The following is a 57,671-nucleotide window of genomic DNA, read 5'->3' as shown; positions in this document are numbered from 1 at the left end:
AGTTGCGTTGGTTTTGAATCATTGTTACGTCAACAAGCTTCTTCCACATCTCTGCGCAGAACTCGTCGCCGCTTTGCAGTTTAACAACGTAGCCACGTGCTTTAACTGCGAACTCTTCGTCTTCATCGTAGAGCTTTTTAGATTCACGGTAGAAGCCTTCAAGGTCAGCAAGTTCCATTGAAACTTCACCAGACTCAGCCTGAACGCGCTCAAGGTTTGCGATAAGCATACCGAATTGAGTACCCCAGTCACCGATGTGGTTAGCGCGGATAACGTTGTGGCCTAGAAATTCTAGAGTACGAACTACTGCATCACCGATGATAGTTGAACGTAGGTGACCAACGTGCATTTCTTTAGCAACGTTTGGCGCAGAGTAATCCGCAACAATAGTTTGCGTTTCAGCAACGGCAACACCAAGGCGAGAGTCAGCCAATGCTGCGTCTGCTTGTTTGGCTAGGAAAGCTTCATCTAGGAAGATGTTTAGGAAACCCGGACCTGCGATTTCAACTTTAGACGCGATACCGTCTAGGTTTAGAACGTCCAATACTTTTTGAGCAAATTCTCGTGGGTTAGTGCCTAGTCGTTTAGCAACGCCCATAACGCCGTTTGCTTGGTAGTCACCAAACTGTGGTTTTGCAGATTGACGAACAGCAGCAGGAGAGCCTGCAGGTGCGCCAGCGGCTTCTAGAGCCTGAGATACTTTGTCATTAATAAGTGCTTGGATATTCACACGCGTTTCCTTCAATTCAAGGATGATAAGAGTGGCCGTTAATTCTTGGTCATTAAATTGGTTAATTATGCTTCTAGTTAACGATTTAATGCCAAAATCAGCAGCAGACTCTGTTTAAGTTCACAGAAATGGCGGTAATCATACCAATTTTGTGCGGTTTCTTATAGGTCGAATTGATAGAAAATTAACATTTCCTGAGTGGTTTTTGACAATCGACTTTTAGCAAGACGCGTTTGCATGTTTAAGGAGCGAAAAGAACATAGTTATTGAGTGTTTTTTGTAAAAGCAACGCTTGTTGCAAAAGGCAAAACTGATAACATGCAGCCATTATTTGGAGAACACAGACAATGATGATGAGCCTGAAGCAAGCTGAACTAGAACCACAACAAATGATCGCCCGCCTTGATACTTTTATGGCAAAAATCGAGAGCCTAGGAAATACATTAGGTTTGGATTTAAGCTTTGCTCAAGCGGATCATATTGCGCTGCGAATCAATGACACTGAGCTAGCGAAATCTGCCCATCAAGCGTGGTCTGAGTACGGCTCTATGATTTCTGAGGCGATGATTAATGGTCGTCCAATTGTGGTGTTGGCTTTCGATGAACCCTTGCAAAGCCTTGGCTGGAAAATTGAATGTTTGGAGCTGCCATATCCAGCAGAAGGTAAGATTTACCCAAGCCAAGATTGGGAACATGTAGAGTTTGTGATTCCTTCTCATGCCCAAACAGCTGATGAGTATCTAGCGGATCTTAAAGAAACTTACCCGCAGTTCGCTGCTAACTTTGAAACGCTGGGTGAGCAAGGCGTTAAGATCAAACTCTCTAGCCCGAAAGGCGAGGGTGAACGCTTGAATAACCCAACAGTGGCTTTTAAACATCAAGGGATTTGCATCAAGCTGCATCCACACTCTTTGAAGAAGATTGTGGAATCAGAACAGGCTTAATTTGAATAGAGAGTTGCTAGGAAAGAGATTCCTGATCTCGCCTTGGCTCGTCGGAATGACGGGGTGTTCGATGAAATTTTCCAGAGTCTATCTTTGGATAGTGACAGACTGAGCGTTCGAGAGCGTATGTTAGAGCCTATAGCTCGAAGGTTCATCACCGAGTTCGTCATTCCCGATAGCGACGAAGGAGCGTAGTCGGGAATCTCTCAAAGCGAGTCTGATCATCAGATACAAAAAACGCGCGATGGGCTTTCCCTATTGCGCGTTTTTTATTGGGTTCTAACTGGAAGTCTTACCGGAAATCGAATATCCGATTTACAGAATTACAGTCTTGTTGCCGTAAACAAACACATGATCATTGATCACCTTGTTTAACGCCTTACTTAATACATTCTTCTCTACGTCACGACCGGCTTGTGCCATGTCTTTCGCGCTGAAGTTGTGATCCACAGGGATAACATCTTGCTTGATGATTGGACCTTCATCCAAATCATTCGTCACAAAGTGTGCCGTTGCGCCAATGATCTTCACGCCGCGCTCATACGCTTGTTGGTATGGCTTCGCGCCAATAAATGCTGGCAAGAAGCTGTGGTGGATATTGATGATCTTGTGGTGGTATTTTTCAACAAAACCTGGTGTCAGCACTCGCATGTACTTAGCCAAAACAAGGTAATCCGCCTCGTACTGGTCAATCACTTCTAGCATCTTCTTCTCATGTTCTTCACGGTTTAGCCCTTCGTGAGAAACATGGTGGTAAGGGATGTCAAAACGCTCGGTTAGGCTTTGTAGAATGTCGTAGTTACCGACAACGGCCGCAATTTCAACGTCTAAGCTGCCATCGAAGTTCTTCATTAGAATGTCGCCAAGGCAGTGTGCTTCCTTGGTCACGAGTATCACAACACGCTTGCGAGACGAATCAACAAGCTTACGTTTCGTATTTGGTGGCAGGGCTTGATCTAAATCGGCAAGTAAGGTTTCGTCATTGAAATACCCTTCAAGCTCGGTGCGCATAAAGAAGTGGCCACTTGTGTTATCTACGAACTCATTGTTGTGAATAATATTGAGTTGGTGCTTATAACAAATATTGGTGATCTTAGAGATGAGGCCGGGGGCATCAGTACAATGTGTTAGTAAAGTTTTTCTTTCCATTTGCATCTTACTTCCATGAAATGTTGCACTTATTATATGAAATCGGGATTCTTCAAATTTAATGCAGGCCGTCGAACGGTGAACTGAGCCGCAATATCACCGTTATAATTAATCTATTATCAAGTTGGTTTCAACAAATTCTGCTGCTCATTTATCGCTTTGATAAATTGTTTGATATAGAAATATCAGTTTTTAGATAGAAAAACAGGCAGAAGCTTCATTTTTAAAAGTTTTGACCGTAGTACGCATTTGAACTTCAACCGAGGCATTTACGCCTTGGCCAAAAATAGAGGTGATACTTATGGATAAAGAGTTACTAGCCAAAAAACTGTACTGCAAGCGAGTGAATTCATTGGCGAGAGGTACCGAATTAGATGGTCATGTTCTAGATGAAATGTGGGAAAGTAAGACCTCACCAACCGATGCAGCGAAAGCCATACAGCCTGGTGATAACCATTTTGCAGGTGCTCCTTGGCTATCACGTTATCTCAGTCGAAAATAAAAACGATTCTCTAATTCCTACTTCTTCAATTCTTACCTTCAAGGTAACTTAAGCCACGTCAAGCCAAACCAAACACCTCCGGTGCGAAGTCATTCTTGATTCGCGCCGGCTCACTAAACCTGCCATAATTCTCCTTCTCTTTTTCTAAACTTCGTACTCTATGATATCTAAAACGTTTTCTGCTGATGGCGCTCTGGGCAAAGCTATCCCTGGGTTTCAACCAAGACAAGCTCAGTTGGACATGGCTGAGGCGGTCTCACAGGCCATTGAGCAACAAAGCCAATTGGTTGTTGAGGCGGGGACAGGTACCGGTAAGACGTTTGCTTACCTAGTACCGGCGCTGCTGAGTGGCAAGAAAACTATTATCAGTACGGGGTCTAAAAACCTTCAAGAGCAGTTGTTTCATCGTGATTTACCATTAATGGTCGATGCGCTTGGTTTTTATGGTCAGGTTGCTCTGCTGAAAGGTCGCTCAAACTATTTGTGTTTAGACAGGCTCAGTCGCCAGATGATCGAAAGTCATGGCACTCATACCGATCCAACGCTGTTAGCTCAGTTGGTTAAAGTGCGCAGCTGGTCGTCAGCGACTCAAACTGGCGATTTAGGTGATTGCGATGATATTGCTGAAGATAGCCCAGTTATTCCAACCATTACCTCGACTAACGACAACTGTTTAGGCAAAGAATGCCCAAGCTACACTGATTGCTTTGTGCTTAAGGCGCGTAAAAAAGCGATGGACTCCGATGTTGTTGTAGTGAACCACCACTTGTTTCTCGCAGATTTAGCGATCAAAGAAACCGGGTTTGGTGAGCTGATACCTGAAGCCGATGTGTTTATCTTCGATGAAGCGCATCAACTTCCCGATATCGCCAGTCAGTACTTTGGACAATCGGTTTCCAGCCGGCAGATCCAAGAACTAGCCAAAGACATTGAAATCGCTTACCGCACTGAAGCCAAAGACATGCGTCAGCTGCAAAAGGTTGGCGAGAGGCTAATTCAATCAGCTGCTGACCTACGTATTGTGCTCGGCGACACCGGCTTTCGTGGTAACTGGCGCGAAGCTTTGAAATCCGAGTCGATTGCACGCGAGTTAGTTCGTTTGCAAGATGCTCTGCAACTTGCTGTTGATGTATTGAAGTTAGCACTTGGGCGAAGCCAGCTGTTAGATACCGCTTTCGAACGCGCAAATATGATTAAGTCGCGTATCGAACGTGTGTGCGATGTGTCGATCACTGGCTATTCGTATTGGTATGACACTACACCGCGCCACTTTGCTCTGCATATCACACCGCTTTCTGTCGCCGATAAATTCCACGAACAGATTGAGCTGAAGCCGGGCGCATGGGTGTTTACCTCAGCAACCTTGGCGGTGTCGGATGATTTCGAACACTTTACTTCTCGATTAGGGTTAAAACCGTCGGCACAGTTTTCACTGCCGAGCCCGTTTGATTATCCGAATCAAGCGCGCTTGTGTGTGCCTCGTTATCTTCCAGAACCGAATAGCCCCGGTCTCGCGGATAAGCTAGTAAGAATGCTGACTCCTGTGATTGAGCAAAACCAAGGCCGCTGTTTCTTCTTGTGTACTTCACACAGCATGATGAAAGAGTTGGGGGAGCGATTCCGTGAAACCCTCTCGGTTCCCGTTCTATTGCAAGGTGAGACAAGTAAGCAAAAAACCTTAGCCGAATTCATGGAATTAGGTAACGCATTGCTGGTGGCTACAGGTGCTTTCTGGGAGGGGATAGATGTTAGGGGCGACGCATTAAGCTGTGTTATCATCGATAAATTGCCCTTTACAGCCCCTGATGACCCTTTACTTAAGGCTCGAATCGAGGACTGTAAGCTAAAAGGGGGTGATCCTTTTGCACAAGTACAGTTGCCAGACGCTGTGATTACCTTGAAACAAGGTGTCGGCCGATTGATACGTGACAAGCGCGATAATGGTGCTTTGATTATTTGCGATAACCGATTGGTGACTCGCGATTACGGTGGTGTGTTTTTGGCGAGTTTACCGCCTATCCCTCGTACACGTGACTTAGGGGTCATTAAAGAATTCTTAGCTAAAGACCATTCAACCGCTGCTGATTAATTGGCATTGTTGAGTTTAGCCATTATTTTTAGATTAGATAACAGATATTTGAGACACAAATGAGCGCGAAAATTCTTGCAGTAGATACCGCAACTGAAAACTGTTCAGTTGCATTAGTAATGGGTGACCAGGTGTTCGCACGTAGCGAAGAGGCTCCTCGAGACCATACGAAAAAAATTCTACCTATGGTTGATGAAGTACTGAAAGAAGCGAATGTCGCTTTAACCGATATCGACGCAATCGCGTTTGGCCAAGGCCCAGGCAGTTTCACGGGTGTGCGTATTGGTATCGGTATTGCTCAAGGCTTGGCTTTTGGTGCTGATTTACCGATGATCGGTGTGTCTACACTGGCCGCGATGGCGCAAGGCAGCTACCGTAAATTTGGTGAAACTCACGTAGCTACAGCGATTGATGCTCGCATGAGTGAAGTATATTGGGCTCGTTACAGCCGTGAAGACGATGGTCGTTGGACTGCGGTTGATGCGGAATGTGTCACGCCTCCAAGCGAATTAGCTGCGCAGCTTGAAGCGGATTCTGAGATATGGGCAAAAGTCGGCACCGGTTGGGAAGCGTATGCAGAGCACATGGACACACTAGCGATTAACACCAAAGCGTGTGAAGTCCTGTTTCCAGAAGCCCAAGACATGGCGTTCCTTGCTCAATTTGCTTACGCAGAAGGTAAAGCGGTTGCAGCAGAAGAGTCTGAGCCTGTTTATCTTCGTGATAAAGTGACGTGGAAAAAACTGCCAGGTCGAGAGTAAATACGTATTATTTTGGCTTTGCATTCACTTTGCAGAGCCAAAATAAAAACAGATCCACAATCATTAACATCAGGTAATAAACTCTTTAAGCATGGTTTCAATAAACGGCTTACCTCCTTCTTCGATAGGCAATACATCCAAAACCAATCGAACCAACAAAAAGAACGAGGTAAAAAAAGGCGATGCAAAAACCTCAGTTGGTCAGCCAACTAAGGTCGCGAATGCTGTCTCGCATTCGATTCGCCAAGTCAAAGAATCTGAGATTCACAAAGCTCAGGTTCAATATGATCTTCCAGAAGGGCGTGGACGACGTGCGATGGAGGAGTATATGGACGTGATGAATCAAGCTAAAAAAGAGGAACTTGCGAAGCTTATTGGGGTCGATATTTATATCTAGCTTTGTGCTTTCATTTATCCTTTTCTAAGGACCAGCATTATGTTTTCTCTCATTTCTAAATCTCGCTTATTTTTCCTTGTCGTCTTCTCTTCGATGGTGATGGGTTGCTCATCTCTACCAGAAGAACTTAATGCAAACTCTGAACAGGTGGTAACTGACTACCAAGAGTGGGTAAACACAGTGCCAGACGCTGGTGATGTTCGTTTAGGTGGTGTGATTGCTAAAGTCACTAACTTACAAGATAAGACTCGTGTTGAAGTGGTTAACTTGCCTATCTCAAGCAACGGTAAGCCAGATATTGATGCCGAGCCAAAAGGGCGTTTTGTTGGTTACATTGATGGTTACGTAGAACCTTTGAGCTTTGCTGAAGGCCGTTTAGTCACCTTGGTTGGAACATCAAGTGGTACTGAAGATGGCACCGTTGGTGATTACCCTTATACCTTCCCAGTAATGAATGTCTACAACCAACGTTTATGGCAGATCACCGAGCGAGTGGTCATCAACGACTTTGCGCCAACCTACTACTCTTGCCGCAGTTTGCATTGTCGCAGCTTTCAAACCATGCCTAAGTCAGGCCGTGTGATTCAAGATGTGGAATAGTCGAACCTGAAATCGACACACTAAACGATAGGGACACCATACAATCAATGATTGAAAAGTCATATTCCCTTGCGAGCGGGACGCTTGCAACACAACAGATTGGCAACTCAAAAACGACCGCAACGACGGTCGTTTTTATTCATGGTTGGCTAGATAATTCTGCAAGTTTCACTCAGGTTATGCCGCAAATAGCCAAGCTTTCTCCAGATACTCACCTCGTTGCTATCGATCTCTTCGGACACGGTTTCTCGTCGCATAAACCGGGCAGTTATTACCCATTTCACGACTATATTGATGATTTGCATCAGTTGGTGACTAAATTATCGCCAAACAGACTGGTACTGGTAGGACATTCACTTGGTGCATTGATCGCAAGTTGCTATAGTGCCGCCTTTCCTGAAAAGGTGTCAGGATTAATTCAAATTGAAGGTCATGGACCTCTTTCAGAAGCTCCCCACGAAACAGTCTCTCGTTTGAGAGATGGGGTACTCAGTCGTCTTCGACAGCGAAGAAAGCCTTCACGTCCTCTGGCAAGCCTTGAGGATGCTATTAAGCTGAGAGCTCACGCCAATCAAATCAATGCTGAATTAATTGCTCCTATTGTCGAGCGAGGAATTGTCGAGTTAGATAACTCTTGGCAATGGCGATGCGACCCTAACCTAAAATGTGACTCGTTATATCGAATGTCACAGGCGCACGCTGAAGCGATCATGGCGGCTATTGAATGCCCTCAATTAATAGTTTTAGGAAATGATGGATTCCGACATTTGCAGCATAATCGCTACAAATCAGTGCATAGTCCTCTGCATATAGAGACTGTTCCTGGCGGACATCATTGTCATTTAGAGAGCCCAGAGTTAGTTTCAGAGCTAATTCTTGGTGTAGTTAACAAAATTTAAACAAGTGTTTGAGCCTTTTAGTGCTCATGCACTAAAGCTGTGCTGTAATACCGCAATGATAAAAAGCGGCGAAGCAGTCGTCAGCTGATAAACGAGGAGTAACATCGTGGATAAACCTTGGCTTTCACGTTATCCAAGTGACGTACCAGAAACGATCAACCCAGATCAGTACCCATCTCTTGTAGAAATGTTTGAACAGTCGGTACAGAAGTACGCGGACCAACCTGCATTCGAGAACATGGGCTCGATTATGACATTCCGTAAGCTTGAAGAGCGCAGCCGTGCTTTTGCCGCTTACCTACAGAATGACTTGAAACTGAAGAAGGGCGATCGCGTCGCGCTAATGATGCCAAACCTACTGCAATACCCAATTGCACTATTTGGTGTATTGCGTGCAGGTATGATTGCAGTGAACGTCAACCCACTGTACACACCTCGTGAGCTTGAACATCAACTGAACGATTCTGGTGCAAAGGCGATTGTTATCGTATCTAACTTTGCGAGCACGCTAGAGAAAGTCGTTGATAACACGCCGGTTAAACACGTTGTTCTAACTAGCCTAGGGCAAATGCTGCCACGCGCGAAAGGGACAATTGTCGACTTTGTAGTGAAATACGTAAAAGGCATGGTGCCTAAGTATGATCTGCCGGGTGCTATCTCATTCAGAAAAGCGCTGCACAAAGGTCGTCGTCTTCAATATGTGAAACCGTTCATGGCGGGTGATGACATCGCGTTCCTACAGTACACTGGTGGTACAACAGGTGTAGCGAAGGGCGCAATCCTAACGCACCGCAATATGATTGCGAACGTACTTCAAGCGAAAGGGGCTTACGGTCCTGTTCTGCAAGAAGGCCGCGAGTTGGTTGTAACGGCATTACCGCTTTACCACGTATTTGCACTGACGGTGAACTGCTTACTGTTTGTTGAGATGGGTGGTCGTAACCTTCTAATTACTAACCCTCGTGACATTCCTGGCTTTATTAAAGAGCTGCAAAAGGTTCCGTTTACCGCAATTACCGGCGTAAACACCTTGTTTAATGCGCTAGTTAATAACGAAGATTTCCACGAGTTGGATTTCAGTAACCTACGCCTATCTGTTGGCGGCGGCATGGCGGTTCAACGCGCTGTTGCTGAGCAATGGAAGAAAGCGACAGGCATTCACCTATTGGAAGGCTATGGCTTAACTGAGTGTTCACCACTGGTAACGGGTAACCCATACGACCTGAAAGACTACACAGGTGCTATCGGCCTACCAGTACCATCGACAGAAGTTCGTATTGTTGATGATGAAGGTAAGGTTATTGCTAATGACCAAGTAGGCGAGCTACAAGTTCGTGGCCCTCAAGTGATGCAAGGTTACTGGCAGCGCCCTGAAGCGACCAAAGAAGTGATCGATCAAGACGGTTGGTTATCGACAGGTGACATCGTTAAGTTTGATGACGAAGGCTTGTTGTACATCGTTGACCGTAAGAAGGACATGATTCTTGTATCAGGCTTCAACGTCTACCCGAACGAGATTGAAGACGTTGTGGCTCTGCATGGTAAAGTGCTTGAAGTAGCAGCTATCGGTCAACCTCATGAAGTGTCTGGTGAATTGGTTAAGATCTACGTTGTGAAGCGTGACCCTAGCCTGACCAAAGAAGACATTATCGCGCACTGTCGTGAGCACTTAACGGGTTACAAAATCCCTAAATTAGTCGAGTTCAGAGATGATCTTCCAAAGACTAACGTAGGTAAGATCTTACGCCGCGTACTGCGTGAAGAAAACGATGCAGAACTTGCGAAACGCGCTAGCGAATAATTAGCCCGTTTGCGCGAAAGTACTGCACCAAAACCATTGAGGCGCTTAATCTAAGCGAGCGCTGAAAAATGGTGTTAGAATGCCGACAGTTAATGTCGGCATTTTTGTATCCGGCGATCAAATAGAAACCTGTGAGAGTTTTTGTGGATTATCAAATCATTACCCAATTGAAAGACCTTGAGCGAGTTTGCCAACAAGCACGTGAAGCCGATGTCGTTATGCTTGATACGGAGTTCGTTCGTACTAGAACCTATTACCCTCAATTAGGCTTGATTCAGTTATTTGATGGTGAAACGCTGTCACTGATTGACCCTATTGCTCTTGATGACATGACACCGTTCGTTACCTTGTTGAAAGACGCATCAGTATTGAAAGTGCTGCACGCGTGCGGTGAAGATTTGGAAGTGTTCCAGAACGCATTTGGCTGTACACCAACACCAATGGTTGATACGCAGATCATGGCAGCCTTCTTAGGTCATGGTTTATCAACGGGCTTTGCTGCTCTGGTTTCAGAGTTTGTCGGTGTCGATCTCGATAAGAGTGAATCTCGCACAGACTGGCTAGCGCGTCCGCTTTCTCAAAAGCAATTGGACTACGCAGCGGCAGACGTGCATTACCTAATGCCAATGTACAACAAGCTTCTAGAAAAAGTGATGGAAGCTGGCTGGTGGGAAGCGGCTCAGCAAGAGTCTGATTTACAAGTTGCCAAGCGCATTCGTAAAGTAAACCCAGATACAGCCTACCTTGATATTAAAGGGGCGTGGCAGCTTAAACCTAAGCAATTAGCGATCTTACGACCTCTAGCAACTTGGCGTCTAAAAGAAGCAATCAAGCGCGATTTAGCGCTGAACTTTGTCTTCAAAGAACAAGACCTATGGGCTGTGGCGCGTTTTGCGATGAAAGATCCCAAGCACATGGAGCAAGAGGGTTTTGATTACCGCTCTGTGCGTCGCCATGGTGCGAAGATCAGCTCAATCGTAAAGTTAGCGGAACATACACCAGAAGAAGAGTACCCAGCACCAGTAGAACGTCTAATGGACTTCCCTGGCTACAAGCAACTGTTCAAAGTGCTGAAAGATGAAGTGAAAACAGCATCACAACACAGTGGTTTGGCGACGGAATTCTTGGCATCGAAGAAGCAACTTAACCAAATGTTAAGCTGGGTGTGGAAGCACGATCGTAACCCAGAAAAGCTGCCTGATGTTATGCAAGGCTGGCGTTTAGATGTGGTTGGCGAAAAGCTGAGTAAAGCGATCAAATAACCGCTTGCTGCTTTAAAGCCTAACTTAGTTACAGTTATAAACTGCACATACAAAAAAGAGAGCCTAGGCTCTCTTTTTTATTCAATCAATACAAGCAAGTGTATTACCTGCCAATCTTGTTCAGAAAGATTATCGATCTTCTTCTGGAAGCTTAACATTCAACTCTAACACTGAGATGTCGTCATCTTTGTGTTCAAAAGTCAGATCAACCATTGATGGATCGACCTCAACGTACTTGGCAATACACTTCAAGATGTCTTCTTTTAGTTGCGGCAGGTAAGACGGCGCTGGGTCGTCATGGCTGCGTCGTTCGGCAACAATGATCTGCAAACGTTCTTTGGCTAGGTTTGCGGTTGTCTTTTTCTGTGGTCTAAAAAACTCTAATAATGACATTGTGCATTAGCCCCCGAACAGTCGTTTGAAGATGCCTTTCTTCTGTTCCGTTAAGAAGCGGAAGTCAACTTGGCTACCCAGTAGTCGCTCTACAGTATCATTGTAAGCCATACCTGCGTCGGTTGCTTCGTCAAAGATAACTGGAACACCCTTGTTCGATGCGTTCAGTACCGCTTGGCTCTCTGGAATTACACCCAGTAGAGAGATGTGCAGGATTTCTTCAACGTCTTCAACACTGAGCATCTCACCTTGAGTTACACGTGCTGGGTTGTAGCGAGTCAATAGAAGGTGTGTTTTCACTGGCTCTAAGCCGTCTTCAGAACGACGAGATTTAGAGTCAAGAATACCTAGAATACGGTCTGAATCGCGTACTGAAGAGACTTCTGGGTTGGTGGTTACAATCGCTTCATCAGCGAAGTACAACGCCATAAGAGCGCCTTGTTCGATACCCGCAGGAGAATCACAGATGATGAAATCAAAGCCCATTTCATCCAGTTCATCAAATACACGACGAACACCATCTTTTGTTAGTGCGTCTTTATCACGAGTTTGAGAAGCAGGAAGAATGAACAGGTTCTCTGTGCGCTTGTCTTTGATCATCGCTTGGTTCAGCGTCGCTTCACCATTGATAACATTAACGAAGTCGTACACAACACGACGCTCACAACCCATGATTAAATCTAGGTTACGCAGACCGATATCAAAGTCGATAACTGCGGTTTTCTTTCCTTTTAAAGCCAGACCCGAGGCAATAGCTGCACTGGAGGTCGTTTTGCCTACCCCGCCTTTACCTGACGTTACAACGATAATGCGTGCCATTCTGTTTTCCTTTTATTTCTCTTATATTGCGAGGACATCAACGTGTAATACATCGTTTGCCATACTGAACATGGTTTTCTTCTGCCAGTACTCGCTTTCAATTTGATCGCTGAGCCAGTAATTTCCAGCAATGGAAACCAGCTCGGCTTGTAAGTCATTACAAATTATTTTTGCTTCAGTTTGACCACTTGCACCTGCAATCGCACGGCCGCGTAAAGTGCCATGAATATGGATGCTGCCATCGGCAATCACTTCCGCGCCTGCACTCACATGGCTGAGTATCAATAGATCGCCATCTTTCGCATAAACCTGCTGACCAGAACGAATAGGGGTTCTAATCACCTTGATTGGTGCCATTTTCGCTGGAGCTTGAGACGGCGACTTGCTTGCCGTCATCACCGCAAAACCGGCTTCTTTAGCGAGGTTTTGCATTCGCTTATCAGAACAGCCAGCCACACCAACCGGGATCATGCCCGCTTGAGATATACCATTTTTAAGTTGCACAAAATCGATATCGCCCGCGACTTTACTGATGTTGATAACAACAGGTGCGGCAGCGAAAAACGTAGGTGCTTGGTCTACTTTCTCTTGAAGAAAAGAGACTGCATTTTCGACTTGATCATCGGATAAGTGCAAAACAGATAGCGTAAAGCTGCTACCTTTTAGATCTGGGTTACTAGACATCGAAAAACTACAGGACCTCAATAGCGGATTGGTACAATTTCTTTATCAATAAAATAAAGGGCATTGCCTGAAACTAGGTTTATCATGTTATATTCCCAAACCAAGCACAGCAAGTAATCTTGTTGTCAAATGGACGTTTTGTTCCCAATATTTCCCTAACATAAACTATTGATCTCGCAAGTGAGAGTTTTGTAGTCATAATCAATTAAAAGGTTTGTCATGCTGTGTTCTATATATAAAAGCTCAAAGAAAGAAGGAACATACCTTTATATCCCTAAGAAGGATGATTTTTCACAAGTTCCTGACGCATTGATGCAAATGTTTGGTAAACCTAGTTTTGTAATGGTAATTAAAATGGATGGCCGTAAACTGGCTCAAGTAAACATCGAAAAAGTGAAAGAATCACTGAATACCGATGGTTTCTTTTTACAGGTTCCGCCACCACCAGTTAACGAACTTGAGCTTCATAAAGAGCGTAAAGCTCAACAGAAATCTCAAGACGAAGAGTGATAGCCACCTCAATTCAAGGAGGAGTGATCGTTGAGTAAATTTTCGAAAACCATATTGGCTGTGTCGGCATTACTATTGGGTAATAGCCTGACCATAAGTTCAGTACAAGCTGAAGAACTGAGCTTCGAGCAATATGTAGAAAAACTAAAACAACAAGGCCGTGAAGAAGGCATCTCTGAAGCGATCATTGATGAAGCCTTTGATGGTGTAACGTTTAAGCCAAGAGCGGTAAAAGCCGACAAAAACCAACCTGAGAAAAAACTGACTCTGGATGAATACATTCCACGAGCGGTTCCAGATTGGAAAGTGAAGCAAGCAAGGTCACTCTACAAGGAGCATTACACCGCGTTAAAGCGTATTGGTGATGAATATGGTGTTCAACCAAGATTCATTGTCGCGCTATGGGGCGTTGAGAGTAATTTTGGTAAGTTCACGGGCAATTACAGCGTTATCGACGCCCTAACTACCATGGCTTATGAAGGACGCCGAGAAGCTTTCTTCCGTAGCGAAGCGATGGCGGCATTGAAGATTCTTGATCAAGGCCATATTGCACCAAAAGAGATGAAAGGCTCTTGGGCTGGTGCGATGGGTCAACCTCAGTTTATGCCAAGCTCATTCTTAGCTTACGCCGCTGATGGCAGTGGTGATGGCAAGAAAGACATTTGGGGCACTGAAGAAGACGTATTTGCTTCGGCGGCCAATTATCTCAGCCAATCAGGGTGGGATGACAAATATACTTGGGGTCGTCAGGTTCATGTTCCGTCAAATGTGTCGATCGATTTACAAGGTCGAGACGAAGACAAAGCGAAATACTTAAAAGAGTGGTCTGAACTCGGTATTAAACGCTATGACGATCGCCCACTGCCAACGCTTGATGAAGACATTAAAGCTTGGTTGATAATGCCGGATGATGAAACCGGACGTTCGTACCTCATTTACAACAACTACAATGTGTTAATGAAGTGGAATCGTTCTTACTACTTTGCTTTGGCAGTAAGCCATCTAGCCGACAGAATTAAGTTTGATTAACAGACCTAAGTCGCTTTGAATAGCATTTGGCCTACCATAGGCAGAACGAACTAAAGGACTCTTCGGAGTCCTTTTTGATTTTATATTTCAGAGATTTAATAAGGTGATCTTGTGCTAACAGATAGAGCTGCACAGATGGTGATATTCCATGCGCTGATCAAGCACGAAGGCTTTACCAGTGCTGCAAAAAGCTTGAACGTTTCGGTGTCTCACATTAGTAAGCAAGTTGCTTTGCTTGAAGACTCTATTGGTATCAAGTTGGTACAACGCACCACACGTAGCTTAACGCTGACCGAAGCAGGGGAAGTGTTCTATCAGCACTGTGAGCAACTGTTTAACACGGTAAAAGCCGCTCAAATGGATATGGACAGCCAGCGTGATGACATCTCTGGAATATTGCGTGTTGGGTTGTCACAGTCATTTGGCACTTTACATATCATTCCTGCGATTGATCAGCTCAGACAACTTTATCCTCAGCTGAGAATCGAGGTTCACTTGTTTGACTACAAGGTGGATATGATTGAAGAGCGACTGGACCTATGGATCACCAACAACGAAGATCTGCCAGAAGGTTATATTGCTCAGCGATTGGCTGACAGCCAGTTTGTGGTGGCTGCATCACCGGACTATTTGATTAAGGCCGGGACGCCACATGTGCCTTCTGATCTGATTGACCATAACTGTCTTATCTATCGCAGCCGTGAACGAGATTACACCTCGTGGGCATTTGATAATGGCCAAGAGAACCTTAGCGTTAAAGTAGCGGGTGATTACTCGGTGGATCTAGCTGAGGCCGTGCGAGACGCAGCCGTATCAGGGTGGGGTGTGGCTTACTTAGCAACTTACTTAGTAAAAGAAGAGTTTAGAACGGGCAAATTAATCCAAGTTTTGCCGGAATGGAGAGCGAGTCAATTAATGCCATTCTATGCCGTTTACCCGAGCCGAAAGAATATGCCGAAGAAGCTTTCGGCAGTGATTGAGTTCATTAAAGATCATATCGGGTCGCCGACGTATTGGGACAAAAACCTCAAAACTTGCGTTGAACTGCATCGCTAACTGTTTCCTAATCTATAAATATAATTTCCATATGGAAAAAGTACGCTTTTTAATCAAAGTTAATTATTAAAATTCAATAACTTAATTATACTCATAGTTAAATCGTGATTACCCCAACATCACATTAACAACCTCAGCTTGCCGCAAACGATTTCCTCTATAGAATGCGTCGCCTTTCCTACCTACAACTTTTAGGTTGACGCACATGGCTTCGCTACTTGGAATTATCACTATTTTAGTTGCCGCTTGGTTACTATCTACGGACAGAAAAAATATTCCACTAAGAACAGTCTCTTTGGCTTTCTTATTACAAATCTCATTCGCGCTGTTGGTTCTGTATGTACCAATGGGTAAAGAAGCGTTGAATGCAGCCACAGGTGCGGTATCTAGCTTGATCAACTACGGTCAAGAGGGGATTAACTTCCTATTTGGTGGCCTAACGAATAACGGATTTGTTTTCGCGATTAACGTTCTAGGCATCATTATCTTTTTCTCTGCACTGATCTCTGGTTTGTACCACATCGGCTTTATGCCAAAGGTGATCAACCTTATCGGTGGCGCACTACAAAAGTTTTTGGGCACAGGTCGTGCGGAGTCACTGTCTGCGACTGCAAACATTTTCGTTGGCATGATTGAAGCTCCATTGGTGGTTAAGCCTTACTTGAAGCACATGACGGATTCACAACTGTTTGCTGTGATGGTGTGTGGTTTGGCTTCTGTCGCTGGTGGTACGCTAGTGGGTTACGCATCGCTTGGCGTTGATCTAAATTACCTGATCGCAGCTGCATTTATGTCTGCACCTGCTGGCCTATTGATGGCTAAGATCTTAGTACCAGGTAGCGCAGATGACGCTCAAGAAAATATTGAGTCTGACGTTGAAATTCCACGAGCAACAAACGTAGTTGAGGCAATGGCAGATGGGGCTATGTCTGGACTTCGTATTGCCGTTGCGGTGGGGGCGACACTACTTGCCTTTATCAGTGTGATTGCAATGCTGAATGGCTTGCTAGGTATTGTTGGTGGTTGGTTTGGCGTAAACCTAAGCTTCGAACTTCTACTAGGTTATGTGTTCGCACCCGTTGCATGGCTGATCGGTGTGCCGTGGTCTGAGGCTGTGGTTGCGGGCTCATTGATCGGTAACAAGATTGTCGTGAACGAGTTCGTGGCTTTCATCCAACTAATGGATGCTAAAGAGGCGCTAAGTGAGCACTCGCAAGCGATCGTAACTTTCGCTCTATGTGGCTTTGCTAACATCTCTACCATGGCGATTCTTATCGGTGGCTTAGGTAGCTTGGTACCAGAGCGTCGCTCTTTCATCTCACAATACGGCTTTAAAGCGATTTGTGCAGGTGTGTTTGCTAACCTAATGAGTGCCGCGATTGCTGGCGTGGTACTTTCACTGTAAGTACCTAGTTTAATCATTAAGCACCGAGTGGATGAGTCAGTCACTTTATTTCCCCTATAGTAAAGTGACTGATTAATCACAATAATATTCGGTCAGCACGAAAAAGAGAGCCTATAGTTTAATGACGTAGGCTTTCTTGTTTTAGCAAATAGGTTTGTATCACAGGGTGTGGCACAAATTATTTAGGGGCATAAATGGATTTGTCGATTACTTCTTCTTTGGCGCTAATTGGACTCTTGTCTTTAGCCTGTCAGCTTCTGGGCTGGCGTTTGCGTCTTCCCGCTATTCTCCCTCTTCTCATTGTCGGCCTGCTATTGGGCCCCGGTTTAAATGTCCTTAACCCAGATGCCATTTTTGGCGAAGTGCTATTTCCGCTGATTTCATTAGGTGTTGCCATCATTCTGTTTGAAGGCGCATTGACGCTTAATTTCAAGGAGATCAGAGGCCATGGTCGCATGGTGACTCATCTAGTGAGTGTCGGCATGCTGATTACATGGGCGTGTATCGTGGTCGGTGCTTATTACTTTGTTAACTTTAATTGGCCATTAGCGGCGCTATTCGGAGCCTTGGTAGTGGTGACGGGCCCGACAGTGATTGTGCCTATGCTGCGTAGTATTCAGCCCAAAGCTTCTCTTGGCAGCATTTTGCGATGGGAAGGGATAGTAATTGATCCGATTGGCGCTCTGTTTGCGGTTCTCGTCTACGAGTACATTGTTTCTTCTGCCGACCCTACCGGACACGTTCTGTCAGCTCTGGGCCTGACGTTAGTCATAGGTTTAGGCTTAGGGATCATCGGTGGCCATTTGATTGCCAAGATGCTGCAAGGGCATTGGGTACCGCACTATTTACGTAATGTGGCTGTGCTGACGCTAATGTTGGCGGCGTTCTCGTTTTCTAATGATCTGAGTGAAGAATCGGGTTTATTAACCGTGACCATCATGGGGATCTGGCTTGCCAACGTGAAGGGCTTGGATATCGAAGACATCATCGAATTCAAAGAAACCCTGACCGTGTTACTTATTTCTGCGTTGTTTATTCTGTTAGCGAGCAGGCTCGACTCCGGAACCTTCCTCTCGATAGGTTGGGGTGGGGTTGGCTTGTTAGCGGTAGTGATGCTGGTGGCGCGTCCTTTGAGTGTGTGGATCAGCGGGATCGGCACGGATCTTACCTCTGCGGATAAATGGTTTTTGAGCTGGATGGCACCGCGCGGGATCGTTGCAGCCGCGGTTTCTTCTCTGTTTGCAATCAAACTTCAAGAGAAGCAATTAATTGAAGGCGCAGATTTACTGGTGCCAATGGTGTTCTTGGTCATCATCGGTACGGTTGTGATTCAGAGCCTTACCGCGAGTTGGTGGGCGAGAAGGCTAGGGGTCACTCAAGAGAAAGCGCAAGGCGTTATCTTCTTTGGTGCGACTCAGTTTTCACGCCAGTTTGCCAAAGTGTTGGCGACACACAACATCAACAGTGTGCTTGCCGATACCAACTGGGAAAGCATTCGCTTAGCGCGCATGGAAAACTTGAATGTTTATTTTGGTAACCCAGCTTCGAGCCACGCTGAAAATAATCTGGAATTGGATGGAATAGGGCGTGCGATGATCGTGTCGCCTTATCGTCAAACCAACCCGTTAGTTAGCATGCACTATCAAGACGAGTTTGGTGAGAATAAGGTGTTTGAGCTTGAATCCTCAGAGAATAAACATGAAAGGCACCAAGTGAGCCGCGATGGCAATAGAAGTCTGTTTTCGGAAGGGATCACCTATTCTAAGCTTAACTCGTTGATGGCTCAGGGTAGCCAAATTAAAAGTACAGGTTTGACCGAGGCATTTGATTTAAAAGAGTTTAACGCTTTATATCCTAAAGCCATTCCTCTTGGGGTGATTAATGGCGGTGATTTCCGTTTAATTACACAAGGATCTGAGTTGGAAAAACTCATATCAACGGAGTGTGAGCTTATTAGTTTATTACCGCCTTCTGAACAGACGGAAAAAGTCGAGACTCCAGATAAGTAGCAACGAGCACTTCATCAAAAGCGAGTCACCCCGTTGTAAAAACGAATAGCTAAGTACCAAAGCATCAAAAAAGCCGCAACGTTCATCACGTTGCGGCTTTCTAATTTTATTTATATGCGCTGCGGACTACTTCGAGTGAAATTGCTCGCAAGCGATCATGGTGTTCTCGATTAGGCTCGCAACCGTCATTGGGCCAACACCACCCGGCACAGGTGTGATGAAGCTTGCGCTTTCTTTCGCTACGTCGTATTCAACGTCGCCCACTAGTTTGCCAGATTCTAAACGGTTGATACCAACATCGACCACAACAGCGCCTTTCTTAATCCAAGCGCCAGGAATGAAGTTAGGTTTACCAACGGCAACTACAACCACGTCTGCTTGACGCACGTGACCTTCAAGGTCTTTGGTGAAGCGGTGACATGTTGTCGTCGTACAACCTGCTAGAAGAAGTTCTAGCGTCATTGGGCGACCTACAATGTTTGATGCGCCAACCACAACCGCGTGTTTACCACGTAAGTCGATGTTGTAACGGTCAAGCAGCGTGATGATGCCTTTTGGCGTACAAGAGCGAAGCTTAGGCATGCGCTGAGCCAAACGGCCGACATTGTAAGGGTGGAAGCCATCAACGTCTTTTTCTGGCGTGATACGCTCAAGGACGTGAGTGCTATCAATGCCTGCTGGTAGAGGCAGTTGAACAAGAATACCGTCGATCTCTGGATCGTCGTTCAGTTGGTCTACCAGTGTTAACAATTCGTCTTCTGTCGCAGTGGCTGGCAAGTCGTAAGATTTAGATACAAAGCCAACTTCTTCACACGCTTTACGCTTACTTCCAACGTAAACCTGAGAAGCAGGGTCTTCACCCACTAAAACAACCGCTAGGCCCGGAGCGCGTAATCCAGCTTCAGTACGAGCTTTTACACGTGCAGCAACTTCGGAGCGAACCGTTTGAGAAATTAGCTTTCCATCAATATTTTGAGCAGTCATGAATTTCCTTAGTATTGATATTCAAGTTAGTGGCTGATGTTTTTGGCGCATTATTCCAGAAAATCTTTTTGATTACCATCAAGCAAACGTTTGCTTTGGTCTATTTTCCAACACTTATATGTTTGTTGGCCTTTTTTTACCCACTTAGATCAGAATGTTACATAAAGCCGTTGCTTTACTGATTCGAATTCGTATAATTCGTTCCTGTAGCGCGCCCTTAGCTCAGCTGGATAGAGCACCTCCCTTCTAAGGAGGTGGTCGAAGGTTCGAATCCTTCAGGGCGTGCCATTTATTCCTATAAGCCCAGATAATTCAATGAGTTATCTGGGCTTTGTTGTTTCTGTGGTGCCATAGTGGTGCAGCTGGAGGAAGTTTAAATCTGCCCCGATACGTTAACTTGAAAATAATTCTCTCCCTTGTCATAGATGTGCGTTAATAGTCGTGAATCAACAACAAAGAGTCGAGAGAATATGTCCGATTTCCTACCCGAGTATGAATATGTCACCAATTACTACAAAATCGGTGATAACGAAAATGTAGAAGGAACCGTAGCGATAAGGGTTCCAATCATTACTCCTAAATATATAGACACAGCTCGTCAAGACACCATAGCACTTCCAAATATGGTAGCCGATGAACTAGCAAGCCGTTGCAACTACCCTATTGGCTTAAGTCGATGGACGAAGCAGTTTGATGACGTCACCTCGTTTCTTAGTCAACGTATTGATTTTACAGAGGATGTCAATCAGTTTCATACCTTTCAAGGCATCCCACTATCTCTTGATTACTTCTTCATTATTACAGGCGCAGAGCGGGGGGATTTAGAGTCTGTAACGATCGGTGAGATCTTACTCCACTTGAGACGCGCATATGCATGTTTATGTGAAAATGACCTAGAATTTGCTTTCCACCTATTAGAGATCGTTTCTACCTTCCGAGAAAACCTTATTGTTTTGCTTGGTGAGCGGGAACAGCTAGTTGGTGGTCACCAAATCGCGGCTGGTTTAAAAGGTAACAGTCGTCGTTCTGAGTTTACAAAGCAGTGGGTAATGAAAGCTCAAGAACTTGCGGACCAAGTATTCCAGCGCAACCCCAGATTGTCTTACGAAGATTGTGCAAAAATCATACGTGAAGATCTAACCAGTTATTTATCTGACTCAGACTTTGACGTTCCTGGGCTTAAGCGAATCGCCGCCAAAATTAAAAAAAACTAAATTAGTTTCCCACTTCCCGGGGTCGAGGGATCCCTGTTTAGTAATCTCCATGTTGTTACGTTAAACACCGAGCACAAGGAGCAAACTAATGCCAACTTTAATAAACCGTAAACAAGCTGCAGAGTACCTGGGTCTATCTGAGGGTACTCTCGCCGTTTGGGCTTCCACTGGTCGCTACCAACTGCCATTCGTCAAGGTCGGACGTAAAGTATTTTATCGACAGCCAGACTTAGACGCTTTCATCGAATCCAATATTATTACTCAAACGAGATAGGCGTGGCGATGACTAGATATCAACTAGCAAAAGTTTTATTAGCGAGAATGGTTCGTGGTGATTACCTAAAAAAAAGCGAAATCAGCTCAGCAAGGGGGGATGAACCGTCAAAGGTAATCGACATCATTCGGAGTAAGTTCTTGGTTCCTGTGGAATATGATTCAAATTCAAGGTGTTATTACATGACTGAAGAGAGTCGCCATGACTATAACAATAGGAGATGTGAGCAACGTTCGGCAAAGCAGATTCAGGACGATGAAAAGCGGATGAAGCGGTCAGCTCGCCATCATGTAGAGTGGTTAAATGGAGCCCGTTCCATAGAGTATATGGCTTTCATTGAGCAAGAAGAACAGCGTAAAAACAAAGCCAACGTTTAGTTGGATTGGATAAGGAAGCTGGTGGCGTTCTAGTTTGGCGACCTGACACCACCAGCCTCAGGAATTATTTTACATGAAAAAGACCAAAACTAAAAAGAACGTTGGTAGGTTTGCTGGTATCCCACTCCGCGTTCTTACAACCAAGGCATATACAGAGCTTTCTTCATTAAGCCGAGCATTATTGCTTGAATTAGCAGCGCAATATGATGGGAAAAACAATGGATACTTGAGTTTAACCCGCAACGACCTTAAACAGAGAGGCTTTAACAGTCCATCGTCGAATCAAAAAGCGATAGATGCGCTTATCAATGCCGGTTTCATCACCAAGACAATTCAAGGAGGTATTAGTTCGGGCAGAACACACTGCAATCTTTATGGGGTCAGCTGGCAACCCTCTGATGAGCGAATGGACAGGCCGTTCCAATACTCATTGGAAAAAGGGATGCGCAAATTTCAAGAATGCGTTCTGGACGGGGGGAAAGTGGCAGTACTGACGCCAAGAAAACAGAATCAGCGTACTGATTTAAGACTCGTAAGTGCTAATTAGGGTACTAAATGAGTACAGGGACAGACTCTCAAGGTGTTGATTCAAGACACGATGATAAGTGTGTAGGTATAATAATCATATAGTTAGGAATATCGGAGTTGTCAGGTCCTTGTACTTATTCTGTACACCTTTATATATAACCATACCTAGGGGTAAATATGGATTGGAAAGCATTAGCTACACGATATGCAGAGGACTACCAAGAAACGAGGATTAGCCTCAAGCAGTGGTGCGAACAACACCAAATTGACTACCAAAACGCACGAAAACACATCAGCGTGCGTGAAGTAAAAGCGCGTGGCTCGAGCGCATCAAAAACGAAACGGCAAAATGTGATCAGATCGCAACCAAACAAGGCTAACCGAACCTCATTTTCAAGTGGCAATCAAGCTGCTCGCAAACATGGCGCTTATGCAAGTCTACTTGAAGAGGAAGATGTGAATGTTGCAGCACAAGTAGAGAGCCTTCAGGATGAGCTTCTAGTAAGCCGTTCAAGATTGGTGTCGGTCCTGAAAGCTCGAACACAAGTCCAGAAGCAGTTGCAGCAGTGTTCTAGTGTTGAAGCTAGAGTTCAGTGCACCGAAGTATTACTAAAGCTGGTGGACGCGGAGGAAAGGACTGTTGCAAGAGTTGAGTCATTGTGTTCGACCATTTCAAAGTTACAGCGCGATGAAACTATTTTAGTGAAGGATGCGTTACAAACAAAACTTATTGAGCAAACCATTGAACAGAAGAGAAGAGATACTGAGCAAGATAACCAGGTCATATACCATATTGATTGGTAATTAGTGGCATGTTTGGTCAGATTAGTAGCGGTGGGCGCTTCGTCACTTTTCGATTTAATGGGGGAAATGTACTGATAAGATTTTCCAATCCACATATGTCGTCCCTTTTGTGAACAGAGTCAGCTCCAAGCGCATTCCCCCTATTATGTTTTAGCGATTAGAATTTTGCAGGAGGGTGCAATTGCAATTTGGCTTACCAATCCGATCTATTTAGTTGCGCTGACATAACGCAATTTACATACAGCTGAATTGTTACCGAACAGGGTTGGCATTAGAAAGGAGTTCAGTACTGAGTTTTCTTCAAGCTATAGCAAATATAATACTTCTGATTACAATAGACTGTATATCAATGTATTAGGTGGCGGCTATGCGTATAGAAGAAGCAAAAAAATTTGTCATTAACTCCGTTTTATCCCCTGCGATAACATCAGATAAGGTTTCTCAAAAAGTCCGTGACGTTACAAAAAGCCAACTACCCTGGGTAACCAATTTTAAAAAGGTTGGGGATGTATATCAGTACTTGCTTAATACAACAAAGAGCAGAGATGACAGTGTTGATGAGTTAGAGGCTGCAGGGCTAAATACCTATGAAAAGATACTCCCTGAGTTTAAAAAGCAGTTTACATCAGAGCTGAACGACACATCAGACTTTTCTGATTTCACTATTAATCATCAATACTCGACAAGAGATATCCTTTCCGTTGTAGGACAATACGATACTCGTAGCGGAGGCATACAGCTTCATAGAGTCGGGGGAAGGTTAGAGTCAATCGCCATTAAAGTGACTCTTAAAGGCGGGAAATACGAAAATAAATGGTTGATACCTAACCAGTTGCTCAAATACTATATGAAAAGTATCAATGGAGTTTTTAAAGAGTCTTATGAAGATAATGCCTCAATTATCGGTTCTGCAAATATTCCAATCCACACTTTTGTTCGGAAAACCAATAAAGACAAAAAGTTTGTTTATAAAGGTGATTTCAAATATCTCAGTCATTTTGATGAAAACGGTAATAAATGGTTTCAACTAGAAAGGGCTAGCACCTCTTCGAGTCCCTCACTGGAGGATGTTTTTGATAAGCTAAATGCTGCTGTGGGTGCAGCAATTATCGATACTTCTGAACGACGAAAAAAACGGCTAGAAAATGCGCCTAAAAAACCCAAAGCACGAATTGTAAATACTGTCGTATACGACAGAAACCCTGACGTTATTGCAGAGGTACTCCAACGTGCAAATGGACGGTGTGAACTCTGCAATAAAAAAGCACCTTTCAGAAAAAAGACCACTAAAGAGCCATATTTGGAAGTTCATCACATCATCAGATTAGCAGATGGTGGTGATGATACAGTCGAAAACGCAATTGCTCTTTGCCCTAATTGCCATAGAGAAAAGCACTATGGGGAAATACGAACGCTCTAATGAACTTATGTCCAATACTAAGCTAGCTACGGTGACTAGCTCGGATCTGCCCTAAAGTTTATTGGAACCGTTAATGATGGCTTTTTCGCGGAGCCTATTTTTCCCAAAAACAATAAGACATATTTAATGTGTTGTAGTGCACTTTGGGAGGGGAAACAGTGAGCATTTTGAGTGAAATCATTAATGCCGACGAGGTATTTTGGTTTTGAGTAAGTCAAAGGTACTTGTCATCATTAACTGCCTGAATGCACATTTCTTCATTAGACTTCGATGCTTTATAGAACGAGTTGGGTATAATTTGACCCAGAACTAATTAAGGGTATCCAATGGCAAATCAGCAATATAGCGACCAAAAACGTCCACTAGCTTTCACAAAAGGGGAAATTGATAGAGCAGGCAATAATATTCGTCATCGAGTTGAAACTGACGAACGTAATAAGGCAATAAAAAAGATTCAGAACTTTCGAGAGTTTCACCTGTATCCCTTGATACTCTTGAAAAACCACTTATCGAGAACATCTAGAAAAGTGGGTAAGAAAATCATTGTTGCTCGTCGCCTTAAGCGTCTGCCAACCATCATTGATAAGCTAGAACGACCAACTCTAGATGGTCAGCGTCCTAACAGTATTCGCGTTACTACTATGCAGGATATTGCTGGTTGTCGAGCTATTGTGAAGAATAAAAAGCAGTTGTTTGGGTTGAAAAAACGACTAGAGCAGAGCCGTTCTGTACATGAGATCATCAACACTCGTGACTATTTGACTTGTCCCAAAGACGATGGATATGGCGGTATTCATCTAATTTACAGTTGCTATAAAGGTCAAGATGCTGAGCACGAATGGAAAGGAGCAAAAGTTGAAGTTCAGCTTCGAACTGAACTACAGCATGCGTGGGCAACTAGCCTTGAAATAATTGATACGTTGAAAGGTATGAACCTTAAAACTAGTCGTGATGGACATCAGAATTGGCGTCGTTTCTTTGCTCTTGCAGGTAAGCTTGTGGCTCATCATGAGGGCTTATGTAAAGTTGAACCAGATGAATTACTTCAAGTTAGAAAAGAACTAACAGCTTTGGATGAAGTGCTTGAGGTTCGCAGAGAAATCACTAGATACGTTCTTGGTATAAGCTTCGCTCATCACAAGAGTGTTAAAAAGCGCAATGGTGATGGTTTGTACCTGATTATGTTTCCAGAGCCTAAAGTTGATGAAAAAAGTAGTGAAATTCAATTGAACGTGCAGGTGGCGACCTATAGTCGCAAAGAAAGTGAATTGGCACTAGCTAGACTAAATGAATCTGAGCTAGATGATTCCATTCTGTTATCTGTTCTTGTCTCTGCACCAAACGCTAGAATATTAAAGCAAGCTTACCCTAATTACTTTGGCTCCACCCAGCAGTTCACGGACTTCATCAAAGAAAACCTTGTTACCGATTAAGAGTAGTAATTCACCGATACCAAAAATTCCTGTTATTAGGCTAGGAGATGAACTCTCCGACGAAATGAAGACATACATTAATGATCCAATCGGTGAACACAGAGCGGCGAAGGTTCTTTTTAGTGTAAATAATGGTTCAGATTTACGTGCGAATTAACAGAATCCTTAAAGGGTTTACTTTAACTTTTTTGAATGGTTTCATTAAGTAAAAAGACATATAGAGAACAAGGCGGTTTATATGAGTGAGCAAGACAAGCAAGATACGGATTATCTTAATATGTGTATCTCTTATAAATTACCACGTTCTGAGGAAATAGCACGCTATGAAAAAATGCTGGCAAACACTTATTGTCACGACTTGGAAGACTATTTGTTCATTTCGCGAGAAGAATTGAGGAAAAGGTGGATAACAGGCGGATTAGCTGAAAAGTTAATGACAGTTCTTAAGTTGATCCTACCCATTATTATTCTGCCTTTCACCACTATTTCTCAGTTAACTGATCGGAGACGTCGGCGGATGCGATTAAACACTGAGCTACAAAGGTTAAAAGGGACGATTGTGTTATAGCTTCTTCGTAACGAGAATTACAGGAACTATTACCCCACATTACAACAACATGGATGTTGCAGTTCAACATGGATAAGTTAAGAGAAAAATTCGAGCTTCAAGCTCAGGTTGGCGGTGAATCAAAGTTGGGTTACGTATATGTATTGTCAAATCCGGCTTTCCCTCATTTAGTAAAGATTGGTTATACGACACGATGTATAGAAGAGCGGTTGTGTGAGCTTAATGCTCCCACGAGTCTTCCATCTCCTTTTCAACTAGCTTTTTCTTTTTTGTGTGAAGACCCCTTAAATAAGGAACGTCTTTTACATGATCAATTTCAAGATCAGCGTTTTTCATACAATAGGGAGTTTTTTGAGGTTGACCAATCGGTAGTAGTAGACTTTATCATTACCAAGTTTACTCCTGCTGAACTGAGCGGGAAGATAAGTCAGCCATTTAGAGATGAGCTCGAAAAGCAAAAGTTGTTGCTCGCTCAACTAGAAGAAAGCAATGCCTTGTTCTGGCAAGAAAAAGAGAGTTTACAAGTTTTGTACGATGACAAGAGTGCTAGCCTAGTTAATTTGGAGACTGAGTTTGAAGAACTCATGCAGAGCAATGTTCGTACTCTCTATGAGTTAAAAGCCGTAAATGAACAGTTAAGCTGTATAAAAACTCAATACGACGATTTGACGTTAGTTAGAGCTAAATTATCGGAGGAGCATATCCACGTGTTAGGTGAATGTCGTGAACTGCGATTCGAGTTAAAGCGTGCTAAATCTAGGATAAATGAACTGGCGAGCGAACTCGAAAATATAGCCAAATTATCGACTAAAAACTTGAAAATGTGGGCGTCAAAAAACAAACATGGAATATGCCGACTAGACTGACTGAACTGCTTGTAGTGGGTAGCCTTGGTGGTTTCTATCACTTGTGCCGATTTAAAACGCTCTGACAGTGACTCACGATTTATTGTGTACAGTAATGTATGTCCACCGCGTCTTTAAATTCAGTTGTGATAACAATACCAATGAGTGCGGAGGGTTATGTTAGCTATCGAATAGCTTTAGCTTTGTTGCTATAAGCTGATGCTAGGGTTTCAATGCTACGCCTAATTCGTTAGATAGAAATTCTAGTAGAGCTTGTTTGTCGCCAGTGTTTAGTCGATGTATTTTGTCTTTGATGTCATCTAATGAGGATGTGCTCCGGTCACCTAGCATTTGGTTGGTAGTGATTTCCAACTCCTTGCGCACAGCGTCAACGGATAAGTGTGCGTAGACGTCAGCGGTGATTCCTATGTTAGAGTGCCCTAAAAGCTTGCTGGTGGCTTGTATGGAGCCTCCGTTTGATACTTGGTACGTCGCCAAGGTCCTCCTTAGATCATGTGCTCGTAGGTTCTTCAGTGAATCCACGTCAAATAGACCAGCACGCTCGGTGATACGCCTCCAGAATCCGCCTTTCCCACTTTTGTCTGTTATGTGCCCAGACACACTTCGCGTACTCGGAAAGACAAATTCGTCTCCCCTCATGGCTTGAGCAGAGCGTCGCTCTAAGATAGACATCGCTTCGCTACACAAGGGAACCACATGAGGCTTCTTACTCTTAATTTTTGAGGTAGGGATAGTCCACGTGGCATTGTTTCGGTTGATTTCTCTCCATTCCATTGACAGAACATTAGATTTTCGTTGACCTGTGAGCAGCAGCATCAAAACGCAATCACGGTATATTTCTTTCTCGCCCTCAAGTGCTTCAAAAAGCCTAATCATCTCATCCTGGCTTAAGGTACGCTCTCGCCTATGTAACGCCTCATCTATCTTTTTCAGGTCAGAGAATGGATTATGCTCTATATCAGCCCTGTTATACATGGATTTGAGTAGAGTCAACGCGTGATTATGTAAGCTGTAGCCTTTTCCAGCTAGTAAGGTGTTGAGTAGTTTCTTTGCTTCCGTTTTTGTATAAGCTTCGAAGCTTAGATTGCCAATATGTGGCTGTAAGTGGATACGATAAAGAGTCTTGCTACTCTTCAGGCTGCTTTCTCGTCGAGAACCAGCTTTAATATCTAGTTCAAACAACTCTTTATACAGGTCGAACAATTGATCAAAGGTAGAAGCATTGCGCTGATTGCGTTTTTCAATGTTTGGATTGATGCCGTTCGCTATCTGTTGGGCTATCTCTACGGCTTTTTTGCGCGCAAGCTCGACGCTGATCTCCGGAAACTTGCCGATAGTCACTTTAACGTTTCTACCGTTTACTTTTTGGACGTATCGAAAGGTATTATCACCAGAGGGGGATTGGTCTAACCCAAGACCTCGAACACTATGTTGCCCCCCGATATCGGCAATCCTTTTGCGTTTTTTGGGTGTTTCTAGTCGCTCTAAAGCACGTTTGCTGAAGTTAATTCCTGATACCATAGTCCTTTAGCTCATCTTTCTGTGGTGCCATAGTGGTGCCGATAGGGTTAATTTTAGGCTATTTTAGGTAAGTGTGGTTAATTTGGTAAGTGAGAGTGTTAGATGTTAATTATATGATTATTATGATTAATGTGGATAAATAAAGGTGAGTATAATTTGAATAAACATCGAATGTAACTCCTTCAGGGCGTGCCATTATTTAAAGAAACCCGATAACTCTCCGAGTTGTCGGGTTTTTTGCATTTTACACATCATAAAACACTTCTTTTCAAGCGCGACTCATTTTCTTCTGTTATTCGTTTCATTCGGCTTATGTAATAGAAAGTTAAAATTGTTCGTTTTTTGGGGTTTACATCATTTGGTAATAAAGCCACTATGAATTCACGAAGAATAGACAAGTAAAGCTATTAGCCAGTCGGTTTAGGAATCAAACCTTCTGCTCAATAGCTGATTTAGAGGAAGTAATGGCAGGAAACAGTATCGGACAACATTTCCGCGTGACCACGTTCGGAGAAAGTCACGGTATCGCACTAGGATGTATCGTAGATGGGTGCCCACCAGGATTAGAAATTACCGAAGCAGACCTTCAAAGAGATTTGGATCGTCGTCGCCCTGGTACTTCTCGCTATACAACGGCTCGTCGTGAAGCGGATGAAGTGAAAATCTTATCAGGTGTATTTGAAGGCCAAACTACGGGTACTTCTATTGGTCTATTGATTGAAAATACAGACCAACGCTCTAAAGACTATTCCGAAATTAAAGACAAGTTCCGCCCTGGCCACGCTGACTATACGTACCATCAAAAGTACGGTGTGCGTGATTACCGAGGTGGTGGTCGTTCTTCAGCTCGTGAAACTGCAATGCGTGTTGCTGCAGGTGCAATTGCGAAGAAATACCTAAAACAAGAATTTGGTGTTGAAATCCAAGCTTACCTTTCTCAAATGGGTGATATCTCAATTGATAAAGTGGATTGGAACGAGATTGAAAACAACGCTTTCTTCTGTCCAGATGCCGACAAAGTACCAGAATTTGATCAACTGATTCGTGACTTGCTAAAAGAAGGCAACTCGATCGGTGCGAAGATTCAAGTGGTTGCGACTAAAGTGCCAGTAGGCCTTGGTGAGCCAATCTTTGATCGTCTAGATGCTGACATCGCGCACGCTCTAATGAGCATTAACGCTGTGAAAGGTGTTGAGATTGGTGATGGCTTCGATGTTGTTAATCAACGCGGTAGTGAACACCGTGACCCATTAACTCCAGAAGGTTTCAGCAGCAATCATGCTGGCGGTATCTTAGGTGGTATCTCTACTGGTCAAGATATTGTGGCAAGCATTGCGCTTAAACCAACATCAAGCATCACTGTACCTGGTGACACAATCACGAAAGATGGTGAAGCAACGCAGCTAATCACGAAAGGTCGTCACGATCCATGTGTTGGCATCCGTGCGGTACCTATTGCAGAAGCAATGCTGGCTATCGTGCTGCTTGACCACTTGCTACGTCATCGTGGTCAAAACTTTGGTGTGGCAACTGAAACACCACAAATCTAATTCTGCTTCTTTTTATTTAGAATAGAATTGGTAGAAACAAAAAAGGGTTGCTTCGTAATGAAGTAACCCTTTTTCACATTAGCAGGATTATTCGTCCGGTTAGCGACTATCGTCATTAAAGACAGCTAGCAGCTTAAGGCTCTTAATCCATTAATGCACTGAACTTTCAGGATCAAGCTGGAACGAAGGCAAACTCCATTTGAATCTTACAGCCGCCATGCGCAGCAAGTAACCAACTACAAGCGTCACAATTGTCGCCGTGACGTCGTTGATGCCAAGCTCAAGCAAACCTAGGTACAAACCTGAAGCGACAAGTGCGACAGAGGCATACAGCTCTTCATGTAACACCAATGGTGTTTGACGACAGATAAGGTCACGTAACAAACCACCAAAGACACCTGTCACTAATGCCGATACCATGCAAATCATCGGGTGCAGACCCATGGTCATCGCTACTTTGGTACCAATGATACTGAATACGATTAGGCCTAAGGCATCCAAGCGAATAAACAAACCTTTTAGCTTGATAACCCATTTCGCCAACCCGGTTGTAATAACACCTGCTATACAGGTGATGGCCAGATACTGAGGGTTTTCAACCCAACCTAAAGGGTAATGGCCAAGTAAGATATCGCGTACTGTACCGCCGCCAATTGCCGTTGCACTCGCAACCAACATTACACCAAACCAATCCATTTTTTGTTTGCCAGCACTGAGAGCGCCGGTCATGGCTTCTGCCGTGATGCCAATGATATACAAAACACTTAGTAGCATTGCTGTAGCTCTATAATTTAGGTCTATAAACTCGAGTCTTATAGGCCTTAGGGATATAAAATGAAGCGCGAGTGTAGTAGTAAAAATGCTTGTTGACGAATGAATATTTGTACCGTGAATGGGCGTTTCAGATTAGCTAAACTAATCATTCACCTTAAAGTGGTGTAATCTGGGAATGGCAATCGATTGTCACTGCAAAGTATAATGGCGAACCCGATGTCATTACGCTTGATAGGGCTTTACCGAGCGCTGAAAAAAAAGCAAAATGCCCCAGTTATTTTTACTTAAATTTGATTTTATGACACACCAATACTCAGACATTATCGATATCTTCAATCAGACCTTTTTTGAAAGCTTTAATACCAAACTAGAGCTAGGGGCTGATGAGCCGATCTATTTGCCTGCTGATGATACTATCCCACACCATCGAATCGTGTTCGCACGTGGCTTTTACGCCTCTGCACTCCATGAGATCGCACACTGGTGCGTTGCTGGGCCTGAGCGTCGTTTACTGGAAGATTTTGGCTATTGGTATGAACCTGACGGTCGAACTGAGGCGGTTCAAGCTGAGTTTGAAAAAGTAGAAATTCGCCCACAAGCGTATGAATGGATCATTGCGATGAGCGCAGGCTTTCCTTTTAATGTCAGCTGTGACAATCTACACGGCGATTTTGAGCCAGATCGTTTGGCCTTTATGAATAAAGTACATAGCGAAGTTATGGGTATCTTTGAAGTAGGCTTTCCGCCTCGCGTGAAAATGCTCTCTGAAGCATTACGCAGCTTCTACGATGTGGAACCTTTATGTGCTAGCCAATTTATTGTGAAATAAGAGAATATTATGATTATCGAATTTGAAGAAAAACTACTTGAAGTAATTGATGCTCGCATTGAAAACGCATCAGACGATGAACTGTTTGCTGGTGGTTACTTACGTGGTCATATTTCTCTTTCAGTGGCTTCATGTGAAGAAGAAGGCATTGAAGATGTGGCTGAAGTAAAAGCTCGTATTGAACAGAGCCTAGACGACGCTCGCTCTGAACTAACACCAGCAGACCGCACTATCGTTAATGACCTTTGGGTTGAGCTACAAAACCAAGCTTAATCTCGATGTATTAATACTATCCGCTCAGTCCCCTTTCCCATTTTGCTGAGCGAACTGGTTTATTTGAGACTCGTTCGAAATTTTTGAATGAGTCCGTTCATTTCTTGTGATGGTTACATTTTCTTACTACGTTATTCTAATCCCACTTAACGGAATTACAGAAAGGTCACATCATGAAAGTTATCGCATTTGGCGCAAGCACAAGTTCTACCTCAATCAACAAAACACTAGCAACTTACGCAGCAAACTTGATTGAAGGTGCTGAAGTTAAAGTCCTAGACATCAACGATTACAATGTTCCTATGTTCAGTGAAGACACTGAAAAAGAGATTGGCCAAGCGGAAGGTGCTCAAGCATTCCTACGCGACCTAGCTGAAGCTGATGCGTTTGTTATCTCGTTCGCAGAACACAATGGTCACTACCCAGCTGCGTATAAAAACCTATTTGATTGGGCGACACGCATTGAGCGTTCAGTATTTGGCGAGAAGCCGGCGGTTTACCTAGCGACTTCACCAGGCCCTGGCGGCGCACAAACGGTACTTGGTGCAGCGACAGGTTCTGCACCTTACTTCGGTGGCAACGTGCAAGCGTCAGTTTCAGTACCAAGCTTCTACGATAACTTTGATTTTGAATCTGGTTCTATCAGCAACGAAGAGATCGTTCTACAGATTAAAGACGCGGTTGCTAAGCTGTAAATACAGCTTCGTTTAGAACATCAGTTTAGAGCAACACGAATAACAAAAAGCCCGAGCGACTTAACTTAGTCACGTAGGGCTTTTTAGCTTTTAACTTATTAGTTTCAGATATTCAGAAATTTCAGATGTTCAAAATAGCTGAACTAGAAACTACGGCTTTGATTTAGAATGCTTGTCAGCAACCCATCCAGCCGTTAATGCCTTACCTTTACGCAGTCTGCGTACCCACATTCGACTTGGGTGAATCGCCTCAAGCACATCAACAGGCAAGGGCAGCGGATCGCCACAGATCTGTGATGCTAATACTTCAGCCAATAATGGTGCAGAGCTCAAACCACGTGAACCCAGTCCGATAAAGCAATAAAGGTTAGGGAAGCTTGTTACCGTTTCTACATCCTCAACCGAGTCACGCTGCGGGTTGAAGTTGTGGAGATCTTGGTACTGCTCCTTAATGGCTTCAAAGTCACCAACGTTTCCCACAAACGGAAGGTGGTCACGGCTTACGCTTCGGATACCTTGGCGCGCTAAGTTGTCACTGGTATCGACATCTTTTGTCCATGCTTGGTCTGGTAGTGACCCATGTAGGCGCTCGCCATTGTGCTGCTGAACCTCAATATCAAATTCTTGGTCGATATTGGTTTTGTCGTAGTTCGCACCAATACAGTGATGACCATTGTTGGGGTTCTGTGGCGTCAAATAGCCATCAAAGCACAACACGGTTTTTAGCTGGCTGAGATTTTCCGTGGTCGGAATATGGCTCACTTGGCCTTTAACCGGAGTCAGTGGTACTGGCTGAGTTTGTTCAAACTGAGTGAACTTGTGTCCGTTTGCGACAACTACTTGGTCGTGCTTAGTTTGAATCTCACCTTGAGGTGCCTCAATCGTCAGTAACCATTGTTGTTCAGCTTCGAGCCACTCAAGTTGCGTTACTTGATGTTGATAGTGTGCGCTCACTTGGTTGCTCTCTTCTAGCTTGCCAATCAAGCCTTGAGTCAGTTGAAGAGGGCTTAGCCAACCACCCAGCGGAAAGTAAACACTCTCTTTATCGACGGGTAAGCCAATCTTTTCGTTGGCTTGCTCTGGCGATAAACGCTGAATCAGGTCGGTGTGGAAGTTGCCTTCCAACATGCGGTTGAGCTTTTTAGTGGAGCCTTGATCCCACATCAAGATGTTCACGCCACACCAACTGTGATCAAATTGAATAGACTGAGCCGCTTGATTAATAAATTGACGAGCAAACAGTAATCCCGGGCCAAACACGCGAGACACGTTCGAGGTCGCTTCGCTTAATAGCGGGTAAATCGCACCTTGGTTGTTACCTGAGGCATTGCCCGCAGCTTGTGGATGTTCACAATAAAGGGTGATGTTTTTACCACGACGGCTTAGCGTTTTGGCTAATGCAGCACTGGCGACACCACCACCAATGATCGCAATGTCTTGGGATTCAGTGTGTTGAGCGAGGCCATACCAAGGTTTGATGTTGGTGTGAGCGTGCTTTTCGCCAAGTCGGCCGGCGATCATTTCTCGCTTAGTACCAAAGCCTTTGACCTTTTTCATTTCAAAGCCAGCTTCAATTAAGCCACGGCGAACAAAGCCAGCAGCGGTGAAGGTGGCGCAGCTACAATCTTGCTTAGCGAGCTTAGCCATGCCGTTGAATAGGTTTTGATTCCACATCTCTGGGTTCTTGCTCGGAGCAAAACCGTCTAAGAACCAAGCATCAACCAAACCTTCACGCGGGGTTGGTACGTTGGGCATGCAATCTTTAATATCGCCAAACCACAAATCAAGCGTGATTGCACCGTCGCCCAGCACAATGCGGTGACATTCAGGTAGAGCAATAGGGTAGTGTTCTTGGAGTTGCGTCGCATACTCGGCTAATTCTGGCCACGATTGGTGTGCTTTGATGAGATCCTCTTTATTTAAAGGATATTTTTCAAAACTGATGAAATGTAACTCTTTGGTCATCGCTTGTGGGTTATCTTTAAGAAAAGCATCGAACCATTGCCAAACTGCAAGAAAGTTCAAACCTGTGCCAAAGCCGGTTTCAGCAATCACAAAGCGGCGTTGTTCATGTTCAAGCCAACGCTCTGGAAGGTGGTTTTGCTTTAAAAAGACGTAGCGAGTTTCTTCTAAACCGTTAACATTGGAGAAGTAAACGTCGTCAAATTGGTCTGAAACTGGCGTGCCAGACTCATTCCATTCCAGTTCTGCATTAGTAATTGAAGTCATAAAATCTATCATTTTGTGATTTGAAGCGATATGTTGGTAGGGATTGTACGAATTTCTAGGAAAGCTGACCACTTTTGTTAGGCTTCTTAGTTATCATCTAGCTGAATTTAGAATTATAGGAATGTCACATGAAACGAGTCGTAATCACCGGTATGGGTATTGTTTCAAGTATCGGTAACAACGTCGAAGAAGTTTTAGCATCACTGAAAGAGGGTAAATCTGGTATTACCGCTTCAGAGCAGTTCAAGGAAAATGGCTTGCGCTCTCAAGTATGGGGTAACCTAAAAATGAACCCTGCTGACCATATCGATCGCAAAAAAATGCGCTTTATGGGTGATGCAGCGGCATTCGCTTATCTTTCAATGGAGCAAGCAATTGCTGATTCTGGCTTAACTGAAGATCAAGTATCTAATGACCGCACGGGTATCGTTGCGGGTTCAGGTGGTGCTTCATCTCTAAACCAAGTAAACGCGGTAGACATCATCCGTGAGAAAGGCGTGAAGCGCGTTGGTCCATACATGGTTCCACGTACAATGGCTTCTACGGTTTCTGCTTGTCTAGCAACTCCTTTCAAAATCCGTGGTGTGAACTACTCTATGAGCTCTGCATGTGCGACATCTGCACACTGTATTGGTCACGCAATGGAGCTTATCCAACTTGGTAAGCAAGACGTTGTATTCGCTGGTGGCGGTGAAGAACTGGATTGGTCTCTGACTATGATGTTCGACGCAATGGGCGCACTTTCTACTAAGTACAACGATACGCCAGAGCTGGCTTCTCGTACCTACGATGCAGACCGTGATGGTTTCGTTATCTCTGGTGGCGGCGGCATGTTAGTTATCGAAGAGCTTGAGCACGCTGTTGCTCGTGGCGCAAAAATCTACGGTGAAATCGTAGGCTACGGCGCAACTTCAGATGGCTACGACATGGTTGCTCCTTCTGGTGAAGGTGCGGTTCGTTGTATGAAGATGGCGATGCAAAACGTTGATGGCGTTGATTACGTGAACACTCACGGTACTTCAACTCCAGTTGGCGACGTTAAAGAGCTAGGCGCTATCCAAGAAGTATTTGGTGGCAACAGCCCAGCAATTTCTGCAACTAAAGCGATGACAGGTCACGCTCTAGGTGCTGCTGGCGTACACGAAGCTATTTACTCAACGCTAATGCTAGATAACGGCTTTATCGCTCCAAGCATTAACGTTTCGAACCTAGACGAAGCTGCTGCTGGCCTAGACATCGTAACTGAAGCTCGTGATCAAGAGCTAACTACAGTTATGTCTAACAGTTTTGGTTTCGGCGGTACGAACGCAACGCTAGTAATCAAAAAGTACCAAGCTTAACTTAAGCTTGAGTTACAGAGACAAGGTTAATCGTTAAAGGGTTGCGCTAGTGCCGATTCAACACGCACAGGTCACCCAGTAATAATGACCATCAGAACAAAGTTTTTAGACGCAGGTTGGTAAACGTGTTTTTTGAACATAGTTTTTAAATCTGGGTTTAGAGATTGAAAGGTTTCCAGAGCTTGACCAGTACTGACTTTGGTTAGTACTGGTTGAACAGACGCAAGACTCTGTCTCCTGGAGAGCGAGATAGGATCCTTTTGTTCTGGATGTTTGCCCGATTGTTTATTCAATCGGGCATTTTTCGTTTTAGCCGTTTGATCTTGGGTGTTCACTCTGGTTTCGGTTCTTGTCTGCCAAGGTTAGGTGATTCAGCCCTTTATTTATAATGTATTCCAATTGCTACTCGACACCGTGTGTGGAATTTTGCACAATCATTTCAATTCACATTTAGGTCGATAGACCCCAACAAAAGTACTCGCCAAATGAAAATCTTAATCGACGAAAATATGCCTTACGCTGAAGCGCTTTTTAGCCAGCTAGGGGAAGTGACAATGAAGTCTGGTCGCACATTAACAGCTGACGACCTAGTTGACGTAGACGCATTGATGATTCGCTCTGTTACCAAGGTAAACGAGTCATTGATCAGCAAAGCCAATAAGCTGAAGTTTGTTGGTACTGCGACGGCTGGCATGGATCACGTTGACCAAGAGTTGATGAAAGAGCGTGGCATTTTCTTTACTGCGGCACCTGGTTGTAACAAGGTGGGTGTTGCTGAGTACGCGTTCAGTGCGATGATGGTGCTTGCGCAGCAACAAGGCTTTTCTGTTTTTGATAAAACGGTTGGTATTATCGGCTGTGGTCAAGTGGGCAGTTACTTAGCGAAGTGCCTTGAAGGTATTGGTATCAAAGTTCTGCTGAACGACCCTCTAAAACAGCAAGAGGGTGATACGCGCGAATTTACTGAGTTAGAGACTTTGCTTGAACAATCAGACGTTATTACATTACACACGCCAATCACTAAGACGGGTGAGTATCCAACGCATCACTTGATCAGTGAGCAAGTGCTGAACAACTTACGTGCTGATCAAATCCTGATTAATGCAGCTCGCGGTCCTGTGGTTGATAACCAAGCGCTAAAAGCTCGCCTGCAAAAAGCCGATGGTTTCACTGCAGTGCTTGATGTGTTTGAGTTTGAACCTGAAGTCGACTTTGAGCTTCTTCCGTTACTCGCTTTTGCAACGCCTCACGTAGCGGGCTACGGTTTAGAAGGTAAAGCGCGTGGTACCACGATGATCTTCAACAGTTATTGTGAATTTTTAGGTACTGAACAGCGTGCGTATGCAAGCGACTTATTGCCGACAGCGCCTGTACCTCAAATGAAATTAGATAGAGCTTGGGATGAAGCAACACTGCACAATTTGACTCAGTTGATCTATGATGTGCGCAAAGACGACGCCTTATTCCGTCGCAATATCGTTACGCCGGGTTCTTTTGACAAGATGCGTAAAGAATATTGGGACCGCAGAGAGTACAGTGCAGTCGAGTTAACGGGCGACGAATCTTGTAATTTAACGCCGTTATCTAAACTCGGTTTTATGGTAAAGCCAACTTTATAAAAGAGAGAAACAATGAGCCAAGAATTTAATATTGCTATTTTAGGTGCGACTGGTGCGGTTGGTGAAACCATTCTTGAAGTACTTAAAGAGCGTAAATTCCCTGTCGGTGAAATGCACTTACTAGCAAGTGAACGTAGTGAAGGCAAAACTTCCCGTTTTAACGGCAAAACAATACAAGTACAAAACGTAGAAGACTTCGATTGGTCTCAAGTACATATTGCGTTTTTCTCTGCAGGTAGCGAGCTTTCAGAGCGTTGGGCTCCAATTGCGGCTGATGAAGGTGTGGTTGTCATCGATAACACATCACGCTTCCGTTACGAATACGATGTTCCTCTGGTTGTGCCTGAAGTGAACCCTGAAGCGATTGCTGAGTTCCGTAACCGTAACATCATCGCGAACCCTAACTGCTCGACTATCCAAATGGTAGTAGCGCTAAAACCAATTCACGATGAAGTGGGCCTTGAGCGTATTAACGTTTCAACTTACCAATCTGTGTCTGGTGCAGGTAAGCCAGGTATCGATGAGCTAGCGGGTCAAACGGCTAAGCTTCTTAACGGTATGCCAGCTGAAAACTCAGCGTTCTCACAACAAATCGCTTTCAACTGTATTCCTCAAATCGATGAATTTACAGAGAACGGCTACACGCGTGAAGAGATGAAGATGGTTTGGGAAACTCAAAAAATCTTTGCTGACTCTTCAATCACAGTGAACCCGACTTGTGTCCGCGTACCAGTATTTTACGGTCACGCAGAATCTCTACACATTGAAACTCGCGCACCAATCGGTGCAGAGCAAGTGGTTCAGCTTCTAGAGAACACAGAAGGTGTTGAAGTATTCCAAGCGCTAGACTTCCCAACTCAAGTTCGTGATGCAGGTGGTAAAGACCACGTAATGGTTGGTCGTATTCGTAACGACATCAGCCATCACAGTGGCGTAAACATGTGGGTTGTCGCTGATAACGTTCGTAAAGGCGCAGCAACAAACGCAGTTCAAATCGCTGAAGTTCTGATTCGCGATTACTTCTAAGCTTTATTGCTTTGATAAAAAAGCCTCACTCTTTAGTGGGGCTTTTTTAATCGATTAAAAATATTGTTAGTCAAATTGTGTGAAATTGCTGCGAATATTGTTGCTGCAACACATTTTTTGTTTTCATCTCTATAGTTTTACGTCATTTATCCGATATATTTAATAGATCATCACTTTTCCGAATTTAAGCACCTAGCTGAGCCTTTTATGTTTCAAATTTTCAAGCCGTGGTTAATGCCTTTTGCCTTTATCATTGCGACTCAGATTTCCGTTGTTCGTGCAGATTCCATTCGAGTTGTAGGGCCTAATGGCCAGATACAATCAGCGCCTACGTTTTCAGAACCACTTCAAAGAGCGCAATCAAATAGCGCTGAGCCTTCACGTTTCTATGGTCCAACTCGCGGCTCAGAAACATTGTGGTCTATTGCCTCAAAGTTACGCCCTGATAACTCCGTTTCAGTCCAACAAACTCTGTTGGCTATTTATCGCTTAAACCCACAAGCGTTTGAAAACCAGAATATCCATAGCCTGCTGCCTGCGAGCAATCTACGCGTGCCTTCTTTAGAGCAAGCACGTGCAAGCTCGACGCAGCAAGCTATCAACATCATGAACTCACATCTTGCTAAGCTTGATGCTCCTGCAAGTAAGCCTGTCGCTTCAAAACCCAAAGCGCCGAGTTCTGATGCAAAAAATGTTACTCCTGCTAAGCAAGTAAGCACTACTGAAACTGCTAAAAAGCCATTGTCTCCAACTCAATCATCTCTAGCTCAATCTGCACCAACCCAAGAGATGAACAAGTTAGAGAAGCAGCTAGAGCTTTCAGAAACTGAACTGCTGTCACTTGAAGAGAAAAATCACCAACTTCGTTTGATGTTATCGAATGTTCAATCGGAAGTGGATGAGCTAAAAACAGAGCTCAGTGATGAAGACCGCATTCGTAGCGAAGTGGAAAAGCTGCTTGATGAAGAGCGCAGAAAGAACGCCGAAATTGAAAAGATGGCACCAAGTGTCATGGACGAACTGTTATCGAATGGTTGGTTAGTGGCGGCTCTTGCGATTATTCCAGGTCTGCTCATTGGTTTGATCGTTGTGATGCTGTTAGGCCGTCGTTCTAAAAATGATGAGCAACAGCAGACGACTCAAGAACAACCGCTCCAGCCAGAACCAAGTACCGTTGCACCTATTACATTGGGCGACGAGATGGACGACCTTAACGAGCTGTCTTTAGATGATGACTTGTTTGGTACGGAAGATGACGCCAACAAGCTGTTTGACGATCAAGCGCTAGCCGAAGAGGATGATGTCTTTGCTGGTTTAGATGAATCTGATCTCGATTTCAATCTAGATGGTGAAGACGATGACCCATTTGCTAGCATTGGCGAAAACGGTGATTTAGACACCAACTTCGACGATCTAGATTTAGACAGCAGCAACGGCATTAGTGTTAATGGCGAAGAGAAAGCGCTTGGCCTTGAAGAGATGGAACGTGCGCTAGACAAAACAGCGGAAAGCGCCGTCGATACTGATGATGTCGACTTTGATCTTTCTGATGATAACGCAATGTCTGCTGATGACATTGAAGCTTTACTATCTCAAGAGTCTGAAACTGAAGATCTCGGTTCCAACGAGCTAGACCAATCTTTATTAGATGATCTGTTTGCTCTTGATGACGAAGATGACGACAGCTTCGATATTGATGCTCTGATTTCGGAAGAGCAAAGTGATTCGCCTTCTAGCACTGAAACACCAGCAAGCGATGATTTTGACATCGATGCGCTTATCTCTGAGCAACAAAGTGAGACTAAGCCTGTTGATTTGAGCAATGACGATTTTGATATTGATGCTCTAATCTCTGAACAACAGTCCCCTGAGCCAGCTTCACCGACAGCGAATGATGATATTGATGACATCTTTGCCCAAGTTGCTGCTCAGAACGATCAAGCGAATGACCCTTTCAACCTCGATAGCGACGATGAGATTGCCACTAACCTAAACAGTGGTTTGGCGTCTGATGATGATATCGAAAACATTCTGTCTCAGTTCGATAAGCCCATCGTAAATGAAGAACCTCAAGACAGCGTTGATCTGCTTGATGAGCAACTGGCAGGCGATGACGTAGACCTAAGTAACTCGACAGACCTTCTTGATGAGATGCTAGGGGACGATTCGGATGATGAGTCTGAAAGCGAACCTCTTGGCTTTGATTCTCTGTCTGAGCTTGAAGAGCTTTCTGGTTTATCGACCGATGATGACCTCAACATCGCAGAAGACAGCACGGAAACCTTGGATGAATTAATAGGTGACTCTGACGACGATGATTTCGAACTCGACGCCGAAAGTACCGACTTATTGGATGATTTCCTTGATAGTGAATTGTCAGATGATGAGCTTTTAGCGGATGCATCAAAATCAGAATCTCTAGACCCATTTGATGACTTACTGACAAGTGGCATTGAAGACGAGCTTGAATCTGAAGATAAGACGTTTGATAAAGAGTTAGACGCAGCCTTTGGTTTGGACAACGCCAATGAGGAGCCTGAAAAGGACTCAGACGTTGAGCTTACTCCGTTAACCTCTGAAGGTGAGCCTAAGCAAGATCCGGACATTAGTGAAACACCACGACCTGAAGTCGTTACTGATGAATCGTTAGATTCTGAAATGACTCAAGAAAGTTCTGACATTAAGCCAGAAAATGATGAAGCCTTTAATCGTGATGGTTTTATCGATGATTTGTTCGGTGTCGCACCGGCAACGGATGCTTTGCTTGATGACTCGCTAGAAACAACAGACGAAGCGTTGATTGATGAGTTAATGACTTCTGATGACAATGATTTGTTGCCAGCAATAGAAGAGCCTGTTGAACCATCAATTGACAATACGGTTGAACCAGAGCAAGCGTCTCTTTTAGACAGCGACGAAGTATCAGCGCAAGAAACCGCATCATCGGTTGAAGATGATGAACTGGATATCGACTCGCTGTTATCTGAGAATTCTGATTTTGACAAACCAGATTTTGAAGAGCGAGTTAAAGAAGAAACCGCACAACAAGAACCAGAGCCGAAAGAAGCCGACGTACAAGAGCAAGCTTCGCCATCGTCTTTGAACGATATCTCTGAAGATGAAGAAGAAACGGTTGAAGACTGGTTAGCTGAAGCCATCGACGATGTAGAGTCGCCAGCGAACATTGACTCTGATTTTGACTTTGAACCGAAAATCCAAGGTAGCGATCAGCTTGAAGATGTCGTTGAATCCTTGCCAGAGCCAGAGCCAGAGCCAGAGCCAGAGCCAGAGCCAGTTCGTGCTGCAAACATGCCAGAGATCATTCCAAATGAATTTGGTGTGCCAGAAGACGATGATTGGCTGATTGAAGATGAGGCGTCTGAACCAGAAGCATTAGCGGAAACTGACGTAACACCAGAGCTAGTGACACCTGTCGCTGAACCGAAAGTTGAAGCTACACCACAAGCGGAAGTAGCAGAACAAGCTGAAGTTCTAGGACAAGAAGGCGAAGAAGAATTCTCGTTTGATGACTTCGAATTGCCAGAGTTTAATGAAGAAGATGCACTAGCGGAAGCTGATGCTGAATCAACACCAGAACCAGTAACGCCAGCTATTGATGCTCAACCAAGTGTTGAGCCTCAAACTGAAGCCCAAGTTATAGCTCAGGCGCAAGACGACGAAGAGTTTTCGTTTGATGATTTCGACTTACCAGAGTTTAGTGAAGAAGACGCACTAGCGGAAGCTGATGCTGAATCAACAACAGAGCCAGCAACGCCTGCTATAGACTCTCAATCAAGTGTTGAATCGCAACCTACCGCTGAGCCTCAGTTAGATGCTGCACCACAAGTTGAAACTGCGAAACCAGAAAGCGAAGAAGAATTCTCGCTTGATGACTTCGAACTACCAGAGTTTGGTGAAGACGATGCGTTAGCGGAAGTGGTGAGTGAACCAGATGAAGCACAGTTAGAGCAAGACTTAGCGCCTGACACAGAGAAGTTCGAGTTCGATGACCTTGATCTTCCGGAGTACGATGAAGAAAGCGCAAAAGCAGACTCTGTTTTAGATGATATTGAGCAAAGCAATGCCGAGCCGGTGGCGGAAGCCCAAGGCGTAGAGTTCGATGAGTTTGATTTACCGGAATATGGTGAAGATGAAGCCATCTCTGATGCGTTTGCTGAGAAGCCAACACCACTGACTTCTTTCAGCCCACAAGGCGAAGAGCAAGATGCGTTGCATGATCTGTTCTCAAATCCGCAGAGCTATAGTCAGGCTGATGATTTCTCGAGTGCTGAAGACTCTGAACCGGCTGGTTTTGCACAGCCAGAACAATCACTGAGCGCGGCTTCAGAGCCAAACTCAACGCCTGCAGCGGTTCAAGACGAGCCACTAGAAGGCTTTGATGACTTTGATGAGACAGCATTAGCTGAGTTGCTTTCTGAAGATGTTCAAGACTCTGTCGACAACATGTTCGATAAGCCATTGGACGCAACTTCGATTGATAGCGCAGGGTTAGATATTGACGCCATGCTTGAAGTCGGCGGCGAAGACTGGAAAGGCTTTAACCTAGCGCCAGAACAACAATCGAGCATGCATAATGATGTGCCTGATGACCAACAAGAGATTTGGGCATCGGCTGAACAGCAAGCTGAACCGAAAATCAAAGAAGAGAATTGGGCTGAACAAGACAATCTAACCGAATCAGGCAACAGTCGTGATAAGCAGTACATGACGATTGATGAGCTAATGGCTCAAGTCGAGCAAGAAGGTGAAGAAGTCATTAATCCAGACGATGAAGAGCTTAAACTGGATGTGGGTCTTAACGAATTCCCTGATGTTATCGGTGATATTGGCAATTATGATGTCGACAGCAATGCAGAAGCTGCGGGTAAGCTTGATTTGGCCAAAATCTACATCGAGATGAGTGACTCGCAAGGGGCAATTAAGCTTCTAGAAGAGGCAATCGTTGACGGCAGCGATGATATTCGTCGAGAGGCAAAAAATCTTATCGATACGTTAAACGGTCGATAAATTTACAAATCAGAAAGGGTAGCGTTGGCTACCCTTTATTTTAAGGCGATACAGAGCGCTATCGTTTCATTTGGTTTTTCAACAGCATCGTCTCGGTCGATGCTGATTGTTTATTGAAGTTTTAGCCCCATCCTATTTGGGCTAGCACTGATTTCCGTATATACTTCTCGCCCATTTTCAAAGAGAACAAGAACATGAAAATTGCTTTAGGTATTGAATATAACGGTACCCACTACTTTGGTTGGCAGCGCCAACGAGACGTGAAAAGTGTCCAAGAAGAATTGGAAAAGGCTCTTTCAGTTGTCGCGAATCACCCTGTAGAAGTTATGTGCGCAGGTCGTACAGATGCCGGTGTTCACGGTACGGGACAAGTCGTTCACTTTGAAACTAATGTCGATCGTAAAATGGTGGCATGGACAATGGGCGCGAATGCCAACATGCCAAAAGATATTGCGGTTCGTTGGGCGACAGAAGTGAATGAGGATTTCCATGCTCGTTTCTCGGCTACTGCCCGCCGTTATCGCTACATTATCTTTAACCATGCACTACGCCCAGGCATTTTGAATTCAGGTGTGAGCCATTATCATGGTCATCTTGATGAGAAAAAAATGCATGAAGCGGGTCAGTACTTACTTGGTGAGAATGACTTCACTTCGTTCAGGGCAACACACTGTCAATCTCGTAGCCCATGGAGAAACATGATTCACTTGAACGTGACTCGTCATGGACACTACATTGTGATCGATATTAAAGCGAATGCGTTTGTTCACCACATGGTGAGGAATATTACGGGTAGCCTTATTGCCGTAGGTAAAGGTGAGCAGAAACCAGAGTGGATCCAGTGGCTTTTAGAAGCTAAAGATCGAAAAGTAGCCGGCGCAACTGCAAAAGCGGAAGGTTTGTATCTGGTGGATGTTGATTATCCTGAACATTTTGAGCTACCACGAGAGCCAATTGGTCCTCTATTTTTACCGGATAATTTGAACTAAATGTGAGACTTAGGTTCAAAAATTATTACGGTTTAGTGCGTAAGATAGTCCCAGAAAATAGGTACAACCAGTTTTTTATCTACAGTCGCTGTTTTATGTGCTTTAATTCCCACGCATAATTCCCAAATTTATTTCTTTCGCAATCAAGCGGAAGAATCGAAACAAAAAGGTCTTCCATGAGTTGGCTTGAAAAGATTTTAGAAAAAAGCAACATCGTAACATCTCGTAAAGCGTCTATCCCTGAGGGTGTTTGGACGAAATGTACTTCTTGTGAGCAGGTTCTGTACCATGCTGAACTAGAGCGTAACCTAGAAGTATGTCCAAAATGTGACCATCACATGCGCATGAAAGCACGTCGTCGTCTGGATACATTCCTAGACAAAGGTGAGCGTGTTGAACTAGGTGCTGATCTTGAGCCACAAGACAAGCTGAAGTTTAAAGACTCTAAGCGTTACAAAGAACGTATCTCTGCTGCTCAAAAGAACAGTGGTGAAACAGACGCATTAGTTGCAATGAAAGGCGAACTATTGGGTTTACCTATCGTAGCGTGTGCTTTTGAATTCTCATTCATGGGCGGCTCAATGGGTTCTGTTGTTGGTGCTCGTTTCGTGAAAGCGGTAGATGCTGCTATCGAGAACAACTGTGGTTTAGTGTGTTTCTCTGCAAGTGGTGGTGCTCGTATGCAAGAGGCATTGATGTCTCTAATGCAAATGGCGAAAACCAGTGCTGCGCTTGAGCGTTTATCTGCGAAAGGCCTACCGTTTGTTTCAGTTATGACTGATCCAACAATGGGTGGTGTTTCTGCAAGTTTGGCAATGCTTGGCGATATCAATATTGGTGAACCAAAAGCACTGATCGGTTTTGCTGGACGTCGTGTAATCGAACAAACGGTACGTGAAGACCTTCCTGAAGGTTTCCAACGCAGTGAGTTCCTACTAGACCACGGTGCTATCGACATGATTGTTGACCGTCGTGAGATGCGTCAGCGCGTTGCAAGCCTTGTTGCTAAAATGACCAACCAGCCTTCACCATTAGTAGTTTCTGTGAACGATTCACCGAATGAAGCTACTTATGAAGTACCAGAAGCGCCAGAAAAAGGGTAAAGTACCTTCTAACAAACCAACTTAATTATGGTTATGAGTTAGATGAGTCAACAACCTATTCCTCAAGCCACATCCTCTTTGGAGATGTGGCTTGATTATTTATCAAACATCCACACAAGCGCTATTGATCTTGGATTAGACCGAGTTCAGGCCGTCGCCTCTAAGGCAAACCTCACCAAACCTGCTCAACATGTTATTACTGTTGCCGGAACCAATGGCAAAGGCTCAACATGTGCACTGATGGAAGCGATTCTATTGGACGCTGGTTACTCAGTTGGTGTCTACAGCTCTCCTCACTTAATTCGCTATAACGAACGTGTTCGTATCAACGGCCAAGATCTATCTGATGAAAAGATGGTTCAGTCTTTCGATTTCATTGAGAAAGAGCGTGGCGAAATCAGCCTGAGTTTTTTCGAATATGGCACTTTAGCGGCGTTACGTGCATTTCAAACTGAAGCGGTTGATGTTGTGCTTTTAGAAGTGGGTTTAGGCGGGCGTTTAGACGCGACCAATATCGTTGAGCATGATGTTTCTGTGATTACTAGTTTGGCTGTCGACCATGTTGACTGGCTAGGTGATGACATCAATGTGATTGGTTTTGAGAAAGCGGGCATTTATCGTAGCGGTAAACCCGCTATCTGTGGTCAACCCAAGCCACCGGCTACGGTTGCAGCGCACGCTGATGACATTAAGGCTGAGTTCTACCAAGTCGGTATTCAATACACTTATGATGTTGACGGTGATACGTGGAACTGGCGCAGTGGTGCATTCCAACTAGAATCGCTACCTATTCCAAGCCTGCCGTTACCTAACGCTGCAACAGCGTTGATGGCATTGGGCACATCAGAGCTTAGTATTAGCGACGTGAACGTGGTTAACGGCATGAAGAATGCGCAGCTTCCTGGGCGTATGCAGCAAATTAGCGAACAACCGGTGATTGTGCTTGATGTAGCACACAACCCGCATTCTGCTGAGTACTTTGCGCAGCAAGTCGCGAAGAAGTATGCAGGCAAAAATTTACACGTTGTAGTCGCCATGCTTCATGACAAAGATATCCCCGCGACATTGGAAGTATTAGCTCCAATAACAACACATTGGTACCCAGCTTCGCTGAACGGCCCACGAGCCGCAACAGCCGCTGAATTGTGTCAAAGCTTACCTGAAGGTGTAGAGCGGTATTCAAACCCTGTTGTAGCGTTTGAAGCGGCTTTAGCTTCTGTTAAAGGTGACGATGTTGTGTTGGTTGTCGGTTCTTTCCATACAGTGGGTGAAGTGTTGGAGCATTGGCAGAAAAAAGGAAACTAAATGGCAAGTAAATTCCAAAGCCGGTTAGTCGGCACCATCATTTTAGTGGCCATTGGCGTGATTGTATTGCCCGATGTACTAGATGGTAAGAAGCTCCACTACAAAGAAGAGTTTGCAAGCATTCCAATTAAGCCTGAGCTTGATAGTAATGTTGAAGTGTTTGAAGTACTCGATCCCGTTGAAGATCAGATAGCGCTACCGGATTCTCCGGTTGAGCAAGTGGTTGAAAGTGGTCGTACTGATAATTCAAACACGCAAACCGCGTCTTCTTCTAATGATAAAGAAGCAGACAAAGTGGCAGTTGTGGTTAAGCCGGTACCTGAAAAAAATGAATACCAAGACAGTGCTTGGATTATTCAATTGATGGCTTTGAAGAATGCTGACAACGCAAAAAACGTTGTTAAGGATCTGCAAAAGCGCGGTTATCAGGCTCACACCAAGCAAGAAAAAACTTTTACGCGAGTAATTATTGGCCCGGATGTCTCTAAATCCAAACTTGAGCGACAAATTAAGGAATTAGAAAAAATTACGGGTTCAAAAGGCCAGTTGCTCAAATTTAAACCGTTAAATCCATAAGAAAACGTTTGCGTCAGCATTTTTTCTGTTAAAATGCGCGCCAACTTAAGATGAAGAATTCATGAATTGGTTAGATTTTGTCATTTTAGGCGTGATCGGCTTCTCTGCCGTGATCAGTTTAGTTCGTGGTTTCGCTAAAGAAGCCTTGTCACTCGTTATTTGGTTTGGAGCATTTTTTATTGCTAGCCAGTACTACGCTAAATTAGCGATGTACTTCACCAATATCGAAGATGAGATGTTTCGAAACGGAACTGCGATAGCAGCATTGTTTGTTGCAACGTTAGTTGTGGGTGCCTTAGTTAACTATGTCATCGGTCAACTAGTTCAGAAAACAGGCCTGTCAGGTACAGACAGAATCCTCGGTGTCGTCTTTGGTGGCTTACGTGGTGTTTTGATTGTTTCTGCAGTGTTGTTTTTCATGGATGCGTTTACTGCATTCCCAAGTTCTGAGTGGTGGAAGAATTCGCAATTGGTTCCAGAATTTAGTCGAATCATTGCGCCGTTCTTCGAGCATTTACAAGCAACATCTAGTTTCTTATCTGGCGCGCTCTAGCGCCAGTTAATGTCGAAAAATCGAGGATTAGGACATGTGTGGTATTGTTGGAATCGTGGGTTCAACACCTGTAAACCAGTCTATTTATGACGCTTTAACGGTATTGCAGCATCGTGGCCAAGATGCCGCTGGTATTTGTACCATAGAAAGCAATCGTTTCCGTCTGCGTAAGGCGAACGGTTTAGTAAAAGATGTTTTTGAAGCAAAACACATGCAGCGCCTACAAGGTGAAGTTGGTATTGGCCATGTTCGTTATCCTACTGCGGGTAGTTCAAGTGCGTCTGAAGCTCAGCCTTTCTACGTAAACTCTCCTTTTGGCATTACGTTGGCGCACAACGGTAACCTGACGAACGCAAACGAAGTTCGTGAGAAGTTGTTCGAAAAAGACCGTCGTCATGTAAACACAACCTCTGACTCTGAAGTTCTACTGAACGTATTAGCTCATGAGATCGATACTGTTAAAGGTAACGTAACTTCAGATGACGTTTTCCGCGCTGTGGCAAATGTGCATCGTACAATTCGTGGTGCTTACGCCGTAACGGCGATGATCATCGGCCACGGTATGATCGCATTCCGTGACCCACATGGTATTCGTCCATTGTGTCTTGGTAAGCGTGAAGTTCAAGGTAAAACAGAGTACATGGTTGCGTCTGAATCGGTAGCACTCGATGCTGTTGGTTTCGACTTCATGCGCGACGTAGCACCAGGTGAAGCTATCTACGCAACGTTTGACGGTGAGCTTTTCACTAAGCAATGCGCAGACAACCCACAACTAAACCCATGTATCTTTGAGTTTGTATACTTTGCACGCCCAGATTCATTCATCGACAAAATCTCGGTTTACAGCGCACGCGTTGAGATGGGTGAGATGCTTGGTATGCGTATTAAAGAAGAGTACGCAGACTTAGACATTGATGTAGTTATTCCAATCCCTGAAACATCAAACGATATTGCGCTACGAATCGCTCAAGCGATCAATAAGCCATACCGTCAAGGTTTCGTGAAAAACCGCTATGTTGGCCGCACATTCATCATGCCAGGTCAGCAACAACGTAAGAAGTCGGTTCGCCGTAAGCTCAACGCAATTCGCTCTGAGTTTAAAGGTAAGAACGTTCTTCTGGTTGACGATTCTATCGTTCGCGGCACAACATCAGAGCAGATCATTGAGATGGCTCGTGATTCTGGCGCAAATAAGGTCTTCATGGTTTCAGCTGCTCCAGAGGTTCGCTTCCCTAACGTTTACGGCATTGATATGCCGAGCGCGACAGAGTTGATTGCTCATGGTCGTGATAACGAAACGATTTGTAAGCAGATTGGCGCAGACGCCTTGATTTTCCAAACGCTACCAGATCTGATTTCTGCAGTGGGCATGGGCAATCAAGACATCTCTCGTTTTGATACTTCTGTATTTAACGGCGAGTATGTAACGGGCGATATCGACCAAGTGTACCTAGATTTCCTAGACTCTTTGCGTAATGACGACTCAAAGGTTCAGCGTGAGATTCAACAAGATCTTGCTAACTTAGAGTTACACAACGAAGGCGCTTAACTAGCGTTTCGTTAGTCATACAGAGTTTCGCTAGCGATACAGAAAATAAAAAACCAGAGCATCGGCTCTGGTTTTTTTTTATAGAGAAGGGGATTGACCTTAATGAATGTGGTATGCGATCACAAAATCAATAAACAATCTCACTTTCTCTGGTATATGGTCTTTGTGGTTATAAAGCATGTAAATATCACGAGGGTTAGCGCTCCAGTCTTCTAAGACTTGCACTAAGCTGCCATCTTCAATGTATTCACGAATCATCACGTCAGGCATCAGGGTGATACCTAGGCCTTCTGAGCACGCTTGTCTTACGACATTAAGCGCATTGGCGTTGAAACGGCCTTTCTCGCTATTCACCACCGTCTCTTCATTCGAATTACTCAGCTGCCACTTAATCAGCGGGTAGCCTTTGAGTAGCGAATGGTTCGCTAGCTCTTCAGCATGGCTTGGAGCTGGGTTCTTCGCTAAGTACTCAGGGCTCGCGATAAGAATATCTTTGACTTCACTGATTTTTCGAGCGATTAGGCTTGAATCACGCTGAGGGCCGACTCGGAAAATTACGTCCCACTCCGTTGGATCCAGCTGATCCGCTTGGTTGTTCATCATCAGCTCAATATTGATATCAGGGTATTGAATCATGAATTCACTGAACATTGGCATCATCATGCGCTTGGTCAGGTTTGAGGGTGCCGTAATACGAATCTTACCGGAAGCGCCTTTGCACACGTCAGTTAACTCTTCTGCAGTAGAAGAGAGACGTTGCAACAGCGGAGAGCATTCATTGAAGAAACGTTCGCCTGCCTCTGTTAAAGAAAGTTTACGCGCGTGTCTATTGAGAAGCCTAAGGTTCAAAGAATCTTCTAAGGCTTGGATGCGTCGTGTGATGGTCGCAACCGGAATCATAGTCTTGCGCGATGTTGCGGTGTAGCTCCCATTTTCAACGACGAGTCGAAAGAGGTTTAAATCATCTAATTTCATAAATCCAGACACATTTGTTTACAATCTCATCTCATCTAATTTATACGTAACAGTGAGATCAATGTTTGCGTTACGTCAACTCGTTGCACTATTTACAAGTATTCCAACCCTCGTCACGAATTACCAGTAAAGAGTGCAAATTTGTGTATTTAGCATTTTATTACTAAGTTTTATATTAGTTCTTAGAACAGATAACAATAATAATTCGACTTAGTTTTGTGAGGTTATAGATTATGTACAAAACTCACAGTCAGCCAGTAATGACCTCGGCTCAGGAAGTAATTAACCAAAAATGCGTGATGTTGGTTGATGATGATCCTATTTTTCGCCGTATAACCAGCGCGTACCTAGACAAGGTCGGTTATAAAGTGGTTGAGGCTGAAAATGGACTGGACGCTTTGCAGAAACTTAGAGACTCAGCGCCAGATTTAATTGTGTGTGACTTATCAATGCCAATACTTGATGGCATAGAGCTTGTGGAAGAGCTTAGTTTAGAGTACCCGTCACTGCCTATGATCGTTGTGTCTGGCACTGATGATATGTCTGACGTGGCGAAAGCCTTGCGATTTGGTATTAAAGACTTCTTGGCGAAGCCGTTAGAGGATCACCGTCACCTAGGAAGTGCGATTGCGAATACATTGACAGATTCGTTCGATAACATTTCAGACCAACGAGATTTTTCGAGCCAATGGTTCTGTGTGGATGATGGGGGAGAGATCCCTGAAGACCAAGAACTGCATTGGCACCTGAATTACCTTCAAGATAACCCAAGCGCAGCAAAAGACTTACTGCATGCGCTGCTTCCAGAGAAAGATACGCGACAAGGCTCATGGCGTTGCAGTTACCGGTTACTGCAATCAACAGAGATGATGCCACTTGTGTTTGACTATGCGTGGATGATGAACGGGCAGTTTGCTTTTTACCTCGTCGATTCATCGTCGTCTGATAATGGCGGCTCCGCGACAACATTGTTAGTGAGAGCGCTGTTCCACGATTACATAAGAAACAGAAAAGATTTTAATGTTGATCTCAAAGATATTGCTGAAATCTTAGAGAAGGGGATTCGTTGCTCTAAATGCTCCACCCCAGTGAATGCCTTGTTTGGTGTTGCTGACCTTGCCGAGGGAACCATCTCCATTTTGCCTGCGGGTCTAGACGGGCAATGGTCGAATGGTGAATTGAATCAATATATTGCAGCAGGTGAGCGCTTGGGTGAGAACTGCAAGAAGAACTTTATTACGCGGGACCTTCCGATCGAACAGGGCTGCCAACTGTCGTTGAGCCTACTTGGAGCGGCAAGTTTTAGTTTAGACATACACCAAGGGTCTACTGATTAACCCTATATTTCCTCGGTTTTTGTGAATAATTGATTAAGGTATAGTTGCGCAAATGGTGTGGCTATGCCTTTTTTGTTAAATGTCGATTTAGCAAAGCGGGTTTGGTTCGCCGGATACTTACCTTCACTAACAAAAACAAGAAGCAATCATGGCAGATAACAAAGACTTTCAAGACCCGTTTAATGTATTCTACTTTTTAGGATTTTTAGCCGCATTTTTAATGATTCCATTGCTACCAGCAACACTTACGTTGATCCGTGTATTCAATGGTTACGCAACATTCTAGTTAAGCTGTCGTCGCCGATTGGTGATAGCTAACTCAAGGAGGCCACAATTAGCGTTCGAGTTTTAAGCCTCAATATTGCTGGTGGCCTTTGTATATTTCTCGCAGTTCTAGGGATAGTTTTGCCCGTTCTGCCAACCACTCCTTTTCTCCTTCTTGCCAGCGCATGCTTCATGCGAAGCAATCCGAAAGTTCATAAATGGATGCATGAGCACAAAACGCTGGGTCCTTTGCTGAACAATTGGTATCAACACGGTGCCGTCACCAAACAAGTTAAAACGCGTGGCGTATTCTTTATCTTGTTGAGTTTTGCGTTATCCATCTACTTTGCCCCTATCATTTGGGTCAAGGCTTTCCTAATTTGTGTACTTGTTATTCTTCTCACATGGTTTATGCGACTTCCAACCCATGAGTTGGTTGCTGACAGCAAAGAAAATCACTACCATTAAGCCAGTGTGCCTGCTTGTATAGCGGGCGTTTATTATTTCAGCAATCAGAGTTATGACTCTCGTTGCAATGAATACCAATCGTACCTTTCCTTAATTCCGAGCGTTGATGTTTGATTCGTTAACGAGAGTTTGGAAAGCGGCCTAATGAAGTGCATAAGATTATGAACACAGAAAAAATCTCTCTGATCAAAGCAAGCATCAAAAGCATTCCTGATTACCCTAAAGCGGGTATTTTGTTCCGTGACGTAACAAGCTTGATGGAAGATCCAGTAGCTTACAAAGCGACTATCGACCTGCTAGCGGAAACATACAAGGACATGGGCTTTACTAAGATCGTTGGTACTGAAGCTCGTGGTTTCCTATTTGGTGCGCCTTTGGCACTTGAGCTAGGTGTTGGCTTCATTCCTGTTCGTAAGCCGGGCAAGCTGCCTCGTCAAACTGTGGCACAATCTTATGAGCTTGAGTACGGCACCGACACTCTAGAAATCCATACTGATGCTATCGTTGAAGGCGATAAAGTGCTTATGGTTGATGACTTGCTAGCAACGGGCGGTACGATTGAAGCAACAACAAAGTTGATTCGTCAGCTTGGTGGTGTGGTAGAACACGCTGCATTTGTTATTAACCTTCCAGAAATCGGTGGTGACAAGCGCTTACAAGGCTTAGGTCTAGAAGTGTTTAGCATCTGCGAATTCGACGGTCATTAATCCTTTTCGGAATTATTCATGAGCTATCTTGCGTTAGCGCGAAAATGGCGACCAACCAAATTCAAAGAAGTGGTTGGTCAAGCCCATGTTTTAACAGCATTAGAGAATGCCCTTAGCCAGAATAGGTTGCACCACGCATACCTGTTCAGCGGTACACGAGGTGTTGGTAAAACAACCATCGGTCGTTTGTTTGCTAAGGGACTCAACTGTGAAACAGGCATTACCTCAACACCTTGTGGTGAATGTGCAACCTGTAAAGAAATCGATGAAGGTCGCTTTGTTGACCTGCTCGAGATCGATGCGGCATCACGAACTAAGGTAGAAGATACCCGCGAGCTTCTGGACAATGTTCAGTACAAGCCTGCACGTGGTCGCTTCAAGGTTTACCTAATCGATGAAGTCCACATGCTTTCTAGGCACAGCTTTAATGCGCTTCTAAAGACCTTAGAAGAGCCGCCTGAGTATGTGAAATTCTTGCTCGCAACAACGGATCCACAGAAGCTTCCAGTAACGATCTTGTCGCGTTGTTTGCAGTTCCATCTTAAGCCGATCAGCGTTGATAATATTCACGAGCAGCTCGATCATATTCTTGAACAAGAAGATGTGACGTCTGAATCTCGTGCGCTTGGAATGATTGCTCATGCTGCTGATGGCAGTATGCGTGATGCGCTAAGCCTTACAGACCAAGCTATCGCATTGGGTAATGGCAATGTCGTAACAGATACTGTTGCTCACATGCTCGGAACACTGGATACCGACCAAGCTATCCACTTGCTTGAAGCGATTAGCAGTAAGCAGCCACAGCAAGCGATGGCGTGTATCCAAAGCCTTGCTGAGAACGGTGTCGAGTGGGATGGTTTGCTGAATCAGCTTGCGACTCAACTGCATCGTCTTGCGATGTTCCAAGCTTTGCCATCCACACTAGATAAGGCACAGCCTGACGCTGAGAAGCTTGAACTACTGAGCAAAGCGCTTAGCCCACAAGACATTCAACTCTACTACCAGATCGTGTTGAAAGGTCGTGAAGACTTACCATTGTCGCCAACCGCTCGCGTTGGTATTGAGATGGTGGTTTTACGCATGTTGGCATTTAGACCAGCTGAACAAGCGGTTGCTACGGCAATCTCGACTCAGTCGGCAAGCCCAGCGCCAGTTCCAGCAGCTCAAGCTCAGAACGTTACTCAGTCAGTGAGTCAACCTGCGCCAATGGCAGCTCCGAGACAGCCTCAGATGCAACAACAGGCGCCTCAACAGCAAGCTATGCAGCAGCCACCCGTGCAGCAGAATCCAGCACAGTATTCAGATTCGCAAGGTTACGCTGAACATTCAGGCAACCAAGGTTATCCTGAGCAGGATTACCCGCATAGCCAGTATGACGCGCCTCCTGCTTATGATGAGCGTCCAAGCTACGGTGCAGAGCAGCCTCAGCAGCAACAAACGAATTATCAAAACCAGAGTCCGGTTCAACAGCCAAGCGCTGCACCTTCTGCTCCGCAAGAGCAGCCAGCGCGTGCAACTTCGCCTATGAGTGGTTTACGCCACCAATTACGTTCTCAACGTAGAGGCAGTTCGGCAACAGAAAACAAAGGCTCGGCGCCAAAAAAGGCTAAAGCGACACCAGCTAAAACTTCAGTTCTTGATCGAGTTGCTCAGCAACACGGTGGTTCTGAGCGGGTGTCGCCAGCTTCTTTATCATCCTCTTCGACAGAAAATGTGACCAACGATAATGAACCTTATCGCTGGAAACCGTCTAAACCTGTAGTGAAAGAGGTAAGCAAAGAGCTTACACCTACTCAAATAAAGCGTGCGTTGGAGCATATTAAGACACCAGAAATGGTCGATAAATTGCTTCAAGAGTCGATTGCTCAAGATGAATGGTCCGCCACGATTCAAAAGCTAGAGACAGCCAAGCTTGTTGAACAGTTAGCATTGAACTCAGTGTTTGCTAAAAACGACACATCAATCACTTTAACGTTAAGAGCGAGCCAAGCTCACTTGAATACGGACCGTGCACAGAGTGAATTATTGCAGTCTCTCAATACTGTGCTTGGAGAAGAGTGTCATTTGAGTGTTGAAATCGGTGATGGTGGAGAAACGCCGCTAGAATTACGAGAAAGGTTGTACCAAGGTAAGTTGAAAGACGCGTTTACCGCTTTAGAAAACGATGCCAACGTACAGTTCATTGAAAGACGTTTTGCCGCTGAACTCGACAGAGACAGCGTTCGTCCTATCTAGAACGTTTTCTTGTTTAGTGACCGGCATATCATCCCAGATAAGCAAATCTGAGAACTGAACATCGAGGGGTTGAATCACACTGTTTTAACCCCCATTTAAGCTCGTATAGCTTAATTAATTTTAATAAACCAATTAGACCAGAGAGTATTAACATGTTTGGTAAAGGCGGTATGGGCAACATGATGAAGCAAGCCCAGCAAATGCAAGAGCGCATGCAAAAGCTTCAAGAAGAAATCGCAAATATGGAAGTTACAGGTGAGTCAGGTGCTGGCCTTGTAAAAGTAACGATCACTGGTAGCCACAGCGTTCGCCGTGTTGATATCGATGAAAGCCTAATGGAAGACGATAAAGAGATGCTTGAAGATCTTATCGCTGCTGCTTTCAACGATGCGGCTCGTCGCGTTGAAGAAACTCAAAAAGAGAAAATGGCTAGCGTAACTGGCGGAATGCAACTTCCACCAGGTATGAAGATGCCTTTCTAAGTAACTTATTCTTAAAGGTTAATTCAGGTGGTGGTTTGTGTTGAACAGGCTATTACTTGAACATTAGAACGGTTAAATATGCGTACCAGTCATATGCTGGAGCATTTGATGGAGGCCTTACGTTGTCTACCTGGGGTTGGCCCCAAGTCGGCGCAGCGTATGGCCTTTCATTTGTTACAGCGCGATAGAAAAGGCGGCCTACAATTGGCTGAAGCTCTTAGCCAAGCAATGACCGAAATTGGTCACTGTAATGAGTGCCGTACTTTTACTGAAGAAGATACTTGCCACATTTGTACCAATCCTAAACGTCAGGAAAATGGTCAAATCTGTGTAGTAGAAAGCCCTGCAGACATTGCAGCAATAGAAGCGACTGGCCAATATTCAGGCCGTTACTTTGTATTGATGGGCCACCTTTCACCACTTGATGGTATTGGTCCAAGTGACATCGGTCTCGATGTCTTGGACTACCGCCTGCGTCGTGGTGATATCTCTGAAGTAATCCTAGCGACTAACCCAACAGTTGAAGGGGAAGCGACAGCGCATTACATTGCTGAGCTATGTAATGCCCATGAAGTGAACGCAAGCCGTATCGCTCATGGTGTTCCCGTTGGTGGTGAGCTAGAGCTGGTGGATGGCACCACGCTTTCGCACTCCTTACTCGGTCGTCATAAGATCTAAAAAAGCCGCTTGGTGAAGCATCACTAAGCGGCTTTTTCTTGGTTCATCGCGGATTAGCG

Annotated in this window: 54 protein-coding genes and 1 tRNA gene (1 of these 55 running past the window's edge); 45 read left to right on the top strand and 10 right to left on the bottom strand. The window is 44.5% G+C overall.

The window, feature by feature from the left end; translation table 11 throughout:
• Window positions 1-730 carry the start of an arginine--tRNA ligase gene (gene argS / locus AB4351_RS08425; RefSeq protein WP_372125648.1) on the bottom strand. It extends 1,004 nt beyond the left edge of the window, so 730 of the gene's 1,734 nt are visible here — the first part of the coding sequence; it begins with the start codon at window positions 728-730; its stop codon lies beyond the left edge, outside the window.
• Between the two features lie 347 nt (window positions 731-1,077).
• On the opposite strand from argS, the gene AB4351_RS08420 reads away from it, so the two are divergent.
• Window positions 1,078-1,674 carry a VOC family protein gene (locus AB4351_RS08420; protein ID WP_017070298.1) on the top strand — a complete coding sequence of 199 codons (597 nt, stop codon included), beginning with the start codon at window positions 1,078-1,080 and terminating at the stop codon, window positions 1,672-1,674.
• A gap of 315 nt (window positions 1,675-1,989) precedes the next feature.
• Here AB4351_RS08420 and purU read toward each other — a convergent pair whose 3' ends face one another.
• Window positions 1,990-2,823 (bottom strand): formyltetrahydrofolate deformylase, encoded by an 834-nt coding sequence (gene purU, locus AB4351_RS08415; RefSeq protein ID WP_029235131.1) that lies wholly within the window; start codon window positions 2,821-2,823, stop codon window positions 1,990-1,992.
• A 301-nt stretch (window positions 2,824-3,124) separates the two neighbouring features.
• On the opposite strand from purU, the gene AB4351_RS08410 reads away from it, so the two are divergent.
• The 8 genes from AB4351_RS08410 (at window position 3,125) to rnd (ending at window position 11,134) form a co-directional block, all read left to right on the top strand.
• The gene (locus tag AB4351_RS08410; protein WP_372125646.1) at window positions 3,125-3,325 is read left to right on the top strand and encodes a hypothetical protein; all 201 of its coding nucleotides are present in this window, start codon (window positions 3,125-3,127) and stop codon (window positions 3,323-3,325) included.
• A gap of 160 nt (window positions 3,326-3,485) precedes the next feature.
• Entirely contained in the window at window positions 3,486-5,414 is a 1,929-nt protein-coding gene (locus AB4351_RS08405; RefSeq protein WP_372125644.1) for an ATP-dependent DNA helicase, read from the top strand.
• A 59-nt stretch (window positions 5,415-5,473) separates the two neighbouring features.
• Window positions 5,474-6,175 carry a tRNA (adenosine(37)-N6)-threonylcarbamoyltransferase complex dimerization subunit type 1 TsaB gene (gene tsaB / locus AB4351_RS08400; protein ID WP_102450867.1) on the top strand — a complete coding sequence of 234 codons (702 nt, stop codon included), beginning with the start codon at window positions 5,474-5,476 and terminating at the stop codon, window positions 6,173-6,175.
• 91 nt (window positions 6,176-6,266) lie between these two features.
• A complete protein-coding gene (locus AB4351_RS08395) occupies window positions 6,267-6,572 on the top strand; it encodes a hypothetical protein (RefSeq protein WP_017074520.1) in 306 nt (101 codons plus the stop codon).
• Window positions 6,573-6,611: 39 nt separating this feature from the next.
• Window positions 6,612-7,172 (top strand): Slp family lipoprotein, encoded by a 561-nt coding sequence (locus tag AB4351_RS08390; protein WP_372125642.1) that lies wholly within the window; start codon window positions 6,612-6,614, stop codon window positions 7,170-7,172.
• A gap of 47 nt (window positions 7,173-7,219) precedes the next feature.
• Window positions 7,220-8,071 carry an alpha/beta fold hydrolase gene (locus AB4351_RS08385; RefSeq protein ID WP_372125641.1) on the top strand — a complete coding sequence of 284 codons (852 nt, stop codon included), beginning with the start codon at window positions 7,220-7,222 and terminating at the stop codon, window positions 8,069-8,071.
• Window positions 8,072-8,177: 106 nt separating this feature from the next.
• Window positions 8,178-9,872: a long-chain-fatty-acid--CoA ligase FadD gene (gene fadD, locus AB4351_RS08380; protein WP_017062375.1), complete on the top strand. Its 1,695-nt coding sequence runs from the start codon at window positions 8,178-8,180 to the stop codon at window positions 9,870-9,872.
• A 143-nt stretch (window positions 9,873-10,015) separates the two neighbouring features.
• Complete coding sequence (gene rnd / locus AB4351_RS08375; protein ID WP_017062374.1) at window positions 10,016-11,134, top strand: ribonuclease D; 1,119 nt, start codon at window positions 10,016-10,018, stop codon at window positions 11,132-11,134.
• 129 nt (window positions 11,135-11,263) lie between these two features.
• Here the strand turns inward: rnd and minE are convergent, their stop codons facing one another.
• From minE to minC, 3 genes are read right to left on the bottom strand one after another with little or no spacing between them, the layout of a single operon-like run.
• On the bottom strand, window positions 11,264-11,527 hold the full coding sequence (minE, locus tag AB4351_RS08370) for a cell division topological specificity factor MinE (RefSeq protein WP_010436847.1): 264 nt from the start codon (window positions 11,525-11,527) through the stop codon (window positions 11,264-11,266).
• A gap of 6 nt (window positions 11,528-11,533) precedes the next feature.
• Window positions 11,534-12,346, bottom strand: a complete 813-nt coding sequence (gene minD, locus AB4351_RS08365; protein WP_009848498.1) for a septum site-determining protein MinD — start codon at window positions 12,344-12,346, stop codon at window positions 11,534-11,536.
• A gap of 21 nt (window positions 12,347-12,367) precedes the next feature.
• On the bottom strand, window positions 12,368-13,030 hold the full coding sequence (gene minC / locus AB4351_RS08360) for a septum site-determining protein MinC (protein WP_017063419.1): 663 nt from the start codon (window positions 13,028-13,030) through the stop codon (window positions 12,368-12,370).
• Window positions 13,031-13,249: 219 nt separating this feature from the next.
• Between minC and AB4351_RS08355 the strand changes: the two genes are divergently transcribed.
• The 5 genes from AB4351_RS08355 (at window position 13,250) to AB4351_RS08335 (ending at window position 19,039) form a co-directional block, all read left to right on the top strand.
• Window positions 13,250-13,540 carry a YcgL domain-containing protein gene (locus AB4351_RS08355; RefSeq protein ID WP_017062372.1) on the top strand — a complete coding sequence of 97 codons (291 nt, stop codon included), beginning with the start codon at window positions 13,250-13,252 and terminating at the stop codon, window positions 13,538-13,540.
• A gap of 30 nt (window positions 13,541-13,570) precedes the next feature.
• Window positions 13,571-14,569: a lytic transglycosylase domain-containing protein gene (locus AB4351_RS08350; protein ID WP_372125639.1), complete on the top strand. Its 999-nt coding sequence runs from the start codon at window positions 13,571-13,573 to the stop codon at window positions 14,567-14,569.
• 135 nt (window positions 14,570-14,704) lie between these two features.
• On the top strand, window positions 14,705-15,625 hold the full coding sequence (locus AB4351_RS08345) for a LysR substrate-binding domain-containing protein (RefSeq protein WP_017067671.1): 921 nt from the start codon (window positions 14,705-14,707) through the stop codon (window positions 15,623-15,625).
• A 205-nt stretch (window positions 15,626-15,830) separates the two neighbouring features.
• Window positions 15,831-17,030: a NupC/NupG family nucleoside CNT transporter gene (locus AB4351_RS08340; RefSeq protein ID WP_017070735.1), complete on the top strand. Its 1,200-nt coding sequence runs from the start codon at window positions 15,831-15,833 to the stop codon at window positions 17,028-17,030.
• Between the two features lie 194 nt (window positions 17,031-17,224).
• Complete coding sequence (locus tag AB4351_RS08335; protein WP_372110561.1) at window positions 17,225-19,039, top strand: cation:proton antiporter; 1,815 nt, start codon at window positions 17,225-17,227, stop codon at window positions 19,037-19,039.
• Window positions 19,040-19,165: 126 nt separating this feature from the next.
• On the opposite strand, the gene folD is transcribed toward AB4351_RS08335, so the two are convergent.
• Window positions 19,166-20,023, bottom strand: coding sequence for a bifunctional methylenetetrahydrofolate dehydrogenase/methenyltetrahydrofolate cyclohydrolase FolD (gene folD, locus AB4351_RS08330; RefSeq protein ID WP_017062367.1), 858 nt, complete (start codon window positions 20,021-20,023; stop codon window positions 19,166-19,168).
• A 211-nt stretch (window positions 20,024-20,234) separates the two neighbouring features.
• Between folD and AB4351_RS08325 the strand changes: the two genes are divergently transcribed.
• From AB4351_RS08325 to AB4351_RS08280, 10 genes are all read left to right on the top strand, one after another.
• Window positions 20,235-20,311: transfer RNA gene (locus AB4351_RS08325), tRNA-Arg, on the top strand.
• Between the two features lie 182 nt (window positions 20,312-20,493).
• Window positions 20,494-21,237, top strand: coding sequence for a hypothetical protein (locus AB4351_RS08320; protein ID WP_372125637.1), 744 nt, complete (start codon window positions 20,494-20,496; stop codon window positions 21,235-21,237).
• 88 nt (window positions 21,238-21,325) lie between these two features.
• Window positions 21,326-21,511, top strand: coding sequence for a helix-turn-helix domain-containing protein (locus AB4351_RS08315; protein WP_372125635.1), 186 nt, complete (start codon window positions 21,326-21,328; stop codon window positions 21,509-21,511).
• An 8-nt stretch (window positions 21,512-21,519) separates the two neighbouring features.
• Window positions 21,520-21,888, top strand: a complete 369-nt coding sequence (locus AB4351_RS08310) for a hypothetical protein (protein ID WP_372125633.1) — start codon at window positions 21,520-21,522, stop codon at window positions 21,886-21,888.
• A 73-nt stretch (window positions 21,889-21,961) separates the two neighbouring features.
• Window positions 21,962-22,435, top strand: a complete 474-nt coding sequence (locus AB4351_RS08305; RefSeq protein ID WP_372125631.1) for a hypothetical protein — start codon at window positions 21,962-21,964, stop codon at window positions 22,433-22,435.
• A 158-nt stretch (window positions 22,436-22,593) separates the two neighbouring features.
• Window positions 22,594-23,220, top strand: a complete 627-nt coding sequence (locus tag AB4351_RS08300) for a hypothetical protein (RefSeq protein ID WP_372125628.1) — start codon at window positions 22,594-22,596, stop codon at window positions 23,218-23,220.
• A 367-nt stretch (window positions 23,221-23,587) separates the two neighbouring features.
• Entirely contained in the window at window positions 23,588-24,640 is a 1,053-nt protein-coding gene (locus AB4351_RS08295; RefSeq protein WP_372125626.1) for an HNH endonuclease, read from the top strand.
• Between the two features lie 326 nt (window positions 24,641-24,966).
• Window positions 24,967-26,073: a RelA/SpoT domain-containing protein gene (locus AB4351_RS08290; protein ID WP_372125624.1), complete on the top strand. Its 1,107-nt coding sequence runs from the start codon at window positions 24,967-24,969 to the stop codon at window positions 26,071-26,073.
• Window positions 26,074-26,311: 238 nt separating this feature from the next.
• Window positions 26,312-26,641 carry a hypothetical protein gene (locus tag AB4351_RS08285; RefSeq protein WP_372125622.1) on the top strand — a complete coding sequence of 110 codons (330 nt, stop codon included), beginning with the start codon at window positions 26,312-26,314 and terminating at the stop codon, window positions 26,639-26,641.
• Between the two features lie 68 nt (window positions 26,642-26,709).
• Window positions 26,710-27,507 (top strand): GIY-YIG nuclease family protein, encoded by a 798-nt coding sequence (locus AB4351_RS08280; protein WP_372125620.1) that lies wholly within the window; start codon window positions 26,710-26,712, stop codon window positions 27,505-27,507.
• 201 nt (window positions 27,508-27,708) lie between these two features.
• On the opposite strand, the gene AB4351_RS08275 is transcribed toward AB4351_RS08280, so the two are convergent.
• Window positions 27,709-29,028 carry a tyrosine-type recombinase/integrase gene (locus AB4351_RS08275; protein WP_372125618.1) on the bottom strand — a complete coding sequence of 440 codons (1,320 nt, stop codon included), beginning with the start codon at window positions 29,026-29,028 and terminating at the stop codon, window positions 27,709-27,711.
• Between the two features lie 464 nt (window positions 29,029-29,492).
• Here AB4351_RS08275 and aroC point away from each other — a divergent pair, with 464 nt between their 5' ends.
• Entirely contained in the window at window positions 29,493-30,578 is a 1,086-nt protein-coding gene (aroC, locus tag AB4351_RS08270) for a chorismate synthase (RefSeq protein WP_372125616.1), read from the top strand.
• Between the two features lie 150 nt (window positions 30,579-30,728).
• On the opposite strand, the gene AB4351_RS08265 is transcribed toward aroC, so the two are convergent.
• On the bottom strand, window positions 30,729-31,352 hold the full coding sequence (locus tag AB4351_RS08265) for a trimeric intracellular cation channel family protein (RefSeq protein ID WP_017062358.1): 624 nt from the start codon (window positions 31,350-31,352) through the stop codon (window positions 30,729-30,731).
• Window positions 31,353-31,650: 298 nt separating this feature from the next.
• On the opposite strand from AB4351_RS08265, the gene AB4351_RS08260 reads away from it, so the two are divergent.
• The 3 genes from AB4351_RS08260 to AB4351_RS08250 all read left to right on the top strand — a co-directional run bounded on the left by AB4351_RS08260 (window position 31,651) and on the right by AB4351_RS08250 (window position 33,149).
• Window positions 31,651-32,181, top strand: a complete 531-nt coding sequence (locus AB4351_RS08260; protein ID WP_076654578.1) for an elongation factor P hydroxylase — start codon at window positions 31,651-31,653, stop codon at window positions 32,179-32,181.
• 9 nt (window positions 32,182-32,190) lie between these two features.
• Complete coding sequence (locus AB4351_RS08255) at window positions 32,191-32,454, top strand: YfcL family protein (protein WP_017063425.1); 264 nt, start codon at window positions 32,191-32,193, stop codon at window positions 32,452-32,454.
• Window positions 32,455-32,627: 173 nt separating this feature from the next.
• Window positions 32,628-33,149 carry an NADPH-dependent FMN reductase gene (locus AB4351_RS08250; RefSeq protein WP_017062355.1) on the top strand — a complete coding sequence of 174 codons (522 nt, stop codon included), beginning with the start codon at window positions 32,628-32,630 and terminating at the stop codon, window positions 33,147-33,149.
• A gap of 150 nt (window positions 33,150-33,299) precedes the next feature.
• Here the strand turns inward: AB4351_RS08250 and mnmC are convergent, their stop codons facing one another.
• Window positions 33,300-35,450 (bottom strand): bifunctional tRNA (5-methylaminomethyl-2-thiouridine)(34)-methyltransferase MnmD/FAD-dependent 5-carboxymethylaminomethyl-2-thiouridine(34) oxidoreductase MnmC, encoded by a 2,151-nt coding sequence (mnmC, locus tag AB4351_RS08245; protein ID WP_102320176.1) that lies wholly within the window; start codon window positions 35,448-35,450, stop codon window positions 33,300-33,302.
• A 56-nt stretch (window positions 35,451-35,506) separates the two neighbouring features.
• Between mnmC and fabB the strand changes: the two genes are divergently transcribed.
• From fabB to purF, 10 genes are all read left to right on the top strand, one after another.
• Window positions 35,507-36,718, top strand: a complete 1,212-nt coding sequence (gene fabB / locus AB4351_RS08240) for a beta-ketoacyl-ACP synthase I (RefSeq protein ID WP_017062353.1) — start codon at window positions 35,507-35,509, stop codon at window positions 36,716-36,718.
• 485 nt (window positions 36,719-37,203) lie between these two features.
• Window positions 37,204-38,337: a 4-phosphoerythronate dehydrogenase gene (locus AB4351_RS08235; RefSeq protein ID WP_017062351.1), complete on the top strand. Its 1,134-nt coding sequence runs from the start codon at window positions 37,204-37,206 to the stop codon at window positions 38,335-38,337.
• A 12-nt stretch (window positions 38,338-38,349) separates the two neighbouring features.
• Window positions 38,350-39,363, top strand: a complete 1,014-nt coding sequence (locus AB4351_RS08230; RefSeq protein WP_017062350.1) for an aspartate-semialdehyde dehydrogenase — start codon at window positions 38,350-38,352, stop codon at window positions 39,361-39,363.
• Between the two features lie 207 nt (window positions 39,364-39,570).
• A complete protein-coding gene (locus tag AB4351_RS08225) occupies window positions 39,571-44,391 on the top strand; it encodes a FimV/HubP family polar landmark protein (protein WP_372125614.1) in 4,821 nt (1,606 codons plus the stop codon).
• A gap of 194 nt (window positions 44,392-44,585) precedes the next feature.
• Complete coding sequence (truA, locus tag AB4351_RS08220) at window positions 44,586-45,380, top strand: tRNA pseudouridine(38-40) synthase TruA (RefSeq protein WP_004734161.1); 795 nt, start codon at window positions 44,586-44,588, stop codon at window positions 45,378-45,380.
• Window positions 45,381-45,556: 176 nt separating this feature from the next.
• Window positions 45,557-46,483: an acetyl-CoA carboxylase, carboxyltransferase subunit beta gene (accD, locus tag AB4351_RS08215; RefSeq protein ID WP_017062348.1), complete on the top strand. Its 927-nt coding sequence runs from the start codon at window positions 45,557-45,559 to the stop codon at window positions 46,481-46,483.
• Window positions 46,484-46,525: 42 nt separating this feature from the next.
• Window positions 46,526-47,788, top strand: a complete 1,263-nt coding sequence (folC, locus tag AB4351_RS08210) for a bifunctional tetrahydrofolate synthase/dihydrofolate synthase (RefSeq protein ID WP_017062347.1) — start codon at window positions 46,526-46,528, stop codon at window positions 47,786-47,788.
• A complete protein-coding gene (locus tag AB4351_RS08205; RefSeq protein WP_017063432.1) occupies window positions 47,789-48,364 on the top strand; it encodes an SPOR domain-containing protein in 576 nt (191 codons plus the stop codon). It begins immediately after the preceding gene.
• 61 nt (window positions 48,365-48,425) lie between these two features.
• A complete protein-coding gene (locus AB4351_RS08200) occupies window positions 48,426-48,917 on the top strand; it encodes a CvpA family protein (protein WP_009848678.1) in 492 nt (163 codons plus the stop codon).
• A 34-nt stretch (window positions 48,918-48,951) separates the two neighbouring features.
• The gene (purF, locus tag AB4351_RS08195) at window positions 48,952-50,466 is read left to right on the top strand and encodes an amidophosphoribosyltransferase (protein ID WP_017062345.1); all 1,515 of its coding nucleotides are present in this window, start codon (window positions 48,952-48,954) and stop codon (window positions 50,464-50,466) included.
• Window positions 50,467-50,565: 99 nt separating this feature from the next.
• Here the strand turns inward: purF and AB4351_RS08190 are convergent, their stop codons facing one another.
• Window positions 50,566-51,441: a LysR family transcriptional regulator gene (locus tag AB4351_RS08190; protein ID WP_372075008.1), complete on the bottom strand. Its 876-nt coding sequence runs from the start codon at window positions 51,439-51,441 to the stop codon at window positions 50,566-50,568.
• A gap of 233 nt (window positions 51,442-51,674) precedes the next feature.
• Here AB4351_RS08190 and AB4351_RS08185 point away from each other — a divergent pair, with 233 nt between their 5' ends.
• The 7 genes from AB4351_RS08185 to recR all read left to right on the top strand — a co-directional run bounded on the left by AB4351_RS08185 (window position 51,675) and on the right by recR (window position 57,612).
• Complete coding sequence (locus tag AB4351_RS08185; RefSeq protein WP_102332530.1) at window positions 51,675-52,778, top strand: response regulator; 1,104 nt, start codon at window positions 51,675-51,677, stop codon at window positions 52,776-52,778.
• 148 nt (window positions 52,779-52,926) lie between these two features.
• On the top strand, window positions 52,927-53,064 hold the full coding sequence (locus AB4351_RS08180) for a hypothetical protein (protein WP_017067606.1): 138 nt from the start codon (window positions 52,927-52,929) through the stop codon (window positions 53,062-53,064).
• 74 nt (window positions 53,065-53,138) lie between these two features.
• The gene (locus AB4351_RS08175; protein WP_029225617.1) at window positions 53,139-53,510 is read left to right on the top strand and encodes a YbaN family protein; all 372 of its coding nucleotides are present in this window, start codon (window positions 53,139-53,141) and stop codon (window positions 53,508-53,510) included.
• Between the two features lie 161 nt (window positions 53,511-53,671).
• The gene (gene apt, locus AB4351_RS08170) at window positions 53,672-54,217 is read left to right on the top strand and encodes an adenine phosphoribosyltransferase (protein WP_017062340.1); all 546 of its coding nucleotides are present in this window, start codon (window positions 53,672-53,674) and stop codon (window positions 54,215-54,217) included.
• Between the two features lie 18 nt (window positions 54,218-54,235).
• Window positions 54,236-56,452, top strand: a complete 2,217-nt coding sequence (dnaX, locus tag AB4351_RS08165; RefSeq protein WP_372125612.1) for a DNA polymerase III subunit gamma/tau — start codon at window positions 54,236-54,238, stop codon at window positions 56,450-56,452.
• A 152-nt stretch (window positions 56,453-56,604) separates the two neighbouring features.
• Window positions 56,605-56,934 carry a YbaB/EbfC family nucleoid-associated protein gene (locus tag AB4351_RS08160; RefSeq protein ID WP_017062338.1) on the top strand — a complete coding sequence of 110 codons (330 nt, stop codon included), beginning with the start codon at window positions 56,605-56,607 and terminating at the stop codon, window positions 56,932-56,934.
• Window positions 56,935-57,012: 78 nt separating this feature from the next.
• The gene (recR, locus tag AB4351_RS08155; protein WP_019823189.1) at window positions 57,013-57,612 is read left to right on the top strand and encodes a recombination mediator RecR; all 600 of its coding nucleotides are present in this window, start codon (window positions 57,013-57,015) and stop codon (window positions 57,610-57,612) included.
• Window positions 57,613-57,671 lie beyond the last annotated feature (59 nt).

It is taken from the genome of Vibrio sp. 10N.261.51.F11 (assembly GCF_041471665.1).
Taxonomy (GTDB): Bacteria; Pseudomonadota; Gammaproteobacteria; order Enterobacterales; family Vibrionaceae; genus Vibrio; species Vibrio crassostreae_C.
This window is presented reverse-complemented; position numbering and strand designations above follow the sequence as displayed.

Excerpts from the sequence above, each read along its gene's own strand:
- AB4351_RS08420 (WP_017070298.1), top strand. The coding sequence starts at position 1,078 with ATGATGATGAGCCTGAAGCAAGCTGAACTAGAACCACAACAAATGATC.
- AB4351_RS08335 (WP_372110561.1), top strand. The coding sequence starts at position 17,225 with ATGGATTTGTCGATTACTTCTTCTTTGGCGCTAATTGGACTCTTGTCT.
- AB4351_RS08320 (WP_372125637.1), top strand. The coding sequence starts at position 20,494 with ATGTCCGATTTCCTACCCGAGTATGAATATGTCACCAATTACTACAAA.
- AB4351_RS08225 (WP_372125614.1), top strand. The coding sequence starts at position 39,571 with ATGTTTCAAATTTTCAAGCCGTGGTTAATGCCTTTTGCCTTTATCATT.
- AB4351_RS08160 (WP_017062338.1), top strand. The coding sequence starts at position 56,605 with ATGTTTGGTAAAGGCGGTATGGGCAACATGATGAAGCAAGCCCAGCAA.
- purU (WP_029235131.1), bottom strand. The coding sequence starts at position 2,823 with ATGGAAAGAAAAACTTTACTAACACATTGTACTGATGCCCCCGGCCTC.
- AB4351_RS08390 (WP_372125642.1), top strand. The coding sequence starts at position 6,612 with ATGTTTTCTCTCATTTCTAAATCTCGCTTATTTTTCCTTGTCGTCTTC.
- AB4351_RS08265 (WP_017062358.1), bottom strand. The coding sequence starts at position 31,352 with ATGCTACTAAGTGTTTTGTATATCATTGGCATCACGGCAGAAGCCATG.
- truA (WP_004734161.1), top strand. The coding sequence starts at position 44,586 with ATGAAAATTGCTTTAGGTATTGAATATAACGGTACCCACTACTTTGGT.
- AB4351_RS08190 (WP_372075008.1), bottom strand. The coding sequence starts at position 51,441 with ATGAAATTAGATGATTTAAACCTCTTTCGACTCGTCGTTGAAAATGGG.
- apt (WP_017062340.1), top strand. The coding sequence starts at position 53,672 with ATGAACACAGAAAAAATCTCTCTGATCAAAGCAAGCATCAAAAGCATT.
- AB4351_RS08340 (WP_017070735.1), top strand. The coding sequence starts at position 15,831 with ATGGCTTCGCTACTTGGAATTATCACTATTTTAGTTGCCGCTTGGTTA.
- tsaB (WP_102450867.1), top strand. The coding sequence starts at position 5,474 with ATGAGCGCGAAAATTCTTGCAGTAGATACCGCAACTGAAAACTGTTCA.
- AB4351_RS08410 (WP_372125646.1), top strand. The coding sequence starts at position 3,125 with ATGGATAAAGAGTTACTAGCCAAAAAACTGTACTGCAAGCGAGTGAAT.
- purF (WP_017062345.1), top strand. The coding sequence starts at position 48,952 with ATGTGTGGTATTGTTGGAATCGTGGGTTCAACACCTGTAAACCAGTCT.
- AB4351_RS08280 (WP_372125620.1), top strand. The coding sequence starts at position 26,710 with ATGGATAAGTTAAGAGAAAAATTCGAGCTTCAAGCTCAGGTTGGCGGT.
- AB4351_RS08310 (WP_372125633.1), top strand. The coding sequence starts at position 21,520 with ATGACTAGATATCAACTAGCAAAAGTTTTATTAGCGAGAATGGTTCGT.
- AB4351_RS08355 (WP_017062372.1), top strand. The coding sequence starts at position 13,250 with ATGCTGTGTTCTATATATAAAAGCTCAAAGAAAGAAGGAACATACCTT.
- AB4351_RS08405 (WP_372125644.1), top strand. The coding sequence starts at position 3,486 with ATGATATCTAAAACGTTTTCTGCTGATGGCGCTCTGGGCAAAGCTATC.
- fabB (WP_017062353.1), top strand. The coding sequence starts at position 35,507 with ATGAAACGAGTCGTAATCACCGGTATGGGTATTGTTTCAAGTATCGGT.
- AB4351_RS08300 (WP_372125628.1), top strand. The coding sequence starts at position 22,594 with ATGGATTGGAAAGCATTAGCTACACGATATGCAGAGGACTACCAAGAA.
- AB4351_RS08230 (WP_017062350.1), top strand. The coding sequence starts at position 38,350 with ATGAGCCAAGAATTTAATATTGCTATTTTAGGTGCGACTGGTGCGGTT.
- folD (WP_017062367.1), bottom strand. The coding sequence starts at position 20,023 with ATGACTGCTCAAAATATTGATGGAAAGCTAATTTCTCAAACGGTTCGC.
- AB4351_RS08285 (WP_372125622.1), top strand. The coding sequence starts at position 26,312 with ATGAGTGAGCAAGACAAGCAAGATACGGATTATCTTAATATGTGTATC.
- AB4351_RS08290 (WP_372125624.1), top strand. The coding sequence starts at position 24,967 with ATGGCAAATCAGCAATATAGCGACCAAAAACGTCCACTAGCTTTCACA.
- recR (WP_019823189.1), top strand. The coding sequence starts at position 57,013 with ATGCGTACCAGTCATATGCTGGAGCATTTGATGGAGGCCTTACGTTGT.
- AB4351_RS08235 (WP_017062351.1), top strand. The coding sequence starts at position 37,204 with ATGAAAATCTTAATCGACGAAAATATGCCTTACGCTGAAGCGCTTTTT.
- folC (WP_017062347.1), top strand. The coding sequence starts at position 46,526 with ATGAGTCAACAACCTATTCCTCAAGCCACATCCTCTTTGGAGATGTGG.
- AB4351_RS08305 (WP_372125631.1), top strand. The coding sequence starts at position 21,962 with ATGAAAAAGACCAAAACTAAAAAGAACGTTGGTAGGTTTGCTGGTATC.
- AB4351_RS08200 (WP_009848678.1), top strand. The coding sequence starts at position 48,426 with ATGAATTGGTTAGATTTTGTCATTTTAGGCGTGATCGGCTTCTCTGCC.
- AB4351_RS08315 (WP_372125635.1), top strand. The coding sequence starts at position 21,326 with ATGCCAACTTTAATAAACCGTAAACAAGCTGCAGAGTACCTGGGTCTA.
- AB4351_RS08275 (WP_372125618.1), bottom strand. The coding sequence starts at position 29,028 with ATGGTATCAGGAATTAACTTCAGCAAACGTGCTTTAGAGCGACTAGAA.
- dnaX (WP_372125612.1), top strand. The coding sequence starts at position 54,236 with ATGAGCTATCTTGCGTTAGCGCGAAAATGGCGACCAACCAAATTCAAA.
- AB4351_RS08180 (WP_017067606.1), top strand. The coding sequence starts at position 52,927 with ATGGCAGATAACAAAGACTTTCAAGACCCGTTTAATGTATTCTACTTT.
- AB4351_RS08385 (WP_372125641.1), top strand. The coding sequence starts at position 7,220 with ATGATTGAAAAGTCATATTCCCTTGCGAGCGGGACGCTTGCAACACAA.
- AB4351_RS08255 (WP_017063425.1), top strand. The coding sequence starts at position 32,191 with ATGATTATCGAATTTGAAGAAAAACTACTTGAAGTAATTGATGCTCGC.
- AB4351_RS08250 (WP_017062355.1), top strand. The coding sequence starts at position 32,628 with ATGAAAGTTATCGCATTTGGCGCAAGCACAAGTTCTACCTCAATCAAC.
- minD (WP_009848498.1), bottom strand. The coding sequence starts at position 12,346 with ATGGCACGCATTATCGTTGTAACGTCAGGTAAAGGCGGGGTAGGCAAA.
- AB4351_RS08345 (WP_017067671.1), top strand. The coding sequence starts at position 14,705 with ATGGTGATATTCCATGCGCTGATCAAGCACGAAGGCTTTACCAGTGCT.
- accD (WP_017062348.1), top strand. The coding sequence starts at position 45,557 with ATGAGTTGGCTTGAAAAGATTTTAGAAAAAAGCAACATCGTAACATCT.
- AB4351_RS08260 (WP_076654578.1), top strand. The coding sequence starts at position 31,651 with ATGACACACCAATACTCAGACATTATCGATATCTTCAATCAGACCTTT.
- minE (WP_010436847.1), bottom strand. The coding sequence starts at position 11,527 with ATGTCATTATTAGAGTTTTTTAGACCACAGAAAAAGACAACCGCAAAC.
- AB4351_RS08205 (WP_017063432.1), top strand. The coding sequence starts at position 47,789 with ATGGCAAGTAAATTCCAAAGCCGGTTAGTCGGCACCATCATTTTAGTG.
- AB4351_RS08295 (WP_372125626.1), top strand. The coding sequence starts at position 23,588 with ATGCGTATAGAAGAAGCAAAAAAATTTGTCATTAACTCCGTTTTATCC.
- AB4351_RS08395 (WP_017074520.1), top strand. The coding sequence starts at position 6,267 with ATGGTTTCAATAAACGGCTTACCTCCTTCTTCGATAGGCAATACATCC.
- minC (WP_017063419.1), bottom strand. The coding sequence starts at position 13,030 with ATGTCTAGTAACCCAGATCTAAAAGGTAGCAGCTTTACGCTATCTGTT.
- aroC (WP_372125616.1), top strand. The coding sequence starts at position 29,493 with ATGGCAGGAAACAGTATCGGACAACATTTCCGCGTGACCACGTTCGGA.
- AB4351_RS08185 (WP_102332530.1), top strand. The coding sequence starts at position 51,675 with ATGTACAAAACTCACAGTCAGCCAGTAATGACCTCGGCTCAGGAAGTA.